Consider the following 57671-nt stretch of genomic DNA (forward strand, 5'->3'; position numbering starts at 1 on the left):
CGCCGCGATGACGGGGAGGTCGGGCACCGCATCCACCACGGCGGGCACGAGCGCCATCGTGGTGGCCTCGCCCACGTGTCCGCCGGACTCGGTACCCTCGGCGATGATGCCGTCGATGGGCAGGCGCGCGAGGCGCTTGGCGAGAATGGGCGCGGCGACCACGGGAAAGACCTTGATGCCGGCCTCCTTCCACGCATCGATGTACTTGGCGGGGTTGCCGGCGCCGGTGGTGATGACCGAGACGCCCTCCTCAACCACCACGCGTGCGCACTCATCGATGTGCGGGTTCATGAGCATGAGGTTCACGCCAAAGGGCTTGTCGGTCGCGGCGGCAGCGGCGCGGATCTCTGCGCGGAGCGCCTCACCGGTGAGGCCGCCGCCCGCCACGAGGCCGAGCGCGCCCGCATTCGAGCAAGCCGCCGCAAACGCGCCGGTGGCGATGTTGGCCATACCACCCTGGATGATGGGGAATTCCGTCCCCAGAATCTCGTTCAGCTTCTTCATCTGGCTATCCGTTCCTTTCCGTGGTCCCGCGTGCGCGCGTTGCGTTTGGGGACGGGGTTGCTGGATCTAATGCGGACGCTGGCGCCCTGCTTGGGTGCCCCGCGCAAAGCGAGGCCGCGCTTGCCGGGACGGGCCGCCGCATGAGGAAATGCGGCCCCGCCCCAAGCCCAACGCCTAGGGGGCGACCTCAACCAAGCAGCTCGCCCAGGTGAGGCCCGCGCCAAAGCCCGCCATCACCACGCGCGCCGGAGAGGAAAGCTCACCGGTGCGCACGAGCTCGTCGAGCAGAATCGGCACACTCGCCGCGCTCGTGTTGCCCGTGTGGTCGATGTTGCCGGCGCAGCGCTCGGGATCGACCCCGAGCTTGCGCACTGCCACGTCCACGATGCGCTTGTTTGCCTGGTGGAAGACGAAGCGATCCACATCGGTCGCCTCCACCCCGGCGGCGGTGAGCACCTCGGCGGTGCAGCGCGGCAGCACCTCAGTGGCAAAGCGAAAGACCGCCCGGCCGTCCATGGAGAGATGACTCGCGAGCGGCGCACCCTGCGCGTCGACCGCGCCCGCGCCCGGAGCGAAGAGCGCCTCGTCGTTGCCGCGCGAACCCCACGTCGCCACGAGGTCCGGCGCGCCGGCAGCGCGCTCGAGCACCGCGGCGCCCGCACCGTCGCCAAAGAGCACGCAGGTGGAGCGATCGGAGAAGTCGACCACACGGCTCAGCTCCTCGGCGCCCACCACAAGCGCGAGCGGGCGCGACGCGCGCTCGATAAGGCAGCCCGCGGTGTAGAGCGCGTAGACGAAGCCCGCGCAGGCCGCGTTGACATCGAGGCAGAGCGTGTCCTCGGCAAGCCCGAGCTCGCGCTCGAGCAAACACGCCGTAGAGGGCGTCGCCGCCGACGGGGTGAAGGTGGCGACGAGGCAGACGCCCACCTCCTCGGCCGTGCGCCCGCTCGCTGCAAGCGCGCGGCGCGCCGCCTCGCAAGCGAGGGTGAGCTGCGACTCGCCCTTGGCGCGGTCGCAATAGCGGCGCGAACGGATGCCCGTGCGGGTGGAAATCCACTCGTCGGAGGTATCCACGATCTGCGCGAGATCGTCGTTGGTGACCGTACGGCTCGGAAGCGCCGAGCCCGTGCCCACAATGCGCACACCCGGCACGCGCCCGACCTGCCCTGTCTGCATCTCGTTCGTCATACGCGTCCCCGCTTCACGGCCGTCGCGCCCATGGCGCGGAACTTCCGGTACCGGTCCTCCACGATTGCGGTGCGGCTCATCTTCTCCAGCTCGGCCAGCTCACGGGTGAGCGCGGTGTCCACCACCTGGAAGAGCGCGGCGGGGTTCTCGTGCGCCCCGCCCGCGGGCTCGGGGATGATTCCGTCGATCACGCCCAGCTCAAGCAGGTCGTCTGCCGTGAGCTTCATGACCTCGCACGCCTCGTCGGCTCGGCTCGCGTCCTTCCACAGAATCGAGGCGAAACCCTCGGGCGAGAGCACCGAGTACACCGCGTTCTCGAGCATGAGCACCCGGTTGCCCACGGCGAGCGCAAGCGCGCCGCCCGAACCGCCCTCGCCGGTGATGACCGAGACGACCGGCACGGTGAGCGAGCTCATGAGCTCGATGGAGCGGGCGATTGCCTCGCCCTGACCGTGCTCTTCGGCCTCGAGCCCCGGATAGGCGCCCGATGTGTCCACGAACGTGATGATGGGGCGGCCGAACTTCTCGGCAGCGCGCATGATGCGCTGGGCCTTGCGGTACCCCTCGGGCGATGCCATGCCAAAGTTGCAGGCGATGCGCTCCTCGATGGTGGCGCCCTTGCGGTTGCCGATCACGGTAACCGGACGTCCATGGAAGCGCGCGATGCCGCCCATGATGCTCGGGTCGTCGGTCATGGAGCGGTCGCCGTGCTGCTCGAAGAAGTCACCGAAGAGCGCCTTGATGAACTCGGCCACACCCGGACGGCCCGGCTGCCGGGCGAGGGCCACGCGCTGGGCCGCGGTGAGCACGTCCGTCGGGGCGGCATCCGCCGCGGGGCGGGCGACCTCGGCCGGCGCGCCGTCGGTGGCCGTCATGCCGGCCGCCGCCGTGACGCGCTCGGCGAGTGCCTCGGTGTTGGCGAGCTTATCGGTCGTGGGTTCGGTCACGGTTGACACCTCCCTTTCCATGCAGGGCGAGCACGCGGATGAGCATCGAGCGCATCCGCGCGCGCGGAACGACGGCGTCGAGGAAGCCGTGCTCGAGCTGGAACTCGGCGCTCTGGAAGCCCTCGGGGAGCTTCTCGCCGATAGTCTGCTCGATCACGCGCGGGCCGGCAAAGCCGATGAGCGCGCCCGGCTCGGCGAGCATGATGTCGCCCAGGCTCGCAAAGCTCGCGGTGACGCCGCCCGTGGTGGGGTGCGTGAGCACCGAGATGTAGAGGCCGCCCTTGTCGGAGAAGCGCTGGATGGCCGCGGAGGTCTTGGCCATCTGCATGAGCGAGACGATGCCCTCCTGCATGCGTGCGCCGCCCGAGGCGGAGAAGATGATGAGCGGCAGGTGGCTCTTGCCCGCACGCTCGATGAGCCGTGCGAGCTTCTCGCCCACCACGGCACCCATGCTCGCCATGAGGAAGCCCGTATCGAGCGCCGCCACGGCCACGCGCACGCCGCCGATCTTACCGAGGCCCGTTACCACGGCGTCGCCGAGATGGGTCTTGGCGTTGAGACCCTTGAGCTTCTCGGGGTAGCCCGGAAAGTCGAGCGGGTCGCGCGAGACGAGGTTGGGGTCGAGTTCCTTAAAGGAGCCCTCGTCGAGGATGATGTGCAGACGCTCGCGCGCCGGCAGCGGGAAGTGGTGCCCACAATAGGGGCACACGCGCTGGTTGGCGGCGAGCTCCTCCTCGGGGAGGTCGCGCCCGCACGAGGGGCACGTCGTCGCCGCGGTGCGCCGGCGCTCGGTGGCGGCCCCGCCGCGGAGCTTCTTGAGGGCGAGCAGCCGTTGCCGGCGCTCAGCCAGAATTCCGGCCATTTACGCCTCCTTTTCCGTCGCCACGGGGGTGGCGGGGGCAGCGGGCTCGGCCGCCGTGCCGTCGCCGGCCGCGGCGGGCGCCTCGTCGGCCGCCGGGGCCTTTTCCGCGAGCTCGGCGGTAGAACCGGCAGCGGCCTCGGCCTCCTCGGGCTCAACGCCCGCGCTCCACGCCACGAGCGTGTCGAGGTTCTGGTCGATGAACGAGGTGTCATACGCCCCGCGCACAAACTGCGGGTGGTACATGATCTGGTGCAGCAGGTCCACGTTGGTTACGGGGCCGGCCACGATGGTCTCTTCGAGCGCGCGGCGCATGCGCTTGATGGCCTCGAGGCGCGTCGGAGCCCAGCAGATGAGCTTGGCGATGAGCGAGTCGTAGTAGGGCGGCAGCTCGCAGCCTGCGTAGAGGCCGGAGTCCACGCGCACGCCCGCGCCGCCCGGCAGGTGCAGAAAGCCAACGTGGCCGGGCGCCGGCATGAAGCCGTGCGACGGGTCCTCGGCGTTGATGCGGCACTCGATGGCGTGTCCGTTGGGATGGATGTCGTCCTGGGTGAACGACAGCGTGAGCCCGGCGGCCACGCGAATCTGCTCGCGCACAAGGTCGGTGGCGGTCACGATCTCGGTGATGGGATGCTCCACCTGGATGCGCGTGTTCATCTCGATGAAGTAGAACGCACCGGAGGGGTCGAGCACAAACTCGATAGTGCCGGCGTTAACGTAGCCCGCAGCGCGCGCCGCCGCGACGGCGGCCTCGCCCATCTGCGCCCGCAGCTCGGGAGAAAGCACGCGGGCCGGGGTCTCCTCAATCATCTTCTGACCGCGGCGCTGGATGGAGCAGTCGCGCTCCCCCAGCTGCACGACGTTGCCGTGCGCGTCGGCCATGATCTGGAACTCGATGTGATGCGGGTTGAGCACCAGCTTCTCGAGGTACATCTCGTCGTCGTTGAAGCACGCGCGCGACTCGGCGCGGGCCTCCTCGAAGAGGGTCTCGAAATCGGCGGGGTCGAAAACCTTGCGCATGCCGCGCCCGCCGCCACCCGCAGCGGCCTTGATGAGCACGGGATAGCCGATCTTCTCGGCGATCTTGGCACCCACGCGCGCGTTCGGCACGTCGCCGTCGGAGCCCGGCACGACGGGCACGCCCGCGCTCTTCATGAGCTCGCGCGCGGCCGCCTTGTTGCCCATGCGCTCGATGACGTCGGCCGACGGGCCGATGAACGCGATACCCTCCTCGGCGCAGCGCCGCGCGAAGTCGGCGTTCTCGGAGAGAAAGCCGTAGCCGGGATGGATGGCGTCGCACCCGGTATTCTTGGCAACCGTAAGAATCGCGTCGACGTCGAGGTAGCTCTTGGCCGAGGGTGCCGGGCCGATGCAGTAGGCGTGCTCGGCGAGCTGCACGTGCAGCGCCTCGCGGTCCGCCTCGGAATAGACGACGATGGGCTCGATATCGAGCTCGCGACACGCGCGGAAGATGCGGACGGCGATCTCCCCGCGGTTGGCGATGAGGATGCGCTTGAACATAGCCTACCGCCTAGTCCTCGCGGTAACGGATGATGGGCGCACCGAACTCCACAAGCTCGCCGTCGGCCACGAGGACCTCCTCGATGGTGCAGTCGCAGGGAGCCGGCACCTCGCTCATCATCTTCATGGCCTCGAGAAGGCAGACCGTATCGCCCTTCTTTACGTGGTCGCCCGGCTGGACGTACGGGTCCTTATCGGGCGCGGGCGCCGCGTAGAACACGCCCACGAGCGGCGCGGTGATGCACGTGCCGGTATCCGCCGGAGAGCTCTCCGCCGGTGCCTGTGCAGGTGCCGCAGGCACCGGAGCTGTCGCCGGGACGGGCGCAGACGGCGCCACGGGGGCTGCCGGCGCGGCCGGGGAGGCGGGCACGGCGACGGGAAGGATCACGGGCGCCGGGGCCGCGGGGGCCTGCGCCTTCTCGAGCTCGAGCTCGACGCCCTCCCACGCGAGCTTGAGCCGTGTGGCGCTACCCGCCTCAAACCGGTCCATCACATCGTAGATATCTTGCGCTTTCACACCCATGCTTCCTCCTTCGGCCAGGCAGGACCCCTGCCCCGCCGGCACCGCCCTGGCACGTCGGGGCACAAGGCCCCGTCTGTCATCCCGCGTTACGCGAGCTTCTGCTCGATGTAGTCGGCCAGATCGCCCACGGTCTTGAACTGATCGAGCTCGGCGTCGTCGATCTCGACCTCAAAGGCCTCCTCGAGCGCCATGACGAGCTCCATCGCCGCGAGCGAGTCGGCGCCCAGGTCCTCCTCGAGCTTGGCCTCACGGGTGACCTTCTCCAGGTCGCACCCGACGGTCTCGGAGATGACCTCGCACATCTTCTGGAAATCCATGGTCTGTCCTTTCCGGGCCGAGGGCCCTTCTGGTCGTGGTGGGCGACGCCGCACGTTTGCGGCGCCCGTCTTTTGCGAGGCTCGCTTCCGGCAAACTCTCTCAAAAAACTTAGTTAAAGTATTTTAGTTTTGAGTTTTGAGTCATGGCCGAGAATCAGGGATTTCCCCGTTCTCCTCAGGCTCTGCACAAATTGACGTTTACTGTCATTACGTCAATACCATTTTGATACTCAACGCTGCACGCTGCGGCCACCGCAACCTTCCGTTGCATCGGCGGGGGCGGTATACGAAAATGGACGAGACGAGAGGAGCGCCCGTGCGTGCCATTCAGCGCATCAACCATAACGCCGCCATCTGCGAGGACGGCGCCGGGCACCAGCTCATTGCGCTGGGGCGCGGCATTGGGTTTGGCGATATGCCGCACGAGGTCAATCTGGAGGACGTCAAGCGGACGTTTTACGGCATCGACCGCAAGTACCTGGCGTTTATCGACGAGGTGGACCCCGATGTGCTGGAGTTTTCCGCCCAGCTCGCTGACATCGTGACGCAGCAGGTCTCCTACGAGCTCTCCCCCAACCTGCCCATCACGCTCGCCGACCATATCCAGTTCGCGCTCAAGCGCGCACGCGAGCACCTGGTTGTTCCCATGCCGCTCGCCGAGGACGTGCAGCAGGCGCACCCGGTGGAGTACCGCCTGGCCGAGATGGCCGTGCGCGGTATGCAGAAGACCTTTAAGGTGCGCATGGACCGGCATGAGGCCACGGGCGTGGCGCTCTCCATCGTCAACGCCGCCGTGGCGCCGAGTCAGCGCCGGGCACTCGCCACCAAGCGCGAGGAACGCCTCTTGGAGCACGTTGCCGAGGCCGTCGAGCGCGAGATGGGCGTCACCGTCGACCGCGATTCATTTGCCTACGCGCGCTTTACCACGCACATACGCTACCTCATCGAGCGGGTGCAGAAGGGCGAGCCCATCGAGTCGGAGAACTGCGGCCTCTATGAGGTGCTCGCCGAGCAGTACCCGCGCGCCGCGACGTGCGCACGGGCACTTGCCGCCGAGATCCAGGCGGCTTACGGCGAGCCCCTCACCGATGAGGAGCTCGTCTACCTCATCATGCACATCAACCGGATCGTGCCGTCCACCGCCGCATAGCTACCGCTCGCGGAACAAAACTACACTGCGGCAGGCCGCCCCCTCTGCATCGAGCCTATACTCACCGTGCATTGGGTGCTACGCACGGCTCGCTCCGTACGGCATTACCGATCACCAGAAGCCGTTCGCGGTTTCTGTCGGTGTGCCGCGGAGCTTTTTTCATGCCGCGTGGAACCCGCTGCCATGCACGATTCCCCGCCACAGCAAAATCGCTCCGGAGCACCGCGCGGTGATGCGCACACCGCGCGGCCGTCGAGGCCCCGCATGTTCAGGCGGAGAGGCGCCGCGCCCCCCGCACCAACCCCAACGAGATGGGAGCAACATGGCAGTCGACAACAAACAGATTGCTCAAGACGTACTCGCCGCCGTGGGAGGCGCCGCCAACGTCACGAGCGCCACGCATTGCATGACGCGCCTGCGCCTCAACCTTAAGGACCAGTCGGTCCCCAACGACGATGAGGTGAAGAAGATCAAGGGCGTGCTGGGCGCGCAGTGGTCGGGCGGCCAGTATCAGGTCATCATCGGGCAGAACGTGCCCAAGGTCTACGCCGAGGCCGTCAAGCTCGGCGTGCCCGGCGAGGGAGCCATCGCCGAGAACCTCGACCCCGACATGCCCAAGGAGAAACTCACTCCCAAGCGGGTGGGCCAGAACATCCTCAACTACCTCTCAAAGTCGATGGTCGCGCTGATTCCGCTCATGATGGGCGCGTCGCTGTTCAAGGCGATCGGCGCGCTTCTCGGGCCCGACATGCTCAACCTGGTTACAGCGGATAGCAGCTTCATCACGCTCTGCAACGCGATGTTCAACGCAGGCTTCTACTTCATACCGATTTACCTCGGGTACTCCGCAGCTAAAAACATCGGCGTGACGCCGGTCCTCGGCATGCTCATGGGTGGCGCGTTGATCTCTCCCGATCTCATCGCCCTGGCTGGCCAGCCGTTTGATGTTTACGGCATCCCGACCACCATGCAGAATTATTCTCAAACGGTTCTTCCCATTATTCTCTCGATCTGGGTTATGAGCTATGTCGAGAAGCTCTTCAAGAAGATCGTTCCCGATACGCTTGCCACGATCTTTGTTCCCTTCTTGACGATGGTGGTCATGCTGCCGGTCTCGCTGTGCCTCCTTGCCCCGATTGGCAACTGGGCCGGCCAGCTCGTTGCGGGATTCATCGCGAGCCTGACGGGGCCCGGCCTCGGCATCCTGGGCGCCATCATCATCGGCGGCTTCTGGGAGTTCCTGGTCATGACCGGCATGCATATCGCGGTTCTTGGCATCGGTATGACCGGATTTCTTCAGACGGGCAGCCAGACGGGTGCCATGGTGTGCGCTGGCTATGCAACCATCGCCGTCTGGGGTATGTGCTTGGGCATCGCGCTGCGCACCAAAAATAAGAACGACCGCTCCACTGCGCTCGGCTGCTTCGTTTCGGGCATGATCGGCGGCGTGACCGAGCCTGGCCTGTACGGTATCGGCTTCAAGTTCAAGCGCGCCATGATCGGCATGGTCGTGGGCGGCGCCGTCGCGGGCATCTATTCCGTTCTGACGAATGTGACCACGTATGTCATGGCGAGTTCAAATATCCTTTGCTTGATCCAATTCACTGGCGGCAGCACCATGAACATCGTCAACGGCTGCATCGCCTCCGCTTTGGCGCTGATCGTTTCAACGGTTGTGACCTTCCTTACGGGTATGACCAAGGATGAAATCGCCCAAAGCGCTCTCGAGACCGAGGAGTCAGGGTTATAAGGTTCGCGGCGCTCGATAACACCCGATACGGATAAGATTGATTTGGGCGCCGCCCGAGCGTCATCCATGGGGGAATTGCGCCAGATGACCCCTCACCTATCCGCTCTGTGCAGCTTTTGATGGAGGTTTCACATGAAGCAATTGCTCATCCGCGCCGACGACATCGGCTACTCCTACGCCGTCAACGTTGGCATCGCCCGCACCGTACACGAGGGCCTCGTGCGCTCCGTCGGCGTCATGCCCAACATGCCCGAGACGGAGCGCGGCGTCGCCTGGGTCAAGGATGCCGACATCGCCATCGGCCAGCACACCAACGTCTGCCTGGGGCGCCCCTGCGCCGACCCCGCGCGCATCCCGAGCCTTTTGGGGCCGGACGGCTGCTTTAAGAGCAGCCGCGAGTACCGCGCCAAGTATAAAGAGGGTGTCGACTTTGTCGACTTCGACGAGGCGGTAATCGAGATCGAGGCACAGCTCGCGCGCTTCCTCGAGGTTGTGGGGAGCGACCCCGACTACTTCGAGGCGCACGCCGTCACGAGCAACAACCTCAATCGCGCCATCGCCTACGTTGCCGAACGCCACGGCTACAAGAACCAGCCGGCTTCGTTCGACCCCACTGCCGTGGTTACCTGCGGCTCCACACCGGTGCGCATGGTCCTGCGCTCGATGACGCCCGACTACGACCCCGCCGCGTGCATCCGCGAGACGGTCGCGCAGATGGCCGACGGCGACACCACCGTGTTTGTGGCGCACCCCGGCTATCTGGACCAGTTCATCCTCAACAACTCGTCGCTCACCACCGACCGCACCAAGGAGGTCGACGCGCTCATCTCGCCTGAGCTGCGCACCTGGCTCGAGGCGCAGCCCGATCTTGCGCTTATCGACTACCGCGACCTGTAAGCAACGGCAAGGCACAGCCGCGACGGCACGTGATGGCGGGTGGAGCACAAGGCACCGCACGACCATGACGTAGCATAACGTCGAGAACTCGACAGAAGTTTTGTCGAGTTCTCGACGTTTTTGTTTGTCGAGTTTATCGAGTTTGCCGAGGAGGCGCCCGAGGCCGCTCCCGGTGCTCCGCAGCCTACTCCGTGCGCAGCGCCGTAACCGGGTCCTTCTTCGCCGCCATGCGGCTCGGCGCCAAGCCCGCCGCGAGCGACAGCACCACCGAGATGACCACGAGCGCCACGCCCGCCCCCACAGGCACCGCCGCAAGGTTCTCCACCCCGGCGACCGCGTAGATGATGGCGTTGACCGGAATGTCCAAGAGCACCGTGACGCCCACGCCGAGCAAGCCCGAGACCAACCCGATGATGAACGTCTCGGCGGTAAAGATGCGCGAAACGTCGCGCTTGCTCGCACCGATGGCACGCAGGATGCCGATCTCCTTCGTGCGCTCGAGCACCGAGATGTAGGTGATGATGCCGATCATGATGGAGCTCACCACGAGCGAGATGGCCACAAAGGCGATCAGGATGTAGGTGATGGCGTTCACGATATCGGTCACGCTCGACATGAGCATGCCCACGATATCGGTGTACTGGATCTCGGTTCCCTCGCCGTCGGCCCGAATCTGATCGTTGTACTCGTCAATGAGCTGGTCGACCTGCTCCTTCGCCTCAAAGTCTACGGGATAGATGCTGATGGTCGACGGATTGTCGAGGTCGCCTTTGCCCAGCAGCTCGAGATTTCCCTCGTAGGTCGCATTGTCCGTCTGGCTCGCCATCTGCTCTGAGAACGCCTCGGCTATCTCGTCGTCCGACAGGCCCTCAGCACGCAGTTCGTCGACATAGCTCTGGAGCTGCGAGCCCTGCTCGGCGGGCAGCTGGCCGATCAGCATCTCGATACCCTCCATCGTGAGGCCCGTCGAGCTCTCCTCAAACGGCAGCCCCGTGAAGATATCCGTCGTCGGATCCGCCTCCTGCGCGGTCACCGCCGGGCTCGCGTCGCCCGCCTCAATCACGTGATCCACCAGCTCGGGCGTGTACAGAACGCTTCCCCAGTTGGTCTCGTCGTTGCCCTCGGCAGGCTGCACGATGCCCACCACGCGCAGGGTCTCCGCAGCGTTGATGACGTCGGTCATAAACGCGTCGTCCTCCGACATGTCGCTCCAGGTGCCGTCCGCCTGCTCGGCGTAGGTGTACGCCTCGGGCACAAGCTTGAAGGTAAGCCCCATGAGCTCGTCGTAGGTGTAGGAGGTTCCCTCGACCTGCTCGACCTCGCGCCCCGCGATCACATCCGCCATCATGCCGCGCAGGTCACTCTGGTCGAGAAGCCCGAGCGCGTAGAGGGTGTAGTCGGAGATGCGCCCGTTCTCGTCGATGTAGAGCACCACCTCGTCCCAACTCTCGGGCATGCGGCCCGCGACCACGGTGTAGTCGCGCTCCCACGTGTCGCGGTTGGGCAGAAGCTCGGTAAAGACATCGTAGGACGAGCCCATGCTCGAGAGCATCTCGGTCTGGGTCTGGCCCATCGAGATGCCGAGCGCGTCCATCACCGTCGCCGGATTTACCTGAACGGGGCCGTCGGCGGTGTCGGACGAGTAGATGTTGATCGGCACATCGTAGGTGTACTCGATCGCGGTGGTGATGTCCTCGATGTCGCCGGGATTGCTCTCGAGCCATTCCTTGATCGCGGGCATGTCGTTCTCGTTGGCGCCATCGGCCACACTGGTGACCATGTTGGTCACGAGGTCCCTCGACGAGACGGTCCCTTCCTCGACCGTCTGGGCCGCCGTCTCAGCTGCCGACCCCATCATCGAGCCCATCATGCTCGCCATATTCACGCTCGTCGACTGGATGGTGAGCGGATAGCTCCCCATGGTCGACTCCTCGGTCTCGGCGATATAGTTCTGCGCGCCGTCCGAGAGCGACAGGATGAGCGCGATGCCGATGATGCCGATGGATCCGGCGAACGCCGTCAGAAACGTACGCCCCTTCTTCGTCATGAGGTTGGTAAAAGAAAGACTGAGCGCCGAGCGGAAGCTCATCGAGCGCTTGCCCTTCTTCGCGTCCTCCACGGCGTGCGCCTGCACCTGCTCGGGCGTGAGGCGCTCACGCGTTGCATCGACCGGCGCGGAGTCGCTCGTGATAAGGCCGTCGGAGATGCGCACGATGCGGTCGGAGTAGCGCTCGGCAAGCTCGGGGTTGTGCGTGACCATGATGACCAGGCGGTCGCGGCTGAGCTCCTTTAGGATCTCCATCACCTCGACGGAGGTCTCGGTGTCCAGCGCGCCCGTGGGCTCGTCAGCCAAAATGATCTCGGGATCGTTCACCAGCGCGCGAGCGATGGCCACGCGCTGCATCTGTCCGCCCGACAGTTGGTTGGGCTTCTTTTTAAGGTGGTCGCCGAGGCCCACGCGCTTGAGCGCCTCCTCCGCACGGCGCCGCCGCTCCGCCGCCGGCGTACCCGAGAGCACGAGCGCCATCTCGACGTTGGCGATGACCGTCTGATGCGGGATGAGGTTGTAGCTCTGAAAGACGAAGCCCACCGAATGGTTGCGGTACGTATCCCAGTCCTGGTCGTGATAGCTCTTGGTCGAGCGGCCGTTGATGACGAGGTCGCCGCGCGTGTACTGGTCAAGACCGCCGATGATGTTCAGAAGCGTTGTCTTGCCGCAGCCGGACTGACCGAGGATGCTGACAAACTCCTGGTCGCGAAACGTGACCGAGATGCCCTTGAGGGCGTGGACGACGGTGTCGCCTGAAGGATAGTCTTTGGTGATGCCTTTGAGCTCAAGCACGGAAGTGCCTTTCTATCGTTGCGCACGGGTTGCCGGAATGGCGTGGGCGGGGCGGCGGGGCGGCCGCCGCGTGCCGCGCCCACGCGACACCGGGTTGCGATACATGGTGGTCATGGTACCCGTAACGCGCGATGCGAGACACCGAAGCCGCACGGCGTGCAGGACGCGGGGAGAAAACTCGCAGATTGTATAGGCAGATTGCATATCGCGCATTTTAGCCGGCATAACCCCAGCTCTGCGGCATGCAAAGAACCGGCGATTTGTATAGAAAAATACAATCCGCCCGTTCTTTCCCCTGAGATACATACAATCCGCCATTTCTCTCCCCTTATTCCCTGGGCATACAATCTGGCAGGTTTGTCCCCCTTGCACCCCCGAGGGACGCGACCGCACAAACACGGCCGGGACGGCGCCGCTGGGCGGAGGGGTGACATTTTCGCGCAACGACGACGACGCTTGGCTGACAGGACCCTCAATCAGGGGGGTTATTTATTCTAGTGACTAGTTTACGATGGGTCCTGCGAGTAGCCGCGGAATCGCGCGGCCTTCTGACCAGCGCTTTTTCCAAACACGGCACACTTCTCTACTATGAGGGGGCGCTCTAAACCGTGCACTAGAATGAATAACCCCCCTCCCTCACCCGCCAAAAGCAGAGGCTCCCGAGCGAAAACGCTCCCGAGAGAGCGGCCTGAACGGCGCACGGGGCGCGCTTTGCGCTGATTTGCAGGGCAGCGCACCCGCCGCACGAGAACGTGAGACAATCGAGGCGAACTACACGAGATAAGGGATGCCATGCCATCGTCACGCCGTAAACGGCTCGCCGCCGCCAACCACCAGACCGACCCGCGCGCCAACAGCACCCATACGCCCTCGGGCCGCAAGCGCGCGCGTACCGCGCGCAAAGGTACCGGCGCAGCAGATAAGCCCAAGACGCAGGCGGCGCCCTCCTCGCACCGCGCCCGCAAAGACGCCGCAGGCCCCTGCCCCCTTATGCACGAGTGCGGCGGCTGCCTGTGGCTCGGCATGCCGTACAAAAAGCAGCTCGCCCGCAAGCAGGAGACCGTCGATGAGCTGACGGCACCGCTCCTGGTCGCACAGGGATGGGACGCCGCGCCCCTGCCTATCCTCGGAATGCGCACGGACATCGACGCCGCGATGCGCGCATCCGGCTACGACCCGCTCCGCAACGGCACCGTAACCGCGGCAGACGGTAAGCTGCCCGCGCCCCGCGCGTTTCGCTACAAGGCGGCGACGCCCTTCGCTCCGGGTCCCGACGGCGCGGTGCGCGCGGGCTTCTACGCGCGCGGCACGCACGACATCGTCGCCGTGCCGGCATGCGCTGTCGAGGCGCCCGGCGCGCGGCATCTCCTGAACGAAATCGCCCGCCTCGCCGCGGAGCTCGGTATTCCCGCCTATGACGAGGACCGTCGCCAGGGCACCCTCCGCTACGCCGTCCTCCGCTGCGGTTGGAGACGCAACGAGGCCATGCTCACGCTGGTGACCGCGCAGCGCGACGTGCCCACCCTGAGCGAGCTCGCCCGCGCGCTCACGCAGGTAGAGCCGCGCCTCGTCTCGATCGCGCAGAACATCAACGGCCGCGTGGGCAACGCCATCCTGGGTAGCGAGACGCACATCGTCTGGGGCGCGCCGTGCATGCGCGACGAACTTTTGGGCTGCACGTTCGAGATCTCGCCCACGGCGTTTTACCAGACAAACCCCCAGCAGACCGAGGTGCTCTACCGCCTCGCCCTCGACGGCATGGACCTGCGCGCCGGCGACACGCTCGTCGATGCGTACTGCGGCAGCGGCACCATCGGCATCACCGCCGCCCACGCCGCGCGACAAGCGGGCAGAAACATCTCGCTCATTGGTGTCGAGCGCAATCCCTCCGGCATCGCCGACGCCGCGCGCAACGCGGAGCTGAACGGGCTTTCCGACCGCTGCTCGTTTGTGGCAGAAGATGCGACGAGCTACCTCAGGCGCGCCGCAGGCGAGGGGCTCGCGGCAGACGTCATCGTGCTCGACCCGCCGCGCGCCGGCTCGACGCCGGAGTTTCTCGCGGCGGCGGCCGCCATCGGCCCGCGCCGCATCGTGTACGTAAGCTGCAACCCCGCAACGCAGGTGCGTGATCTTGCCGAGCTGGGACGTGCGGGCTACCGGCTCATCCGCCTCACGCCCGTCGACATGTTCCCGCATACCGACCACATCGAGACGGTCGCCGTCCTGGAGCGCGCCTAGGCTCAGGCCGCCAGGCTCTCGAGCCACGCGATGTAGACGCTCGGGTAGTGCGCGTAGAGGATCTCCCACGGATTCACGCGCATGGCGACGGTCGAGACCACGGTGGCAACGCCCGCCGGCGTCATGAGGTCGTCGAGCGACCGCACCGCTCCGGAGATATCGGCGGTAAGGTCGGCAATCAGGAGCTCGTCTTCTGGGTTATAGGGCGAGGGCGCGCCCATGACCTCGGCAAAGGCCTCCTCCATGGCGGCGTGGCGCGTCGCAAAATCGGCCGAGGTCACGCTCGGGAGCGCCACATCGACGCCGTAGCGCACATACCCCCAGGCCTCAAGCGGCAGGTGCGTCATGATGTCCGCGGGGTTGGCGATGTTGAAGATGCTCGCATACCGCGCGTCCGCGGCGTCGGCGGAGACCGTCGTCGCCGGTGAGGCGTACGTGTACGCGCGGACGCCGTCGCCGGCGGCGAGTCCGATGAGCGCTCGCGTGCCCTCGAGGCCGGCCAGCTCGTCGAGCGCGCCGGCTGCCACCAGATTGGCGATGGCGCCGCCCCGGCTGTGCCCGACCAGCAGCAGCTCGACCGAACGGCCCTCCTGGTGCGCACGCTTCACGCGGGGTGCAAGCGCCCGGGCCACCTCGGCCGCCGCCTCGCGGTATCCGGGGTGGTCGTCGTCGCTATCGACGGCCAAGTTGCTCAGCCACTCCGACCCGTAGCTGCCGCGCACACTCACCACCATGAGGTCACGCAGCGTGCCATCCGCGCCCACCATGCGCTTCTCGGCAATGCCGTAGGCCGCGCCGTCGGCTTCCTGCGTGACCAGGCTCAGCGCCTCGTCGATAACCTCGCTGCGATAGCGGTACGACGCGGTCGACACGTCGGTGAAACCGAGGGCGGAGAGGCCGAGCTCCATGTAGGGCAGGCACGTGTTGCCCGCCTGGTAGTAGCCCGACTCCGCGTAGGCGAGCGTGGCGATAACGGCGCCCGCGGCCGCAAGCTCGGGGTTGTAGACGGTGCGATCGGCGTCGAACCAAGCATCATCCCACGTAACGGCCATGGTGGTCTCGCCATCGTCCGGAACGGCGAAGTCGGTGAACGCGATATGCGCCTCAAAGCGGCCGGTGCGCGCGAACTCGTCGCCCCATGCGGGCGTCGCCGCAAGCACGGGGGCATCCACCGCACCGAGCCCGCGCTGGCGCAGGCAATGCCGGGCGTAGAGCGTCAGCGCGCCGATGAGCGCAAACACCACCAGCACAAACCCCACGGCCGCCGCGATGCGCGCGAGGGTCCGGCGCACGGGGTGCGCCGCTGGGGCGGCATGCTGGGGGCGATGGCGCACGGGACCTCCCTGGGGGCTCGGATGCTTACACGGGGATACGCCGGCGGCGCGGGCAGACTGACGGCGCGAGAGGCACGCCGGGCCGCGCGGATGCGGGACGCTTTGCCCCGAGAGCTTACCAAGTCCGCATGAAGCCCCTGTGAGCGCGCGGCTTACCGTTTGGTAAGACAGGCGAGCGGTCGTTTTTGCACGGCGAACGGTTCACTACCCGTGCCGCCCCGCGGTGCGCGGCGCCTTATGCCGAGGGGCCCGCCGCGTACTCCTCCGGCGCGAGCTCGCGTCCCTCGACGTAGTACACGTGCTCTCCCGCACACCGCCGGCAGTACACGCGGCCATCGCGCTCGATGGCGCGCCCGTCGTGCACGCGCTCGCCGCACCCGTCGCACACGAGCGTCTTGCGCGAGCCGCTCGGCAAGTCCTCCGGGGCGAGGTCGGGCAGCTCAACCTCGTGCACGTGAAAGAGCATCGCGTCCGGAACCTCGGCAAAAAACGCCACCGGGTCCGTCCCGTGACCGCAATGCGGGGCGTCCGTGCGCTGCGAGATGCGGATAGCGCGCCCCGTGGCCATATCGTAGAAGCTCGCGGACATGATGCCGTAGTCATACCATTTGAGGCGGCGGCGGCCAATGTGGCAGTTGGCCACCACGGTGACGGCATCGGCAAGGCACCGATCGCACTCCACAAAAGCCACGAGGTCGCGGTAGGTGTCCGCATCGTCGATACCAAAATAGGTGAGCGCAAGGCGCGCCATGCGCGTGCCGATGACCTGGCCTCCGCACAGGTGCCCGTGGAAGGCGACGGCGCGCTCGAGGTCCTCTTCAAACGTGCGCTTGAGCATGGGGGTCCTTTCTTACGGCAGCCGGGCGCAGGTGCCGGGGCTGCACCGATGGATGACGGGATGGAGCGGGGGCGGGGGCGGGCCGAAGCTAGAGCTCGAAGCCGGCTGCGGCGAGCGCGCCCACGAGCGCCTCGCGGTTGCGGTTCATGATGAGCTCCTCGGGGAAGTGGATCTCCTCGAGCAGGCGCTCGGCGTGAGGGAACTGCCCGATGGCGGGCGCGATGTGCGCATCGCTCGACACCACGATGCCCACGCCCAGCTCGGCGGCGCGCTCGGCGATGGCGCGGCACGCCCCGTGATGCCGGCGGCTCTCGAGGCTGTGGTTGTTGATCTCGATGAGCTTATGGTGCGCGCGGGCGCAGTTGAGAACCTCGTCGACGTCAAACGGCACGCCGGAGCGCCCCGCGTGACCGAGCACCAGCACGTCGGGACGCTCGAGCACAGCGGTGTACATGCGCGTGGTCTGGGCGACGGTCGCGCCGTCGGCGAAGGAGCCGTTGTGCACGCTCGCGATGAGGTAATCGAGGTCGCCCACAACCCGCTCGAACAGGCTCTTGTCCGCCCGGTACGCGTGGCCGACGATGCTCTCGGGACAGGCGATATCCTCGGCAAAGAGGCCACCCTCGAGCGAAACGATATCGACCTCGGCGCCGCGCAGCAGCATGACGCCATCCCACACGCGCGGCCAGATGCCCTGGTTCAAGAAGAACTGGAAGTTGCGGATGTGCTGCTCGGGGTAGAGCATCACGCTGAAGTGATCGGCCGAGCCCAGAAGCTCGAGCCCGGCGGCGCGGGCGGCGGCAACGTTCTCGGCAATGGTCGAGTACGCGTGGCGCGACGCCAGCGTATGGGTGTGGATATCGGCGGCGATGGTATAGGGCACGGGCGCCCACCTCCCTAACGGATGAGAACAGCCGGACGGCATGGGCCTATTGTCTCACGAACGCGGTGCGCGAAGGCCGCTCGCGCGAGGGCGCATGCCCGCGCTGCCGCCGCGGGCCCGGGGCGGGCGCGCCGCCGTGCTCTAGCGGTAGCTCTCTGCCAGGGCCTGCCAGGCCGGAAGCGACCGCTCGATGGTCTCGGGCGCGACGCAGTAGCCCACGCGCACCCAGCCGGGCACGCCGAAGCTGTCGCTCGGCACCGGCAGCAGCTCAAAACCGCGGGCGCGCTCGCAGAAGGCCTCCGCATCGGGCTCGAGCGCACGCACCCACAGGTAGAAGGCGCCATCGGGCTCCACAAAGGTGTAGCCGTACGCGCGCAGCGCATCGGTGAGCAGCTCGCGGTTGCGCGCATAGGCCGCCACATCGGTGGGCGTGTCCACGCAGTCGATCACGACGCGCTGGAAGAGCGCCGGCGCGCACACGAACCCGAGCGCCCGCGCCGCGCCCGCCACGGCGGCCATCATGCGGCGGGCGCCCTCGCTCACCTGCGGCACGAGAACCCAGCCCACGCGCTCGCCCGGAAGCGACAGCGACTTGCTGTAGGAGTAGCACACCACCGTGTGCTCGTAGAGCGCCGGCACCCAGGGCACCTCGGCGCCGTAGGTGATCTCGCGATACGGCTCGTCGGAGATGAGCACGACGGGCTGCGGGTGGCCGAGCTCCTGCTCGCGCGCCGCGTTGACCTCCTCCAGAACCTCGGCGAGCTCGGAAAGCGTCTCGCGCGGGTAGATGGCCCCGGTGGGATTGTTGGGCGCGTTGATGATGACGGCGGCCGTGCGGGGCGTGATGGCCGCCGCAACCGCACCGGGCACCACCTGGAAGGTCTCCGGATCCGCCGGGACCTCGACGCAGACAGCGCCCGCCGTCTCTATCCACACCCGGTATTCGGGGAAGTACGGGGCGATGACGATGACCTCCTCGCCCGGGCACACCGCCGCGTGCAGCGCGATGGAGACCGAGGCTGCCGCGCCTACGGTCATAAAGACGTCCGAGGCGGTATAGGTCGTCCCAAAGCGGCGGTTAAGCGACGAGGCCACGGCGGCACGGGCCGCCGGCAGGCCGGGCGCGGGCGTGTAACCGTGGAGCTCGGCGGCGGGCACCTCGGCAAGCGAGCGGGCTATGCTCTCTTGCACGGCCGCCGGTGCGGGGATGCTCGGGTTGCCCAAGCTGAAGTCGAAGACGTTCTCGGCGCCGATCTCCTCCTTGCGTGCGCACGCGTACGAAAAGATCTCGCGGATCTTGGAACTCTCCGCCCCAAAGGCATACATCTGCTCGTTGATCATGGCTGGCCTTCCTTTCGCATGGCGGCGCGGGGCGCACCGGTCCTCAAAGCTCGCCCTCTATTGTAGAAAACGCAAAACGGGGCAGCCTGGGCTACCCCGTTTCGTAACGTGATGCGCGCGGGCGCGTTAGGCGCGCGCGTCCTCGATAGCCTTGACCACCGTTTCCTGCAGCGCCGCGAGGTTCTCCTCGGAGGGGATCCACTGCTGGGCGATCACGGGGCTCGCCATCTGGAACTTCATGTTCTCCATCTCGGTAAAGACCTGCTTGGGGCCGAGCGGCGCCCAGCCGTAGCTGCCAAAGGCGATGCCCGTGCGCTGGCTGTTGTTGGGCGAGAGGCCGCGCATATAGGTGAGGAAGCTCGCCATGGTGGGCATCATGTTGGAATTGAGCGTGGGCGAGCCGCAGGCCACGTAGCGTGCGTCGCACAGCTCGAGCATGATATCGGAGATGTGCGTGTGCTTGACGTCGATGAGCTTGGCGGGCACACCCTCGCGAATGAAGGCGTCGGTGATCTCGCGCGCCATGGCCTCGGTGGAATGCCACATGGAGTCGAAGACCACCACGGCCTTCTCCTCGGTCTGATAGGTGCTCCACGCCTGGTACTTCTCGAGGATCTCGGCGATGTGGCTGCGCCAGATCACACCGTGCGACGGGGCGATCATCTTGATGTCGAGCCCGCCGAGCGCCGCCATGGCCTTCTGCACCTGGGCGCCGTAGGGCCACACGATGTTGGCATAGTACTTCTTAGCCTGCTTCATAACCTCGCAGAGGTCGCACTCGTCATCGAAGCGCTTGGTGGTGGCGTAGTGCTGGCCAAACGCGTCGTTGGAGAAGAGGATGCCGTCCTCCGGACACCAGGTGACCATGTTGTCCGGCCAGTGGACCATCGGCGTCTGCACGAAGTGGAGCGTGCGCGCGCCGATAGAGATGGAGTCGCCGGTCTTGACGCCCTCGACCTCGATGCCGTAGTGGGCGCGAATCTCGTTCACGCCGGCCGGGGCCGAGGCGACGATGCGCGCGTTGGGCGCGAGCTCGTGGATCTTGGGCAGGCTGCCGGAGTGGTCCATCTCGACGTGGTTCGTCACCACGAGCTCGATCTTGGCCGGGTCGACAACCTGGCTGATGCGCTGGACAAACTCGTCGGTAAACGTCGCCTTCGCCGTGTCGATGAGCGTGACGGTCTCGTCCATGATGAGGTAGGCGTTGTAGGTGATGCCCTGCTCGGTGGTGTAACCGTGGAACGAGCGCTCGTTCCAGTCGATGCCGCCGACCCACCAGATCTTGGGGGAAATCTCGATTGCGTTGAGCATAACGCGTCCTTTCTGCCGCCGCAGGCGGCGGCGCCGCCGATGACAGCCATGTTTTGCGGTTCGCGCTCCATCATAGCACGCGCTCAGAGGGGGCGTTTGCCATGGCTCGGGCAACAGAGATTATGCGTAAATTGCTATCGTCATAGAGTCATTTACCGAGCGCCCCGGACGCCTCCCCACCGCTTTTTGCTCACGCCTGCGGCTTGCGGCCGCGCGGCTTGCTGACGAGTCCCTCGGCGCCGTCGGCGCGGTACTTGCGGCACCACATCTTGACGGAGGACTCGCTCGTCACGCCGTAGGCGATCATCACCTCGCGCACGGACCTGCCCTTTTCCACGCGGTCGCGCGCACAGGCGATCTTGGTGTCGAGGTCGTAGGACCGGTGCGTCGAGCCACCGTTGAGCACGGCATCGCGCCCGCCGGCCGCAAAGGCGCGCGCCCACTGTCGCGCCGTCGCCGCCGGTATGCCCAGCTGTGCCGCGAGCGCCCGCTGGCTGATCCCCTCTTCGAGCGCCTCGACGGCGCGCAGGCGCACCGCCTGGTTGTAGGTTGTCCGCTTGCCCTCTGCCATGCCATCACTCCCGTATCGAAACGCGAGAGTCATTCCGGGTCGCCCGCGTTTATTGCATGCTTCTGGCATCGTACCCCCTTGTAGTAAAGATTCAGTAAGGGGTGTTTGCAGTTTACGAGAAGATGACGTTCGCCGTGCACGCATGCGGTATCGTCAACGGCGCCGCCGGGGGTCCCGGCGCGCGCACGCCAACACCCGCCGCCCGTCCGGGCGCTCGTCCGCGAGGAGGTACGTATGATCACCTGCTACATGACCGACATCAACGGTGCGCTCGTCACCGTCGACACGCCAGAGGCCGGCGCTTGGATCAACGTGGTCTCCCCCACACCCGAGGAGAGCGCATGGCTCGAGCGAGAAATCGGCGTGCTGCCGGAGTTCGTCCGTTCCGCCCTCGACGAGGAGGAGACCTCGCACATCGACTACGACGACGACGTCAACCAGGCCCTCATCATCGTCGACTACCCCTGCGCCGAAGACGCCGAGGATATGCAGGACCCGGCGATGCTGCAGTACACCACGATGCCCATCTCGTTTTTCTCCCTTCCGGCGAAAAACCTCGTCGTCACGCTCAGCCTGCAGGACAACCCCATCGTGACCGACATGGCCGCAGGCCGCGTCCGCGGCCTCAACACCCGCCTACGCACCCGCTTTTTGCTGCAGATGCTCCTGCGCGTATCGCAGAGCTACCTCATCGCACTGCGCCGCATCGACGCGCTCTCCACCAAAACCGAGCAGCGCCTGTACGGCTCCATGCGCAACGAGGAGCTCCTGCAGATGCTCTCGCTCGAGAAGTCGCTCGTGTACTTCTCGACGTCGCTCAAATCCGCCGAAGTCACGCTCAACAAGATCATGCACGGCCACCTCATCACCCTGTATGAGGACGACCAGGATCTGATGGACGACGTTATGATCGAGGTCCATCAGGCGCAGGAGATGTGCAACATCTATTCCAACATTCTCTCCGGCACCATGGACGCCTACGCGAGCGTCATCTCCAACAACCTCAACATCGTGATGAAGGTGCTGACGGTCCTCACCATCGTGATGGCCATCCCCAACATGATCTTTGGCTTTTGGGGCATGAACGTCGATTTGCCCTTTGCTGCGTCGCCCCTGTTCAACACCTGGGTGTTCCCGCTGGTGCTCGCCGTTGTCCTCTGCCTTGTGTGCGCCTACATCTTTAAGCGTAAGGGACTCTGGCACTAGGCACCGACGCGAGGGCGCACGCGCCGCAAAACCCTACGGCAACGTGAGCGAACTGCCGCACGCCAGGTAGCGCACCCGCGGCCCGAGCTCGTCGCGCAGGTGCGCAAAGGCGTCGAGCCCCGTGCAGTGAAACGTGTAGTAGCACGCGGGGCGCCGTGCGAGCTCGCGGGCGAGTGCCGCCACCGTCTGAGCGTCTGCCGAGGTCCCCGCCGAGGGCGCCATCAGATGGAAGCCCGCCACCACGGCGTCGAGCGGTGCGGCGGCGATGCGCTCCGCCTCCGTCATGATGTTCAAGATGCCGGCATGCGAGCACGCCGAGATGAGCACCCGGCGCCCGTCCTCCTGCACCAGCAGGCTCTGCTCGTGCGCAAAGTCATCGAGAACGAGGGAGCCGGTTGCGGCGCCCCGCATAAAGAGCCGGTTGTTTGAGGCGGGGGCCGGATAGGCGCGCGACGGGATCGCAAACAGCGTCAGGCCGGGGGCGATCCGGTGTCGGGCGCCCGTTGTCACGATGCGCGGGCTCGCAGCGAGACCCGCGTCGAGGCTGATGTCATGATGCGCCGCGACCGTACCCGAGAGATGCTCGTCAAAGGCATGCGGGCGCACGTACAGGGGAGTCGATGCCGCGCGCGTCGCCGCCAGATACGCGCCGAGGCCGCCGCCATGGTCGGCATGTCCGTGGGAGAGCACGGCCGCGTCCGCCGTCCCGACGTCGATCCCCAGCGCCGCCGCGTTGGCGAGCGCGCTCCCGTCAGGCCCCACGTCAAATAGCACGCGGCGCCCCGCGGCCTCGATCCAGAGTGCGAGACCATGGCGCGCCGCGAGGCGGCTGGAGGGCGTGGCATTCTCCACGAGCACCGTGATCCTCATGCGCTGCCCTCCCAACCGGGATTTTACTTGTTCACCTGACCGGCGCGCACGGCCGCCTTCTTGCGGTCGGTCGCGTTCAGGATGCGCTTGCGCAGGCGGATGTTCTTGGGCGTGATCTCCACGAGCTCATCGTCGGTGATGTACTCGAGCGCCTCCTCGAGGGTAAAGGTGCGCGGCGGCGTGAGCTGCACGGCGATATCGGCGGTCGAGCTGCGCTGGTTGCCGAGGTTCTTGGTGCGCGCGATGTTGACCACCATGTCACCCGGCTTGTTGCGCTCGCCCACGAGCATGCCCTCGTAGCACTCGGTGCCCGGCTCGACAAAGAGCTGGCCGCGCTCCTGCAGCGTGCCGAGGGCGTAGGCGACGGCCTTCTCCGTCGTCATCGAGATCATGGCGCCGTTGTTGCGCCCGCCGAGGTCGCCCGCATACGGGCCGTACTCCAAGAACGTATGGTAGAAGACGCCCTCGCCGTGGCTCACGTTCAGGATGCGGTTCTTCAGGCCCATGATGCCGCGGGTGGGGATGCGGAACTCGATGTGGGTCACCGTGGAGCCCGCATGCATGCTCGTCATGGTGCCGCCGGCGTTGCCAAAGACCTCGATGACCTTGCCCGCGTACTCGTCGGGGCACTCGACGACGGCCTGCTCGATGGGCTCGAGCTTGTTGCCGTGCTCATCGGTCTTGATGAGGACGCGCGGACGGCCCACCTGGAACTCGAAGCCCTCGCGGCGCATGGTCTCCATCAGCACGGACAGATGGAGGATGCCGCGTCCCGAGACCTCGACGCCGCTCTTGTCCTCGAGCTCCTCGATGCGCATGGTCACGTTGTTCTCGGCCTCCTGGGCAAGGCGCTCCTTCAGCTGGCGCGCGCCCACGATGTCGCCGTCGCGGCCGACGAGCGGCGAGGTAGACGCCTCGAACACGACCGAGAGGGTCGGCGGGTCGATCTCGATGGGGTCGAGATGCACGGGGTGCTCGGGGTCGGTGTAGACGTCGCCGATGTCGGTGTGGTCGATACCCACCACCGCGGCGATGTCGCCGGCATGGACCTCCTCGCACTCGGTGCGGCCGAGGTAGTCGAAGGTATAGAGCTGCTTGACCGTCGCCGTGGCGCTCGAGCCGTCATTCTTGACGACGAGGATCTGGTCGCCGTCGTGAATGGTGCCCGAGTACACGCGACCGATGCCGATGCGGCCCACATAGCTCGAGTGGTCGATGGTCACGCACTGCATGGCGAGTGGCGCGGCCTCGTCCACCTCGGGCGCGGGCATCTCGTGGACGATCATGTCGAGCAGGGGGTACATGTTGTCGCCGTCGGCCAGCGGATCGAGGCGGGCATAGCCGTTCACCGCGGAGGCGTACACCACGTGCTCCATGGCAAACTCGAGCTGCTCGTCGGAAGCGCCCAGGTCGGCCATAAGGTCGAGGCAATCGTTGTAGGCGCGCTCGGGCTCCGCACCGGGGCGGTCGATCTTGTTGATCACAATCATGATCTTGAGGCCGCAGGCGATGGCGTGGGAGAGCACGAAGCGCGTTTGGGGCATGGGACCCTCAAACGCATCGACGAGCAGCAGCGCCCCGTCCGCCATCTTGAGCACGCGCTCGACCTCGCCGCCAAAGTCGGCGTGGCCGGGGGTGTCGATGACGTTGATCTTGACCCCCTTGTACTCGATAGAGCAGTTCTTGGCGAGAATGGTGATACCGCGCTCGCGCTCCTGATCGTTGGAGTCGAGCACGCGGTCCTCAACCTGCTGGTTGGCACGGAACGCGTCCGTGGCACGCAGGAGCTTGTCGACGAGCGTGGTCTTGCCGTGGTCGACGTGGGCGATGATGGCGATGTTTCTCAGATTCTCGACGCGCATGTAGTGCTCCTTGCCTCGTTCTATCCTCAAGCTGCCCGGCCCGCGTCCCTCCGCTGCGCCCTCAGCTTCGTGCCTCAGAAATCGGGCGCAGCGGAGGGACGCGGGCCGGGCCATCCGGGTCGCAAACGGTACCCTATCATTTGCGCATCGGACCCTTCAGTGCCTGAAAAGAATGGCAGGTCGACCGCATCGAACCCTTTAGCGCAAACGGTTCTAATAGTAAACGATGTGCCGGTCAGCGGTTGTTTTCGTTCTGTAAGCGCAAATGCACTCCACACGCGCACATACAAGCCCAGGACCTCCGGATTCGGCGCGGCCTCCTCAGCACAACGCCGCTCCAGTGCTTCCGCCAGCTTTCCATCGTCTTTCCAGCAGTTTTCCATCATGGAAAGCCAGATGGAATGTTGCTGGAAAGCTCTGGGAAGCCGACGGCACGGATGCCGGGCGCATGTTTGTTTTCCTAGATGAGCGGGGGCTCCTCGCCCGCCGGCTCGGGGTCGGCCCATCCGAAGGCATCGCCCGCACCGGGGTTCTCGTAGAGCACGTACGCCGAATATCCCACCGGTAGCGCCCGCTCGTAGAAGCTCACGAGCACCGCATCGTGGTAGGCGCCGTCGAGCTCGACCGCGCCGGTACAGGCGATGGCGTAGCGATCGATGGCTGCCAGGTGCTCCCCCGCGTTGCCGCGCGCGTTCTGCACGATGAACGCCTGCGCCGCCTCCAGGCAGGCCTCCTCGCCGTCATCGGTGAACACGGCCTCGATGCGCCCCGAGCCCGCGTCCTCGGCACAGGCGGCCGTGCCCGGGTCGCGCCCCTCGGCCAGCTCGTCGAGCATATAGCCGATAAGATCGCAGACCATCTCGTCAAGCGCGGGCGACACGGCGCCAGAATTGTGCTGCTGATGAGCCATGTTGCGCATCCTCCTCGGGCGTCAGCGAGCGGGACGCCGGTGCGCGGCGCCGCCTAGTAGCAGGGCCATTCTAGCACGGCTGACACCGGCGCCACGGGAAAGACGGGCGAGCTCCGCACGCAGGGCAGCAGACCGCGATGCCCCCTACGCGCGGGCGCGGCGCGCGATATCTGCCGCGGCATCACGCTGACGCAAGAGGTTGCGGGCGCGACGCTCCAGCACGTTGATCTGGTTGGTGAGCATGACGACGTCGACGATCCCCCACACCACGAGCATGGACGCGACCGAAAAGACGAGGGTGCCGACGGTCCCGCGCATGCGCGACGTGACGAGCATCACGCCGCCCGCCACCGCCGCGAGCGAGCCCATGCCCCGGCGCCGCTCGCGCAGGGTGCGCGCCTGACCGACCACGGTGAGCCGGGCCGTCTCCGCCGCATGCGCGCGCGCCTCAGCCTCGAAGGCGATGTCCGCCGTCGTACGGGGGCGCGAGGCACCTGTTCCGGTACCGCCCCGCGCTCGCGATGCGGACCGGCCGCGGCCCGCGCCCTTGAGAAGGACGTCCCGCGCCTCGTTGACGGCGCGCATCTGCGCCTCAGCACGGGCGCGGAGCTTGGCGTTGTCGGGAAAACGGTCGGGGTGCAGCATCTGCGCAAGCTCGCGGTAGGCAATCTGAATCTCGTCGCGCGTGGTGCCCGGCTTGAGCCCGAGCACGCTGAGCGCCTCATCTTGCGTCACGGTGCACTCCCTCCCTTGTCGTATCTCGGATGCGCCCTCCCATAGTAGCAAAGCGGACGACCAAGCCGGCAACGACGCGCGAGAGGCCGATCCCTATAGAGAAACGGACGCCCAGCACCGCATTCACGCAGCAGAGAGCGTCCGCTTCCACGTCCCTATGCGGTGTACCGCCAGACGCGCTCGGAAAAGTGCGCCTGCCGAGCACCGGCTTGCTCGCCCTAGCCATCGGGCGCCAGAGGGAAAACCGGCGCCCGAGAGCAAGGGTCGGTAAGCCCAGATAACCTTTGACGGGAGAGTCGAGCATCGGGCTCCGGTGAGACGAGGGCCCTAAACGCAGACGATATGAGCTGAACATTGGGCCCTCCCCCTGTCGCGGATCCGTGGGTCGGGCGACAATGGTCGTACCACCAACCGTGGCCGCGCGCCACATGCGACGGAGGAGGGCACCATGTCCAATTATGTCACAGCCATCGGCCTCGACGTCCACGCCCGCAGCATCAAGGCCTTCGCCCTGAACCCCATGACCGGCGAGTGCGAGCGCGCCTCGTTCGGCTACGACCCCGCGGCGGTCGCCGAGTGGGCGCTCGGCTTCGATTCGCCCAGGGCGGTCTACGAGTCGGGCGTCACCGGCTTCCACCTCTGCCGCGCGCTCAGCGCGCTCGGCCTGGAGTGCGTCGTGGGCGCCGTCTCCAAGATGCAGCGGCCCGCCGCCGACCGGGGCAGGAAGAACGACCGGCGCGACGCCGAGTTCCTGGCGCGCCTGCTCGCCACCCGCAACGTCGTCGAGGTGTGGGTCCCCGACGGGCGCACCGAGGCCGCCCGCGACCTCTCGCGCGCCCTCGCCGACGCGCGCGACGACCTCCAGCGCGCCAAGCAGCGGATGTCCAAGTTCCTGCTGCGCCACGGGCACGTATTCGACGAGGCCACGCCGACGGGCGCGCGCAAGGGGAACTGGACGCGCGCCTACTGGAGGTGGGCCGACGCGATCGAGTTCGACGAGCCCGACGACGCCGCGGCCTACGAGCACTACCGCGACTGCGTGAGGCGCTGCCAGGAGGCGCGCGACGCGCTGGCGAGGAGGGTCGCCGAGGCGGCCGGGCGCCCGGGGTGGAAGCCGGTCGTCGACGCGCTCAGGCTCGTGAAGGGCATCGACGTCGCCACCGCCTTCCTGCTCGCCTGCGAGGCGGGCGACTTCTCGAGGTTCCGAACGGCGCCCGAGTTCGCCTCGTGGTGCGGCCTCGTGCCCTCGGAGCACTCGAGCGGCGAGACGTCCTCGAGGGGAGGGATCACGCGCGCGGGCAACGCCCACGTGCGCTCCGCGCTCGTCGAGGCGGCCTGGCACGTGCCGATGTCGTCGCGCGAGCCCAAGCCCCTCGCGCCCGGCCAGGAGGCCGCGCCCGCGGTCAGGCGCCACGCGGCCAAGTGCAACCGCAGGCTCCAGGACCGCAGGGAGGCGATGGAGGCGGCCGGCAAGCGCCCCGTCGTCGCCAACTGCGCCACGGCGCGCGAGATGGCGTGCTGGGTCTGGGCGATAGCGGGGATGGCGTCCGCGTAGCGGCGCCGCCCGGACAACGGGGTCCGACCCCGGGAACCGCCGCCGTTCGAGGCCGTTGGGAGGCCACTCGAGTCCTTTTTTATGGGCAGCGGGAGACCGCCACGCCCGCCAGCAGACTTCGGCCGAGGCCCCCAGCCGTAGCAACGAAATGCGCAGCCGGAGAGGCCACGCGCGGATATTAGAATGCCGGACGTGCGTCGAACAGACACGCCCTCAGGCGGCAGCCAGCCCGGGTGAAGATAGGTAGGCCCGACCGGTCGCGGTAGCTCCGCGGGCGGTCGGGCCGGTTTTGCCTCTTGACAATGTTCAGCTCATATTAAAAAAGGGCCCCACGTACGTGAGACCCTAGAATTCGTGGTGGAGGTTAGGGGGATCGAACCCCTGACCTCAGGCTTGCAAAGCCCGCGCTCTCCCAGCTGAGCTAAACCCCCGTAGTAATAAACACCCCAGCGGCGACTCGGCTCTCGCTGGGGTGTTTATTGCGAAAGGAATGGTGGACCTGACAAGATTCGAACTTGTGACCTCCCGGTTATCAGCCGGACGCTCTAACCAACTGAGCTACAGGTCCAACGCACTTGGATATACTAGCCCGTCCGGGTAAGGTACGTCAACAACAAATTTGGGGCAGCGCCAACTTTTTTTCACTCGTAGAGTCTTCGTGGAGACGCGCGGTCGGGCACCGGGCGGCGGCACCGCAGAAGCGCCGCTTGCCACCGCGCTGAGCTGCACGGTCAGATGCCGCTGGATATCGGTTTGCCGCACCTTGGACGCACGTGGATTCCTCCTACCGTTTGGTTAGACACCCGGGCGTATGCTCTTCCGCCCTATTCACGGAGGGAAGGAGCGCCCATGAGACCTCATCTGTTCCACCCCTATCGGCGAGCGCCGCGCGGGCCGCGCGACCAAGATGCCGGACTGTCGCCCAAACATCCCCGCAGTGTCGGTACGTCCCCGCACGGCACCCGGCGCCGCAGCGTGCGGCTCTTTCGCCTTGCGGGCATAACGGCCCTCGCCCTGAGCCTTGTCGCCACGCTGCAGGCCGCCCTTGCCGCCTACGCCGCGCCCGGGCAGACCATCGACCAGGCCCTCGGCTGCACCCGGTCGATCCAATCGGTGCTCGAGAGCCATCTGAATGACGGCTACTACCTCGGCACGCCCTATGGCAACCAGGGACCGGGCATCTACGGAGACATCACTACCAGCGACGCCTGGTGGCCCAACGGCAACCCCAAGCCGGGCGTGGGCGCGTACATGAACTGCGCCGGCTTTGTGACGGCGGTCGTGCGCGAAGCGGGCGGCGACACCTCGCCCGTGGCGGCGCACGTCTCGTCCATCGGGTACCACAAGGGCAACGAGTCCAATGCCAGCCAGTGGTACGGATTTGCCAACGATTGCGGCCTTTTGGCCGGCCAGTACAACACAAAGGAGGAGATGCTCGCCTCGGGCATCCTGGAGAAGGGCGACATCATCTACATTCACCCCACCACCTTTGGGGGCGATAACGACTGCCATATCATGTTCTTCTGGGGCTCGAACCCCCATGAGGACCTCGCGTGGCACTCGGCGCTGCACGGAGACGGCGTGATCGCCGGGTCCTCGAGCAACGGCAACATGATCTCGCGCATCACGCCCAAAGGACCCGCCGCCTTCTACCAGGTCTTTAAGGTGCAGCATTCCGTTGAGGTGACGTTTCAGAAGGTGAGCTCGCGCGACGACATCGACGTCACGCTCGACGCCTATCAGCTCGAAGGCGCCACATACGAGATTCGCCGCGCCGCAGACGATGCCTTGGTCTCGACGATCACCACCGATGCCGCGGGCACCGCGACGCTCGCCCTGGAGCCCTCGTGCGCCTACTACGCACAAGAGGTGACGGCGCCTCAGGGCTATGTGGTAAACCCCGAGCGCATCCCATTCAACACCGGTGAGACGACCTCGGTCGAGTTACCGGACGCGCCGGGCACCCTCACGCTGCGTATCCAGAAGAAGGATGCCGCCACCGGTGGGGAGGCGCAAGTGGGCGCGTCGCTCGAGGGCGCAACCTATCGGCTCGTCGACGCGGGAGGCGTCGCGCATACCGTCGTCACCGACGCTGACGGCGAGCTTACGTTTGACAACCTGCCCTTGGGCGAGGTGCGCGTGACTGAGGAGGAGGCGCCCGTTGGATACCGTCTCGACCCCACGCCGCGCACCTACACCGTCGACCCGCGCGAGCTGCCCGAGACGGGCGTGATCGAGCTCACCCCGGCCGACGACTTTGTCGAGCTGCCCATCGCCTTCGACCTCGACCTTGTCAAATACCGCGATACGGGCTCGGATGACTCGGGCCTGCAGCAGCCTGCCGAGGGGGTGCGCTTCGACATCATCTCGGGCACGACGGGCGAGGTCGTCGGCTCGATCACCACCGATGCCGACGGGCGGGCGTCCACCGCGGGCGCATGGCTTGGCGCGGGCGAGCGCGTCGAGGGAATCTCCGGCGCCCTCCCCTTTGACCGGGGCGGATACACGGTGCGCGAGGCGCCCGAGACCGTACCCGAGGGGCATCGCCCCGCACCCGACTGGCACATCGCGCCCGAGGAGATGGTCGATGGCACCACCCTCAAGTACACCATCGACAACGAGCGCGTCACCAGTCGCCTGCAGATCGTCAAGGCGGATACCGAGACCGGGCGCACCGTGCCGGCGGCAGGCTTTACATTCCAGCTGCTGGACACCGACCGCAATCCTATCTCCCAGGAGATCTGGTATCCCAACCACACCACGGTCGATCGGTTCACCACCGACGAGACGGGCTCGGTCACGCTGCCCGCCGCCCTTGAACCGGGTACGTACTACGTGCGCGAGATCGAGACGGTGCCGCCGTATCTGCTTGCCGACGAGGACCTCACGTTCACCATCTCGCCTGACGCGTCGACTCCCGAGCTCACGGTAATCACGTTCGGAGACGAGCAGGCCTACGGCCGCGCCCACCTCCAAAAGACATGCGCCGCGGCCCCCGATAAGCCCGCGCCCGCACCCCAGACGCTCGACGGAGCCGCGCGCGAGACGGAGGGCGCCGGCGACACCTGCATCTGCCAGGGCATGGCGGGGGCGGAGTTTGACGTCGTCGCACTCGACGATGTGATAGGGCCCGACGGCACCGTATATGTCCTCGCGAACGAGGTCGTCGACCATGTCGTTGTTGATGAAAGCGGCGAGGCGTACACCGGCGAGCTGCCGCTCGGATGCGGCGAGGCCCGCTATGCCCTGGTGGAGACCGTCGCGCCCGCGGGCCATGTGCTCGACCCGACACCCCATGAATTCACGCTGTCCTACCTCGACCCGTACACCTCCGTGGTGGAGGCCGGCATCACCGTGGAGAACGCCCCCACCGAGGTGACGCTCGACAAGTGCGCCCTCGGTGACGAAACACCCGTTCCCGGCGCCGTCTTTGAGCTGTGGCGCGCAGAAGACGATGTCTTAGCGCCGACGGAGGATGAAGGGGCCGCACCCGTCGTGACCGGTCCCGCCGAGGGCACCACGCGCGAGTTCACCACCGATGCGAACGGCCACCTCAGCATCACTCATCTGACGGAGGGCGCCTATCGCCTGCGCGAGAAAGATGCGCCGAAGGGCTATCTTGTCGATGACACCATCCGCTTCTTTACCGTCGACAGCGACGGCCTGGTAGAGGGACTGCCCCTGCTCGCTATGAGTGCGACCGACGATTACACCAAGGTCGACATCTCCAAACGCGACGTGACGGACGAGAGCGAGGTCCCCGGTGCGCACCTCGCCGTCTACGACGCGAACGACGAGCTTGTCGAATCATGGGTCTCCACGGAGGAGGAGCACCGCCTGACGCGTTTGGAGCCCGGCACCTACACGTTGGTTGAGGAGCTCACGCCCCACCACTACGACCAGGCGACCTCCGTCACGTTTACCGTAGAGCCGACCGGCAGCGTCCAGCGCGTCGTGATGTACGACGAGCCCATCAGCGTTTCCGGCGAGATAGACAAGCGCCAGCAGATAGCCCGGCCCGTGCATGAGGGCACCGAACCGGACGCGCTCGTGGACGAGGGCGGGACCAACCGCGCGCCGGCGCAGGAGGACGTTGCGGGGGCGTATGCGTACGCCGTCGACTTCCGCTCCACCAGCAGCACGTGGGTAGACGAGCTTACCGTCACCGACCATCTCGATGCGGTGACAGAGGGTCTTGCAGAGCTGACGGCGATCACCACGCCCATCGCGTTTGAGGACTACGACGGCCTCTGCAACGTCTGGTATCAGACCGATCAGACCCCGGTGGACTATATCGACCCCTCCAGCGCCAATGCGACGCGCTCGGACGGACACGTGAACCCCTGGCTTGACGACGAGACGACGGCGGCGCTCCTCGGTGATGACGCTCGCGCGCTCGATTACACCGGATGGCGTATGTGGGCAGGGGATGTCCCCACCAACGAGGCGCGCGACCTCGCCGTCGCCGACCTCGGTCTGGCAGAGGGAGAGCGCGTTACCGCGGTGCGCATCGAGTTCGGACGCGTTGAGGAGGGCTTCACCTCGCGCAGTGACGGGTGGGACCGCGAGCTCATCGATGATGAGCACGACGACCTTGCAGTGTGGGAAGAAAGCGAAAACGAAGCTCCCCTCGTCTTGCGCATGCGCGCGACGGACGCCTACCGGGAGGGAAGCGTTCTAGAGAACAGCGCTCAGGTAGACCTGTATCGCAATGGCGGCAACACCGCCGACTTTGAGGAGCTGGAAGACCATGACAGCGATCGGGTGGTCCAGCAACCGCGAGGCGCACTTTCGCTGCTGCCCCAGACGGGCCTTTCTTCGCCGGTACCGGCCCTGCTCGTAACGGCGCTGGGCGCCGGTGCCCTCTGGACATGGGCGCAGCACCGGACGGTCGGCGGGCCGAAACCGCATCCGCGTGCGGGCCGCACCACCCCGCACAGAAGGCGCCACTGATGCGCAGCGGTTCCGGCCGGCAGCGTCTCACCACGGGCCTTCGTCTTGCCGCTGGGGCCGCCTGCGTGGTCTGCGTCTGCGCGCTCGGTTCGCTGAGCGCGCAGGCCGGGCTCGCCGCGGATGCTTACCGCGACCTCGCCCCGCGCGTCGGTAGCGGCCCCGCTTCTGCGGGGCCCGCCCGCTCCTGGCAAGATGACCTCCCGCGCGCAATCGCTTGGCTCGAGGTGGAGGGGACGCCTATCTCGTATCCCGTTATGATGCCCGATGAGGGCGAGGCCGCTCATTTCTACCTCGATCACGACGCGTGGGGCTCGCCCTCGCCTTGGGGATGCCCGTATCTGGACACGCGCTGCGAGCCGCAGGCCGCGCATCGGCTGGTCTATGGCCATAGCACGGGCTTCGACTCCCTCATGTTCGAGCCCCTGAGGCGCGCGTACACCACCGCCGTGTTCAACGGGATAGGTTCTGCGCGATGGACAGACCGCACGGGGGCCTCCGTTGCATACGAGCCACTCTGTGCGCGGCGCGTGCCCGCCGACTTCGCTCCCATCCAGCAGTTCTCCCTCTCCGAGGACGAGGCAGGGCCCTTCGCGCTCGCCCTTGCCGGCGAGGCGTCTGTACGAGCGGAGGGCTGGCGCGAGCAGGCGATGCGTGCCGGCAGGGTCCTCACCCTTGCAACTTGCGCCGGCGCGCAAACGGGGACCGACGAACGGACGCTCGTCATCTTCACGGCCACCGATGCGTGAGCGCTCCTCTTAACCCCGTGGACCACGCCGCAGAACACCGCATCGGTATACCGTAGCCCCGTTCCCAACAGGGGTATAAAGGCGACAACTGGACGCGGCGGGGACAGGCTGTAGTCCCCACCATGTCCGAGCGGCGCGGGGAGGAAGGACCGATCATGACGACGCATGCAAAGGCGCAGCCTGATGCGCGCAAAGACGCACTCGATGCGCTGGGCTCATCCGGCTATGGCCTCTGCATCGTACTTCTGCTCAGTGGAGAATTCCTCATCCTATCCATGTTGGACGAGCTCGTCTTCCACTCGCAGCCACCTTATCTGCCGGGCTGGATACTGTGGATAGTCCTTGAAGTTGTGATGACCGTGCTCATCTGCCGCGTCATCTGGATCGTGCGCCACGGTGGCCGGGTCGGTGCGTTTCAGGAATCAGCTGCGGGGCGCGCCCGCGCCAGAAAGACCCGCATCGTGTTTGCCGTCGGTCTAAGCGCCGTGCTCATTGCGGCATACGGCGTCCACTTTGTCGACCGCAAGCAGGTCATGGCGGGCGAGAAGGAGCGCGCGGCCGCCACCCTCTCTGCCATCGAGACCGCGTTTGAGGATGCGGGCTTCTACGCGTACGGCGACCTCCCCATTGCGGTATACGACCCCGCCGGCTACAGCATGAACGGCGCCTTGTATATGGATGAGGGCGACCAGAACACCCAGGTGCGCGTGAACGTCGACAACGAGGGTGTGGTGACCGAAGTCATCTACGACATGGATGTCGACCCCGCGCTCCCGCTCGAGGAGAACCTCGTGCGGGCCGAAGCGAGCCTAGATGCCATGCACGAGGTCGTATCCAACCTCGACGTACCCTTCGAGCAGCCGGGCCTCGCCTCGTACGGCGCCCTTCCCGAGCCGTTTTGCCAAGCCTTCTTAGCCGGCTCCCCTTATGAGGAGATCATTATGCATCCATCCGACCTTGGGAGCTCCGAAGGCGCCTATATCCACGCCGCCTTCTGGACCTTCTCTGAGGAAGACTGGATAGATAACCTCGGCGCGAGCATCCAATTGCAGCTCGAATGCGATGGGTAACCGCGCGAGCACAGCCCCATCGTTTGCGCGGCAACAAGCCGGTACCGCATCGGCGCCCCTGCCCGCGGCATCGCGGGCACATTCCCGTGCAACGTTGCGCTAAGGATGTTGCACCAAGGTATCGGGAAGAAAAACGGCGGAGCGCTCGCAGGGGCACTCCGCCGTTATCGTATCTGGGCAGCCGTTGCGCTACGCGTTATTGAGTAGTCGCTCCATCAGTCGCCGCGGCATCGGCAGCGCCCTCGTCTGTCGCCGCCGCATCGCCCGAGAGGTCCGCATCGATGCTGTTCATATCGTCGGCATGCTCCTCCTCGCTGGCGACGCGCTCTTCACGCACCGAGTCGGGCGTAGAGCCTATGACGCCGACCACATACGAGGCGCCCAGACCCAAGGCGATGGCAAGCGCCGTGAGGATGAGATACAAAAGCCAATGCCTTCTCAGATACGACAGCACGCTGGGCCCCCTTGTTACGAACGGCGGATGACCTCGGTCACCACGTCCGCCACGCGGTTGATGTTATCGACGTCGACGGAGAGCGGCAGGTCCTCCTCGCTATGCGAGCAGGCGAGGCACGGCCCGTCCACGCCGGCGATGGTGAGCGAACGCAGGCTCATGTTCATGGCCACGTAGGCATCGGTCGCAAGATAGGGCATGTCGACAGCGCCGAACTCATGATGGAACGCGCCGGACACCTTGCGGACGAGGTTCATGATGCGCTTATCGCCCTTGAGTACGCGGTGGTCGCCCTCGGTGGAGAGCATAGCGATCTGGCCGGCGCCCACGCACTCGAGGTTGATGAGGAAGACGCCGCGCAGCTTGTCGCGGTGCGTCGCCAGGAACGCCTCGATGCCGGCGTTGCCGTACTCGGAGGCACCGGTCGCCACGAACCAGATATCGTGACCGAGCAGCTCGTCGTCACCGAGCGAGGTGACGGCATCGCGCAGCTCGTCGGCGCTCACGCCGGCAGCCCCGGTGGCGCCGCCCTTCCAGTCATCGTTCTCGAAGTTATCCCACGAGCCGATGTCGCGGCCGGAGCTCTTCGCGTCGAAGTCGTCGCCGAGGCCCAGGTACTCGCCCATCGAGGGCTCCTGCTGCTTCTTGCGGCGGAAGAGGCCGCGGCGCTTCTCCTCCTGCGGACGGGAGATGGCGGGCGCATCGGCGCTCAGCACCTCAAAGGGGCTTGCCGCCGGCTCCGGAGCCGCGGGGGCAGCGGGCGCGGCAGGTGCCACCGGTTGAGCGGGGTCGATGACCGAGAAGCTGCGGCCCGCGCCGGACTGCTGCGCCGGAGCAGGCGCCTGAGCGGTCTGACGCGACGCCGTCGCCCCGCCAGAGCCAGACGCGCTCTGCGGCGCGAAGGGATCGGCCTCGGGCGCCGAGGGATCGGGCAGATCGAAGAGGGACGCGCGGCTCGCCGCGCTCGGCTGGTTGAGCGAAGGCTGCTGCGGGTCGGGCACCGTCAGCGGCATACGGCGACCGGCGGCGGGACGCGGCGGGTTGATCTCCGCCATCAGCGAGTCGACCGTCTCGTCCGGGCGCTGAGCCTCCGAAACCGCCGTGGCGTCTGCCGTGCCGGCAACCGGCTGAACCGTAAAGGCAACCGTCGCGCCCGTCAGCGGCACGTCTCCGCCCGCAACGGGAGCGACGGCAGGCTCTGCCGGCGTGCTCTCGTCCGCCGCGGCCTCCGCGGCATCCGCCCCGCCGGCGGGCGCGTCCGCCACGGGCTCGTCGCCCTCGCCGGGCGCCTCGGTCCCATCGGAGGGCACCTCGTCTACCGGCGCGGGCGCACCGGCAACCGTCTTCTCGAGCGAGGCCGCGACCGCCTCGTCGTCAATCGGCGCGTAGGCGACCGTCGGCTCGTCGACCGCGGGCTCGGCGGTCTCCTCCGACGCACCTGCACCGTCGGTGACAGGGCTCTCGACTTCGTCCGCCGGCATCTGCTCGTCGACAGTGGACTCGGGCGCCTCCTCATCCGCAGAAGACCCAATGCGCCCGGCGACGTCGTGCGCGACGCCCTCGAGATGCGACAGCGCGCTCTTGCCGCGGCTCAGAGCCTCACCAAAGAAGCGCGCCGCGGTGGCGCCCACCTGCGAGAGCGTCTCGACCACGTTGCCGCCGCGGCCGCCAAAGCGCGCAAGGCCGGTCGCCTCGTAGGCGGAAGGCTGGTAGTCGAACGCGTAGTCCTCATCGTCGTAGGCGGCTTCCCCGTCGTAGTCGAAGTCGTCGTCCTCGTCGTAATCATCTTCGTCGTAGTCGTCTTCGGCAAAATCCTCATCGCCGTAGGCGTCGTCATCTTCCGCGTAGGCGTCTTCGTCGTCGAGACCGCCCTCGGCATCATCCTGCTCCGTCGGCGCGGCGGGCGCAGGCTCATTCTCGACTGCCTCGGGCGTCACGGCGGAGACGGGCTCCTCCGCGGCGATCGGGGCAGCTTCGACGACCGGGGCGGGCTCCGCGGCGGGCTCGACAGGCTCAGGCTCGTCGTATTCGATCACGCAGCTCGCCGGCACCATGCCGAGGGAGCGCAGGGTATCCACACCGTAACGATAGTTGCCCTCAGCGTTTACCAGAACCGGCTCCGGGGCGGACGGCGCCTCTGCGACGGCATCCTCGGAAACCTCCGCGGCACAAGCATCGGCCGGAGCCTCCTCGGGAGCGTCTGCAACCTCATCGGCACCCGACGCGTCGGCGGAAGCCTCGGCGACCCGCCCCTCGTCCGCGGGCTCCTCTTCCACCTCGATGAGCTCTGCCGGAGCGGGGGCCGCTTCCTCCTCAGCCGCAAACGAGGCCGTCTCGCCGGTCGGCTGCATCTCCATCGCCTGCGTGGCGCCCAGGTCGACCACGGGCTCGGCGGCGTCGGCGGCAGTTCCGGCAGCAGCACCGGCGGCAAGAGCCGCGCCCGCGCCTGCCGCTGCAGCACCGGCTGCGGCGGCAAGAGCCTCGCCCGCATCCGGCGCGGGCACCGCCGCGCCCTCCGCGCCCTCCGCGGGCTGGGCGGCTGCATCGGCATCAGCCGGCACCTCGGCGTCTGCCACCGTCCCGGCGCGCTTGGCGGCGCGGGCGGCCTCGGCCTCGGCGGCGGCGCGTGCGGCGGCGGCTGCGAGGCGGCGCTGCTCGCGCATGTACTTGCCAAACGGGACGTCCTCGGGGAACTCGCGCTCGCCGCGGAACGGAGCGACGGCGTTCATGACGCCGAGCATCGCCGCGACGGACGACTTGTTGCACACGGCGCCCGTCGTATACGGGAGCACGAAACGGTTGAGAATCGTCGCGACGGCAGACGCGAGCGGCACCAGCGCCACCAAGATGGCGAGAATCCACAGGACCACCTTGGCTGCGCCCGGCAGCGGGAGCAGGCGCACGATGGCAATCACGGCCGGCACGAGCATCGCGTACGGCAGCGCCTTGACGATGATGGGGCGGTACGCCGCATAGGGCATCTGCGACAAGAGGTCCGCGCGCGGCGAGTCGTAATGGGCAACGACCACCACGGGACGGTTGCGCGGCGAGGCGAGCGGGCCGGACGCCTGATGGTAGGCGATGACGTTTTGCGAGAGCCCCGCGCCGCCCATGCGCGAGAGCGACGTCTTGCCCACGCGCTCGAGCGTAAACAGCACGCCGCCGGCAAGCGCGAGCAAAAGCCCCACCACACCGACAATCCCGCCGATGCCCATGAGCACTGCACCCACAAAGACCGCGATGCCGAGCACGGCGTTCACCATCTTCTTGGACCCGGATGCGCTGAACTCCTGCACCTCGGGCTCAAAGCCGTGCTTGCGGAAGATCTGCGCCAGATCCTCGGCGGCCAGACGCTCCTCTTCGCTGCAAGCGGGCGTGATACCCGAGCTCTGGAGCAGGTGGTTGATATAAGGGCGGACGTTTGCCATAGGGGACTCCGCATCGCTGGGTTGCAAGGCCACCCGCGCCCAAGGGCACGGGCATGGTTCGTATATAGTCGAAAGTATACCGCGAGTTAGCCATTTCGGCAGCTATCGACCGCAAGCCACAAGGCTTGTGCAGAAGAGCCCCAGGGATGCATCGTCTACAATGGACACACAAGCGCCGCCTACGGGCGGCCCGACGGTAAACGCGCACCATGCTGAGGGGAGGACCCATGACCGAACGCAGGCGCCAGCCTGATGACGGGACGGCCGACGCGCCGCTTGACGAGACCGCTCAGCGCCTCCTCAACCTGCTGTTTATCTTCAACGCCGCCGAGCGGCCCCTCACCACCGACGAGATCGTCTCCGATGCCGACTTGGGCTACGGGTCCCCAAACCGCGCCTCCGACCTCCGCAAATTTAGGCGCGACCGCGAGAAGCTCGCCGAGCGGGGTGTCTTTATCGCCGAGGTCCGCGCCACCGACGCGGCCGAAACCGAGCAGAGCTCCTGGGCCATCGACCGTGCCCGCACCTTTGCGGGCGGCGGCATAGTGCGCGAGGGCGACGTGCACCTCTTGGTCAAGGCCATCGACGCCTATCTCGCCGGCCCCGCGCACCCGCTCGCCCCGCCGCTCAACGCCGTGCGCATCCGCGCGCGCGAGGAGCTCGCCCGTCTCGCAGGCGAACTCCCGCCCGAAGACCCCCAGCGCGTCGCGTCCCCTACCGCCTCGCAACAAAACCGTGCGCGCCAAAACGGCACGGCCGACGCCCTCTGGACGGCTTTCTCGCTCCGCCGCACCGTACCCCTTACGTACCGCAACGCGCGCGGCGCGAGCTCCCAGCGCACCGTGGCCGTCTACGGCATCTTTGCCCACGGTGCCACGGGCTACGTCGTGGGGCTCGACAGCGCGACACAGGCAGTGCGCACCTTTCGTATCGACCGCATCGAGCGGGTAGGCGTGCTCGGCGATTCCTACGAGGTCCCCGCCGACTTTGACGTGCGCCCCTATCTCTTCTTGCCGTTCGACTTGGGCGAAGGCGAACCCGTTGCGGCCACGTTCTCGCTGCCTGCCGAGCGCACCCGTGCCGAGCTGGCGGCGCTTACCTATGGGCGCGGGACGAGTGAGCGCGCGGGCGACGGCTCATGGCGCTGGCACATCACCGTGCGCGACCTCAACGCAGCGGCGGCCTTCGCCCTCGAGCACGCGCGCGACGGCATGCGCCCCGTGGCGCCCGCCGCCCTAGTCGATACCTGGCGTGACACCATCTCCAAGGCGGTGAGCGCCCATGCCTAGACCGCGCCCCTCGCGCCGCAAAAGCATCCTCACCGGTTCAGACCGCCGCGTCGAGCGGGCCATCCGCCTGCTCGAGCTCCTGTCATCGGTCGAGGGAACCATCGTGACCGCCGATGAGGCACGCACCTATCTGGAGGCCACCGACGCAGAGATCGACGAGGCCATCGCCCTTATCGCCACGCTCGCCGATCGCGAGAGCGGCGCCCGCGCCGTCATCTTCCGCGACCACGACGATATCGTGCTCGCCGGCGAGGGCTCTGAGCTCATGCCCCTCCGACTCAGCTTGGGCGAAGGCGCCGCCCTCGCCTGCGTGATGGGCGAACTCCATTTGCCAAACGATGTGCGCGACCGGCTCTCGCGCGCTCTTCTTCCCGACGGCTGGCGCCCGGACGCGACGCCGCTCGTCGCCGGTACCGTCTCCTTTGGAGCGTGGTATCCCGCCTTGCAGCAGGCGATAGCCGAGCGGGCCCGCATCCGCATAGCCTATCGCGCGCACGGCGACACCGAGGCCCGCGAGCGCCTCGTCGACCCCCTTGCGCTCGAGGTCACCGCAGACGCCGCGTATCTTAGGGCGCGCGACGTGCTCAAGCGGGGTGAGCGCCGCTATAGGCTCGAGCGCATCGCGGCCGTTACGAACCTCGGCGCGCACACGGCAGCCGCCGCCCCGTCTGACAGCGCGGCGCACGCGGCCGTTGCCGAGAGCCTGCGTGCAACGGCGCCGTTAGTGGAGCTCGCCCTCGCCCCTGGCGCTGCCGTCCCCACATGGGACGGAATCGAAGAGATGAGTCCCGCCCCCGACGGTGCCGGCGAGACCCGCCTCAAGGTGCGCGTCGCCGCCGAGCCCTGGCTCTTCGACCACGTGCTCGCCGCAGGCGGCGCCCTCCGCATCGTCGCGCCCGCCGCCACCGTCGACGCGTTTCTCACCTACGCGGCGACGCTAACCTAGCGCCGAGTGATGCCGCCATCCCCTCCCCGCCCATCAGCTCAAGGAAATCGCGCTTAGGCCCGTATTCTGCCCCCTTTTGGGGGCCTGAACGCGATTTTCTTCACGGGTGGGACGATGAGGGCCGATTGAACGGAAGCATCAAAGGCCCGATTGGACCGCTGCGCGGGACGCCGCGCGCCCCTCCGGATCGGGGCGGCACCCGCATCCCTCAGGAGACAAAAAACGGGGCCGCAGCCTCAAAGCTGCAGCCCCGCTCATCACGCAGAATTGGTGCCGGTAACCTATGGTTACTCAGCAGCCTCCTCGGTAGCCTCGGCAACCTCGGTCTCGGCCTCAGCCTCAACCTCGGTCTCCTCAGCGGCCTCCTCGGCGTCCACGCCCACGAGCACCGTAACGGTGGCGCGCACCTCGCGGTAGAGCGAGATGTCGACCTGGTGGGCGCCGGCGACCTTGATCGGCTTGCCGAGCTCGACGCGCTTGCGGTCGATCTCGACGTTGAGCTGATCCTTGACCGCGTCGGCGATCATGGCGGCCGTCACCGAGCCAAACAGGATGCCCTCGTCGCCCACCTTGGCGTCGACGGTGACCTGCTTGCCCTCGAGGGTCTCCTTGAGCGCGTTGGCGTCCGCCATGCGGACGGCCTCGCGCTTAGCGATGTTGTTGCGACGCTCCTCGAGCTGCTTGAGGTTGCCCTTGGTAGCCGCAACGGCGAGCTTCTTCGGGAAGAGGTAGTTCTCGGCGTAGCCCTGGGCCACGTCAATGACGTCGCCTTCGCCACCCTTGCCCTTGATCTCACCAAGAAGAATGACTTTCATGAGATCTCCTTTAGTCAAGCGCCACTAGCCGCGACGACGCTCACCGCGGGAAGAAACCACGGGAACGGTGTACGGCAGCAGGGCCATCTCGCGGGCGCGCTTGATGGCGTTCGCGATGTCGTGCTGATGCTGCGTGCAAGCGCCGGTGACGCGACGCGGCTTGATCTTGCCGCGGTCGGTCATGTACTTACGGAGGAGCTGAGTATCCTTGTAGTCGATGTACTCAGTGCCCTCCTTGCAGAACTGGCAGTACTTACGACGCGGCTGACGTGCTGCAAAATCATTAGCCTTAGCCATGTCAAAATACCTTTCTTCTGGCGATGCCGGGGGCACCGCCTGCGACCGAGCCGGTAGCCGGCCGCCTTACCTTACCGACATACCGTCCCGCACGTGCTAGAACGGAATGTCCTCATCGTAGACATCCACCGCAGGCGGGGCCTGGACGGGTGCCTGGGGCTGCGGGGCCTGAGGCGCCGTGGCGTATCCGCCCTGCTGCGGAGCCGGGGCGTAGCCGCCCTGACCCTGCTGCTGGCCGCGGCTCATAAACTCGATCTCATCGACGATGACCTCGAGCTTGCTGCGGCGCTGGCCGTCGCGCTCCCACGAGGAGTAGCGGAGCTTCCCCTCGATGGCGACCTTCGAGCCCTTGGAGAGATAGCGGCTCACGGCCTCGGCGCGAGAACCGAACATGGTGCAGTCGACAAAGTTGGGGTAGTCCTCCCACTCGCCGGTCTGCGGGTTGCGGCGACGGTCGTTGACCGCCACGCCAAAGGACAGTACCTGCGTGCCGCCGGACGTCATGCGGACCTCCGGGTCACGGGTGAGGTTGCCTGAGATGTTCACTCGGTTGATGCTCATGTGCACTCACTACCTCTCGGTGATGGGCCGCGCCCTACGTTGCACAGCCCGGTGGCCGCGCGCGGACGCGCGACCGGTTCCAACGCATTTACTCCATGTCGTCGCGACGAACGATCATGTGACGCTCCACCGCATCGGTGATGCGGAGAACGCGGTCGAGCTCGGCGATCTGCGCCGGGTCTGCGTGGAAGTTGATGAGGGTGTAATCACCTTCGGTGAGGTCGTTGATCTCGTAGGCGAGCTTGCGCTTGCCCCACTCGTCAACCTTGTCAACCGTGCCGTTGCCCTCAGCGATCGTGGTGTCGATGCGCTTCATCACCGCGAGACGAGTCTCGGGGTCGAGTGCGGGATTGACAAAAAACAGCAGTTCATAAGCCTTCATGTGGTCACCTCCTCTGGGCATAAGGCCCCGGGTCGTGAAGGTGCGCTCGGGGCAGGAAAGGACTCAGCTACTATAGCCGCTTCCTGCCGTTTTCTCAAGCTGGATGGCAACACCCTTCATGACCTCCACATCTGGTACCGGCGCGTACCGGCGCACGCCTCCTGTCGCATCCTGTTGTCGCCGCACAAACGCCTGTCTGCACGGCGGCAACTGTTGCCATAAGCATGCACCCGGCATCTCACTCACAACCAACCGGTTTCCACGCCCATCGCACGTGAGGCAGACAGATGTGTGACCGAATTTCCAAATCAGCAGGTCACACGGCGTGTGTTTCACTCGGTTGTGCACAGCCCCGTGCGGGCAGCGCCAGAACATGTTCCACAGAGAGTCCACACGAGGAGCGCCTTTGCGGCGCGGGCGCACCTTGTGCGCCGCTCTCATACACAAAGCCTCCCGCCGGCAATAACGCCGACGGGAGGCTCTCGTATACCTTGGGTGGGCCGTTAGGGGTTCGAACCCTAGACCTTGGGATTAAAAGTCCCCTGCTCTGCCAGCTGAGCTAACGGCCCGCGCGCATCATTGTAACACGTCTACTCCCAGCACCACTGCCCGTTGGTGAAAACGGGCACCTCCGTGCCGTCGGCCATGATGCCCACAATATCGAGGTCATCGGTACCGATCATAAAGTCCACGTGCGTCGTCGACGTATTGACGCCGTGCGCGGCGAGCGTCGCGGCATCCATGTCGTACCCGCCCTCGTAGCACTCCGGGAACCCGATCCCGAGGGCCAAGTGGCAGCTCGCGTTCTCGTCGTAGAGCGTGTCGTAGAACAGGATGTCGCTCTCGCGAATCGGGGTGTTCTTGGAGATAAGGGCGACCTCGCCCAAACGGCACGAGCCCTCGTCGGTCTCGATGATCGAGCGCAGCGTCTCCAGCCCTTGCTCGGCACCGTAATCCACCACGCGGCCCGCCTCAAAGCGCAGCCAGAAGCGGTCGACCTTGTTGCCGTGATGGATGAGCGGCAGGGCGGAGTGGACGATACCGTCTGCCCGCATGCGATCGGGAGAGGTGAAGACCTCCTCGGTGGGAATGTTGGGGAAAAACACGTGCCCGTCCGGCGTCTCGCTCTTGCCGCCCGCCCACACGTGGTGGTCCGTCATGCCGATGGTGAGGTTAGTGCCGTTGTCGGCCGTATAGCGGAGCGCGTCGAAGTGATGCTCGTTTAAGAAGCGGAGGTTCTTGTCGAACGTCGCGTCGTGGAGCTCCCAATCGCTCTCGGGGTCCCCCCCGTCGGCACGCGCCGCCGCAAGGATGGCACACCAGAGCTTGTAGATGGCAATCTCCTCGTCGAGCGCGGGGAACACGTGGCGCGCCCAAGCGGCCACGGGGGCGCCGGCGATGCACCAGGGGTTGATGTTGAAATCGAGGCCGTGGCGGAAGATCTTGCACTGGGCGTTGCGCGCCTTGGAGGCCGCCGCGGGCTTGGCCGGGTCGATGCCCTTCAGGGCCTCCGGGTCGGCTCCCTCCACAAAGATGAAGCACGCACCGGCGCGGGCAAGCGAATCGAGCTGCTCGATCTGCCACGAGGGCGTCTGCTCGAAGTAGGCGGCATCGACATGCTCGTAGGTGAGGCGCGACACCACGTCATCGTTCCAGATAACCGTCACGTGGCCCGCGTGGGCGGCGTAGGCCTCGCGCACGAGCACGTGCACAAACGACCGCGTCTCCACCGGTGCCTGGACCACCATCTCTTGCCCGGGCGTGACGTGCACCCCCTGCCGCACGATGAGGCGCGCATAGCGCTCGATCTTGGGCGCCAGATTGCGCATGCCCAGACGGGCGTCTTCCACGGTGAGTGCAGCTCGGATCATGAGGTACCCCTAACTGGCGGGATATGGGATGGACAGACACAGCAGCAGCCCCTGGCGCGCGACCGAGCGGGCGCGGCTGCCAAGGGCTGCCATGGTACACAGCTTAGCGACGGGAACGCTGGTTCTTCTTGGGGCGCTTCTGCGCGGGGGCGACCTTCGTGCCCGAGGAGCCGGCGCTCGGCGCCTCGGCATCGCCCTTGCCCTTTGCGTCCTTCTTGGTGGCAGCCGCTTCGAGCACCTCGACGAGCTTGCGCTCGGACATGCCCTCGACCACCGAGCGGTAGTAGTTGCGGATGGGGCGGATCTTCACCAGGTCGAAGATGAAGGCGCCGATGATGGCGGCGTACGCGAGCACGATGCCCACGATCTCGAGCGGGTTGCCGCTCTGACCCACGTGCGACTGCTGACCGCCCAGAAGGACGTACCAGGTCGCCACGATGGCGGCCATGCCCACACCGAGAATCACCCAGAAGATCTTACGGTACTTATTGTAGTCCTCGTCCTCCTTGAGCATGATGTTCGACGCGTCGTACAGACGGTCCTCGCGGGCGCGCTCCTCGCGCTTGCGGGCGCGCTTCTCCTCCTTGGAGAGGCCCTCGAGGCTCTCGCCGCGCTCGGCCGCCTTGCGGCGGGCCTTCGACGAGGCGGGGACGACGCGCACCGAGCCCGCCGCGGCGCGGGCGGGCTTGGCGGAACCGGCGCCCTTGCGGGTCGCGCCGGTGTACTCCTGCTCCAGCGTGCGCTTATTGGTGGCGCTGCGCATACTCATGGTTACTGGTTCTCCTTCATGCTCACAAAATCGGCGCCGGTGATGATCTGGTACGCCTCGCGGTAGCGCGCCGACGTGCCCTCGACGACCTCGGCGGGAAGGTGCGGCGGCTCGCCGGTCATATCCCAGTTGGCGCGCAGCCAGTCGCGCACGTACTGCTTGTCGTAGCTCGGCTGGACCTTGCCCTCCTCGTAGGAGGCGGCGGGCCAGAAACGGCTCGAGTCGGGGGTGAGGCACTCGTCGATGAGCGTCACGCGACCGTCGATAATGCCAAACTCAAACTTGGTGTCGGCGATGATGATGCCGCGGGTCGCCGCGTACTCGGCCGCGGCGGTGTAGATCTTGAGCGACAGGTCGCGCAGCTGCTCGGCGATGTCGGCGCCCACGATCTCGACCGTGCGATCGAACGAGATGTTCTCGTCGTGGTCGCCGATGGCCGCCTTGGTGGACGGCGTGAAGAGCGGCTCGGGGAGCTTGGACGCCTCGGTCAGGCCCTGGGGCAGCTTGATGCCGCAGACGGTGCCGTCCTCGTCATAGGTCTTCTTGCCCGAACCGGTGAGGTAACCGCGGACGATGCACTCGATGGGCAGCGTCTCGGCGCGGCGCACGAGCATGGCGCGACCGGCGAGGTAATCGCGGTACTCCGCAAACTCCGCCGGAAAGGCGTCCACGTCGATGGAGACGAGATGGTTGGGCACGAGCTCGGCAAACTTGTTGAACCAAAACGCCGAGATGCGGTTCAGGACCTCGCCCTTGAACGGGATCTCATCGGGCAGGATGAAGTCGTACGCCGAGATACGGTCGGTTGCCACCATGAGCAGGTTGTCGCCTGCCTGGTAGATGTCGCGGACCTTGCCGCGCGAATCGGGACGGCGCTCAAGCGTAGTCACGTGGAATCACTCCTTAGGAACGAGCCGGGTAAGAGGGCGCGCCCTCGGTGCGCCCCGCCGCGCCGTTGCCCAAGCCCGAGCGAAACAGCGCTAGTTTTCCATTGTAGTAGACGGCGTCTCGGGCGTGTGCTCGCGCGGCAGATGAATCGTAAAAGTCGTACCTTTTTCAAGCTCGGAATCGACCGCGATGTAGCCGTGATGCCGCTCGATGATCTGCTGCGTGAGGGAGAGGCCCACGCCCAAGCCGCCCGCCTCGCGCGCGCGGCTCGCGTCGGCGCGCCAGAAGCGGCTGAAGATGCGGGGCAGGTCCTCTTTGGCGATGCCGATGCCGGTGTCGCTCACCGATATGAGCACGTCGCGCTTGCCCGTCTTGACCGACACGACGACCCAGCCGCCCTCGGGCGTATAGCGCATCGCGTTGCTCATGATGTTGATGATGGCCTGCGTGATCATATCGGGATCGCACTCCACCACCGCGTCGCGCCCCTGCGTCTCGTCGTTGAAGCGCAGGCGCAGGTCGTGATCGTGGAACAGCTGGTGTTGGCCCGCCACAATCTGCTGCACAAACGGCACCATATCGACCTCTTCGATATTGAGCGGTGCGCTCTTGGCCTCCATACGCGAGAGGTCGAGCATCTGCTGCACGAGGCGCGCCAAGCGGCGGGTCTCGGTCGCCACGGTCTCCAGATGCTCATCGTCTGCCGGCATGACGCCGTCTTGCATCGCCTCGACGGTGGCGAGCATGCCCATGAGCGGCGTGCGGAGCTCATGCGCCACGTCGGAGGTGATGCGACGCTCGTGCTTGAGGTCGCGCTCGAGCGAGGTGGCCATCTCGTCAAACGTCTCGCCCAACCGATCGATCTCGTCATCGCCCCGCATGTTGGTGCGGGCCGAGAGGTCGCCGTCGCGCACCTGCTTGGCCGTCGAGGTGATGCGGCGGAGCGGTGAGGTGAGCATGTGTGACACGAGGAAACCGATGATGATAGAGATGCACACGGCTATGAGCGCGGCGAGCGCCATGGCGTTGAACGTGCGGTCGCGGAAGGCGTTGTCCGCCTTGCTCAGCAGCACATCCGAGCCGAGCACCCACACGCGCACCGATCCGACCGTCGTCCCGCCCGTCGTGATGATGGGCGTGGTAACCGAGCCCTCGGCATCGGTCGGCGCCGTGGAGGTGAGGCTGTGGCCGCGCTTGGCGGATGCCGCCGGCCACGTATCGTCGTACACGATCTCGCCGCGCGCATCGGTAACCTGGATGCCGATATCGCTCGAAAGCGTGGTCTCGGCAACCGACGAGAGGTACTCGGCCGTCCACGCCCCGTCCTCCTCGTAGGCCACGGCCAGGCGCTGCGCCGTCACCTCGGCGATATCCTTCATATTGGTGCGGGTGTAATCCGAGAAGACGCCGCCCCAGACCACGCTCACGACCCCCACCATGATGAGCACCGTCATGACGGAGGTGGCCGCAAACGTAAAGGCCATGCGCGTGGCATAGCTGATGCCGGGGCGATTGTCCTTGCGCGGCGTGTTCCAGCTCGCCCGCGAAGAGCTCTTCTCGGGCGATGATTTATGCCGTTTGCCTATCTCGAACCGCTCGGAGGGCATGGGTTACTTCTCGTCTGCCTTCTTTTCCTGAGCGGGCGCCTCAAAGCGGTAGCCCACGCCGTGCACGGTAAAGAGCCACTTGGGATGGCGCGGGTCGTCGCCGAGCTTGGCGCGCAAGTTCTTAACGTGGCTGTCGATGGTGCGCTCGTATCCCTCGAAGTCGTAGCCGAGCACCTTCTCGACCAGCTCCATACGGTTGTACACGCGGCCCGGGTGACGGGCGAGCGTAGCCAGGAGCTTGAACTCGGAGGCGGTGAGGTCGACGTCCTTGCCGTCCACCAGGATCTTGTGACCGGAGATGTCAATCACGAGCTCGCCAAAATCGAGCACGTCGACCTCGGGCTCGGTATGCGCGCGGCGGAAGATGGCGCGCACGCGGGCCACGAGCTCGCGCGGGGAGAACGGCTTGACGATATAGTCATCGGCGCCGAGCTCGAGACCGATGATGCGGTCCTCCACCTCGCCCTTGGCGGTCAGCATGATGATGGGCACCGACGAGCCCTTGTCGCGGATGATCTTGCAGACGCGCTCGCCCGAGAGCTTGGGGAGCATGAGGTCGAGGATCACGAGGTCGAACTTGTGCTTCTCAAACTCGTCGACGGCGGCCTTGCCGTCGCCCACGCCCACAACCCAATACCCCTCGCGGTCGAGATATGCCGCAACGGCGTCACGGATGGCCTTTTCGTCTTCAACTAAAAGGATACGCTTCGCATCTGAAGCCATGGTCGGCCTCCTGTCTTTTCGTCGTACCTGCCCGGTCCATTGTAACGTACCGAACACGCTCTATAGACAAGGAGCCAACTGCGGGCGCCGAGCGTGCGAGGGCATCGGCGAGCGCGAGCATGCTCCTACTTGTCCATTATGCCCAACGCTATGCAAATGTATCCCTACGGAAGCAATATGCGTATGCTACAAGCTGAAGACGCGGGCCGTCACGTGATCGGGGATGCCCTGCTCGTTGCGGATGGTCGCGTAGCTTAAGAACTGGCTCGTGGCACCCTCGCTCGCCGGCCAGTCGCCGTAATCGACCGAGCGGTCGGGGGCGGAGAGGGTCGCGTAGGTCTGCGCCTCGGTGTCAACCACAAAGTGAGAGGTCTGCGCCTTGATAAGATAGCGCGAGCCCCACGCCGCCACGCACGCGAGCGGCTCGCGGCGCACATATATATAAGGACCGCCCTCGCGGCCGATGAACGTGCCCATGTTGCCCAGGCTACCGCGCCCGTCGTAGCTCGCCTCAATGGAAAACGCGAACTGCTCGTTCACGTACACCGCCTCAAACGGCGCAACGCCCGAGGGCAGCACGAGCTGGTCGCGCTGGGTGTGGTTGCCGTCCGTCAAATCGATCGCCGTCATGCCGTAATAGGTGCCCTCGTCGACGTTGACGCGCGGCGCGATCGTCAAGATGCCGTCTGCCACGTGGGGCGAGGCAGCAAAGCGCCCGTGCGAGGTCCAGAGCTCGCGCCCCTCGGTATCGCCGAGCGTCCACTGGTAGCAATGCGAGTCCTTCGTGCTGGCGCCTCCGGTGGCGAGCGGCATCTTCTGCCAGATAACGCTCGTGTTCCACGTGGTGAAGCGCGGGGGCTCCCAATCGATATCGCCTGAGTCGAGCTGGACGGGGTCGCCGTTCAGCTGCCCGTTGTAGAGACCCTGGCCAATGAGCGTCCAGGCGCGGGTCGCGTAATCGATCTCCACCCAGGCAAAGACGTCGTCGGTGCAGCGGACGTCAAAGAACTCGTACGCCGCGCCCTGGGTGGGCGTCTCGATGAGCGTGTTCAAGACACCGGTCGAGAGGCTCATCGTCCCCAAGGTGTTGACGTGCTGCGAGGATTCCGGCGCCATGAGCGCCGCCGCCCACGAGCCGCCGCTATGGAACAGCAGCGTGCCCAGCGGCAGCGTAAACTCCTGCACCGCGGTGTACGGGCTGTCGGCGCTCTCGTAGTCGCCGTCGAGCACGCCGACCAGCTGCGAATCATCTACCACCTGCGGTTCGCCCGACGTCTCCTTTACGTCGCTCGACCCACAGGACGAAAGCGAGATGGCCACCATGCCCGCACCCACCGCGGCGATGCTGCCGAGGGTGAAGCTGCGTCGCGTGACCCCGCGCCGGTCGGCGGGCGGGGCAGCGGCCTCGCGGCTATCGCACGCAAGGCCAAACATATGGGCAAGGCGGTCTCTCACGCTCATGCGCGCGCCTGCTCCTGAGCGGCGTCGAGCGCGCAGCACAGCTGATCGGCGCAGGAGGTGGGCTTGGACCCGCAGGTGTTGCCGCGCAGGATGTCCGTCACCTCGGATACCGGGCACCCCGAGACAAGCTTGGAGATCGCCTTGAGGTTGCCGTTGCAGCCGCCCACAAAGGAAACGCCCTCGATGGTCTGGCCGTCGTCGGCGAGGTCGACGTGGATGTTGCGCGAGCAGACGCCGCGGGGCGTGAAGTCGATGGAGATCATTGAACCCTCCCCTGGTCCGAGTGAGACAGTCGCTAGGGCCGAGGGCCCCTTGGTGCCCCGTGTCTTTTGGTGGGGCGCTTCTATCGCAGCCATTATCCCCGTTTCGGGACGCAAGCGCACCGGTGGCACAGGGTTTCCACGTCGACGGCGCCGGGCGGGCCTGCGTCCTTACGCGTGGATACGAAAACGCCCCCGAGAGGCATCGAGCCGTCTCGGGGGCGCGCATGTGGCGTCAGCCAGCGTTACTGGGTGACCGTGGCCTCAAACAGGTCGGGGGTCGTCCAACCGTCGGGCACCGCACCGGTCTTTCCGTCGTAACCGAGGTCCTGGACCGTCCAGCCCTCGGGCACGCCGCCCTCGCCTTCCCAAGCGCCAACCTGGTGGCAGGTCGCGCAGGTGAAGACGCTCTGGTCGTGCATGCGGTGGCAGGTGTTGCACTGCTGCACGCCGTGGTAGTCGCTGTGCGGATCAAAGCTGAAGTCGGCCGTGGAGGACTCGGTCGCACCGGGCATCACACCCGCCCCGGAGTGGCAGCCGCTCTGCAGGCAGAACTCGTTGGAGTAGCTCTCCTTGGCGAGCGGGGTGTCATAGCTGCCGGAGAGCTGCGCCTGGATCTGCGAGCCCATCTGGCCGAGCGTCTGCTCGTGGCAGCCAAGGCACTGGTTGTCCACCACGCCCTTGTGGGCGTACGCGAGCGACGTGGTGTCGTTCTCGAAGCTCTGATAGTACTTGCCCATGGTGTTGTGGCAAAGCTGATCGCAGAACTCCGGGGTGGAACGCCAGGCCCAACCGGCCACGCCGAGCACCGTGACCACCACGACGGCGGCAATCACGATGGGCAGGCGCTTGGCCTTCCAGTTGATCTTCTTCTTAGGAGCCTGAGCGGTCTCAGCCGCCGTGGTCTCCTGCTTCTCGTCAGCCATCGGTATCTCCTCTCAGGCAGCTTAGGCCAGCGCCGGGTTGTCGCCGCAGTAATCGGCGAGCACGCCGGCGTACTTGCGGGTGCGCTCGTCATAGGACTTGCCGCCCTCGGTAAGGAGACCAAGCTCCTCGAGGTCGGAGGCAACGTCGTCGAGGCCGAGGTCCTCGAGGCACTCCTTGGTCGGGCAGCCGAGCTCGGCGTCCCAGCCAAAGCGCTCGTACATCATGGTAAGAGCGGTCTGCCAGTCTTCCTTCTCCATCTTGTCGGTGCCCGGGGTGAAGGGCTCGATGTCCGGGTCCTTCGTGAACGGCCACTCGGTGATGGTGTCGTGGACGTTGCGGAAGTCGTTGCAGCCCATGTTGCCGTCGGCATCGGTCATGCCGCGGGCGGTGTTGGCGCGCTGGAGGGTCATGACGCGCTCGGCGGCCTTGTAAAGGTCGTCGATGGTGATCTCCTGGCCGGTGACCGCGGTGTAGAACTGAGCCTCGAGGTCAAGGTCGCCGCGGTAGCTGCGCTCCTTGGCGGGCGCCATAGCCATCGGCCACACCCAGTTGCAGAGCGTCAGACAGTCATGCAGCACGTCGGTGACGATGCTCCACCAAGCGAACTCCGCCTTGTACTCGTTCATGGGCGTGTAGTCCTTGTTGGGGTCGATCGCGTCCTCGGAACCCCACATCTCGGCCGCCATCTCCTTCTTGAGGTCGATGGGAAGACCGCAGCCCTGGAAGTTCACCGCGGAGTGAATCATGTCGTCGCGGTTGAACACCATGTTGTAGAGGCCGCCGGTCTGGCCGAAGCACTCGATGGCGTGGTGGACGGGCCAGCCACGGTAGTTGATGAGGCAGGAGGTCGCGTTGTCGAACCACTCCATGTGGTCCCACTCCTTGCACCACACGATCGGGCCGTGGCCAAGAAGCGCGATCGGCTTGTTCTCCACGTCGTTCTCGGCGATGTCGCAGAGGATCTTGATGAAGGACGTCGGGTCGCCGTCGTTCACGATGGCGTCGAAGTTGTACTCGGCCATCTGCTCGGGCGTGCAGTGCTCAGCGAGGATGCCCTTGGTGTAGGTCCAGGCGATGTCGCGGTAGAGCTGCGCGTAGTTGCACCACAGACCGAGGTCGTCGACCGTGTTGGAGATGAGCTGATCGTAGAAGACGGAGGTGTCGGTGTTGGTGCCCTCCTCCGTCTTGATGCCCTGGGCCTTCATGATGGGCTGCATGTAGCTCGAGAACGGGAAGTTGGGCACGCAGGTGTTGCCCGAGGACTGGTAGCCCGTCGCCTCGTACACGCGCGGATCTTGGATCTGCGAGTAGCAACGCACCGGGCAGCCGTGGCAACCGGCCATCTTGACGGTGTACTTCTCCGCCTCGGGGCCGAGGTCCTTGGTGGACTTCATGCAGCGGTAGCCCATGGTGTTGGGCTCAAAGGGCTTGGGCTCGCCGGTCTCGATGGGGCCGCCCTCGGCAGCTGCCCAGTAGAGGCCCTTGCGTGCGGTCCAACGCGAGCCGGAGTCGTAGTACTCGGCCCAGGACTGCTGGGTCGACGGCACGACGTGGTTGTTGTTGGAGCCGAGGACCTGGGCGATCATGTAGTCGGAGAGGTCGGCGACCATCTGCGGGTCGGCGACGTTCACGGCCTTGGTGCCCTTGACGACGACGGCCTTGCACTTCTTGGAACCGAGCACCGCGCCCAGACCCGCGCCCGCGGAGTGGCTACGGGAGTTCATGACGCACGCGTAGGGCAGCAGGTTCTCGCCGGCCGGGCCGATGGTGGCGACGCAGGCCTCGAGACCGTGCTTCTTGCAGAGCGCCTCGGTGGTCTCGCGGGTACCCTTGCCCCACACGGCGGAGGCGTCCTCGATCGAGATCTTGTCATCGTCGATCAAGATGTAGACCGGCTTCTCGGAAGCGCCCTCGATGATGAGGCCGTCGTGGCCGGAGAACTTGAGGGTGGCACCGAGCTGGCCGCCGCAGTGCGCGTCGACCACGAGGTAGTCCTTGGTGAACGTGGAGAGCGTCGCCCACGTGGAGCGGCCGCCCAGGGGCACACCGGAGCCGGTCAGCGGGCCGACGGCGAGAACGGCCTTGTTCTCGGGCGCGTCCCATGCGGTGCCGGCGGGCACCTCGTCATACATGATCTTGTTGGCAAAGCCCATGCCGCCGATGTAATCGGCCTGCATGGCCTCGTCAGACTCGACGGAGATATCACCCGTCGTGAGGTTGACGCGCGCGATCTGGCCCGCCCAACCGTAAGAACCATAGGTGGCAGTATCAGCCATTGCGTATCTCCAATCTTTAAGCGACGTGGCCGCCGCCGACGAAGTCCTGCTGCTCGCCTACGAGCGGGTACGGATTCTCCTGACGGGTCGGGCCAGACGAATGGCTGACGTCCTCCCACTCGATGAGCTCGATGGCGCCGTTGGGGCACTGCGCGGCGCAGCGGCCGCAGGCAACGCACTTGCGGGACTTACCGGTAACGGTGTTCACGCGCGGCATGTCGTACGGGCAGGCGGCGACGCAGGCACCGCAGCCGACGCACTTGTCCTCGTCCACCACGCGGACGCCGTTGTCGTTGGTGATGATGGCGCCGTGCGGGCACGCGGTCTGGCACAGGGCGGTCTTGCACATGTAGCAGGTGCGGATGGTCCACTCCATGGAGTAGAAGATGCCGTCGCCGCTACCGAGCTCCTTGCCGTACTGGTAGCCGTCGTGCACGTGGATGCGCGCGGCAGCCGGCTGGCTCACGCCGTCGAGGGCGAGCGTGCAGGCCATCTCGCAGCGCTGGCATCCGGTGCAGCGAGCGCGGTTCACCTTGAGCACGTGGGACGGCGTGGCGTAGTAATCCAGGTCGCCCATGGAGCTCGTCGGCGTCGCAGCCGCCTCCTCCGGGAGCAGGCCGAGCGCCACCATGCTCGCCACGAACGCGCCCGAGACCTTCACAAACCCGCGACGGGTGAAGAAGGATTCGAGGCGATCCGCGCCCGAGCCCACCAGCTCTGTGGTGGTGTTCTCTTTCATAGTTCCCTCCCCTACTGGTTACGGCGGTTCCCCGCCGTGGATCGATATGACGCGCGCGCCTGGCGATGGCGCGCAATTCGCCGTGTACCATTGTCACCTATGCATCGCGCCGGGCTTCACCTTGTTACGGGTAATTTGCGCGTTTTGGTGCAGAATTACCGCCGGCGCTTGTCACCTGTTTGGGGTGACCTCTCGCATTTTGGCATGGTATGGGCCACAAAACGGCGCCGGGCATAACCGGCACCCGCATCGCAGCGAGCCTCTCGTTGCCGCCCGGCGGCGCGTGGGACACGTAGACGTCTGGATGCTCGGCCCTAGACGATCTCCCCCGCCTCGCGGAGCTCCTGATCCACGCGACTGTCGCGCAGCGAGCAATTCTCGGTAATCATGCACGGCACCGAGAGGCGCGTGCACGGCAGGTCCCGGTCGAGCTCGGCGAGCGTATAGTGGCAGACGCGCAAGTAGTAGTCTCCCACCAGCGCGCGCACCGCCTCGAGCGCAAAGATGAGGGTGTAATTGCGGCTCGTCGGCAGAGGGCCGGTAAGCCCCTCGATGTCTTCCCGCGTGATAGCGAGCGCCTGCTCGACGGTCTTGCCGCGCAGAAGCGAGGCGAGGGCCGTCGCGCACGCGATCGCCGCCAAGCAGCCGTGACTGCGGAAACCGACCTCGCCAAACGTCGCGGTCTCGGGATCGATCTGGGCAAAGAGCTGCATCTGCACGGTGCCGCGCTTCTCTTTGCCCACGCTGCAGAAGACGTTGGCGCCGTCGGGAATGCCCCCGTTGGCGGCGTCGGCGATAAGGTCGATGGTCTTCTTATCGTACTCAGAGATGGGCGCGTCCTTCTCTATCTGGTACATATCGGGCGTCCGCAGAAACGGCGTGTCCTCGGTAAGGCGGTTCCTAGCCATGGGGCCCCTTTCTCGTATGGGCAGGTAGTCAGGGTAACAAACGGTGCGGGCATTACGGATTGCGCTGCTGCTCGACGCCGTACCACTCGGCAAGAGAGCGCGCCTGCGCCTCGGAGAGATACATATCGGAGTAGTAATAGGTGCGCCCGTTGCTTGCATGCGTCTCGTGTATGTCCTTGAAGGAGGACGTCGCGATGGTCTTCTGGTAGACCTCGCGCGTGCGCGAGGGGGCCCAGAGATACGGCGGGTTCATAAAGCTGTCGATGCCCACGGGGCGCGGATACGTGCTCGATTCGGTGCGCACCACGTCGACAAACGTGGCGACGTCGTTATCCTCGGCGGTATGGTAGAGCGCCTTGGCAAAGCTGTGCGAGAGAAGAGCGGCCGAGTAGAGATACGTGGCCTTCTTGCCCTGCATGAGCGCGATGTCGACCACCGAGGGCTCGGGCAGCGGCTCGTCCTCGGGGACCTCGCGGCCCTCGAGCTCAACCGCGAGCGGCTTGGGTGCCGCCAAGCGCCCCATAACCGGCTTGGCCTCGGCGTGCTCATGCTCGTCGAGATAGGCGGCGAACTTCTGCTCGAATTCCTGGGCGCTCATGCCCTCGGGTGCGACCGAGCGCTTGCGCCACCGCGCCATCGTGGTGAGTTTTCCCTCGTAGGAGCGCTGGCGGATGTCGGTGAGCGCCGCGTCGAGCGCGCGCACCCACGCGTTGTGTGCGTGAATCTCGGCGAGCTCCTCGGGCGTGGGCTCCTCGGGATCACACGCATCGGGCACCTGAGGCGACGGCGCGCCCGCGGCTTCAACCCCAGACGCCGCCGCGAGGAGCGTCCCCTCTGAACCGGTTGAAACCGCCGCCGCATCACTTAGCGCGGCCAAGCCGACCTCCGCTGTATCGGTCATAGCTCCCCTCCCGCTCTTTCGTACTCGTGCAACACAGTTTAGTACAAGGTATACTTCCTATCACCCAAAAGAGGTGACCCGTACGGGTGACACGTCGAGAGGAGGCAGGACATGGCGCAAGCGTCATCGGATGAGTCCGTGAGCACTGAGGCCCGGAGCGCGCTCGCACCCGCCCTTGCCGGCCTCGCGCTCGCCCTCGCGAGCTTCTCGCTCACCGTGCAGCAGGGTCACCTTGCCGGCCTATCGCCAACGTTCGATGGCGCCGCGACGCTCGTCACCTGTGTCGCCGCGCTTGCCGTAGGCGCCGCGGCACTGCACCTCAAGCGCCTGCCCAAGCGCGCCATCTTTCTCATCACGTTTATCGCCATCCATGTTGCGGGCATCGGGGCGCTCGGTCTCGCCTTTCTCGATGCGACGCAGGCAGACGCGCACGGCCTCGTGGAGCTCGCCTTGCAGGCGGCAAGCGGATCGGGCAGCGCGCTCTTGGCGTTCTTTTGGCTCCGCAAACTGCGCGCCACGGCTGCCACGCATGTCTCGCTCGTCGTATTTGGCGCCGTAGCCGCCGCCACCCTGCTGGTGTTTTTCCTCGGTATAGCCGGCCCTCTTGTGCGCCATATCGCTACGTTTGCCTTCTCGTTCGCGCAATTTGCGACGACGCGCGCCTCGCGCAAGACCGCCGCCCCTGGCGAGGCGCTGCCCGCCCTGCCCGAACTGTACTTTGGCACCAGTGTCGAGCGGTTCTCCGACCGCGGGTATCTCGCCGCCGCGCTCACCGGCGTCTGCGGCATGGCGCTTGCCGGCGGTCTCGCGGGCACCCTCACCCTTTCGGTTGAGGGCTCGGCCGGGCTCACGGTAGCGGCGCGCATCATCACCGCCCTCACGGCCGGGGCGGCGAGCCTCCTCATCGCCCGCTACGCACTTGCCGAGCGCGAGCGCTCTCTCGTCGCCACCATCTGGATCGCCCTCGGCCTCATGATGGGCACCGGTACGGTGCTGCTCGCCCTCGGCGCGGGATGCACGTACGTCGGCGGGGCGCTCTGCGCCGCCGTGCTTCTGCTGCTCCAAGCCCACGTGTGCTATCTTGCGGTCGCCTTCGCGAGCTACGGCGAGCGCGACCCCTACGTATACGCAGCCGGTGCATGGATCGCGCTCTTTGGTTTCCAAGTGCTCGGCGCCGCCCTCGGCACCCTCATCGGCGCCGCCGCGCCGGGCGACCGCGCGCCCGTTATCGCCCTGATGGGCCTCTGC

At 66.3% G+C, this 57671-nt stretch carries 48 protein-coding genes and 3 tRNA genes (2 of these 51 running past the window's edge); 12 read left to right on the top strand and 39 right to left on the bottom strand.

The features are described 5' to 3' along the window. From B5F70_RS03545 to acpP, 7 genes are all read right to left on the bottom strand, one after another. A protein-coding gene (locus B5F70_RS03545; protein ID WP_087204189.1) for a nitronate monooxygenase crosses the window boundary here: on the bottom strand, positions 1-504 show its 5' portion. The gene continues 429 nt to the left of window position 1, outside the view; 504 of the gene's 933 nt are visible here — the first part of the coding sequence; it begins with the start codon at positions 502-504; its stop codon lies off the left edge, out of view. Between the two features lie 174 nt (positions 505-678). Next, positions 679-1692: a beta-ketoacyl-ACP synthase III gene (locus B5F70_RS03550; protein WP_241145892.1), complete on the bottom strand. Its 1014-nt coding sequence runs from the start codon at positions 1690-1692 to the stop codon at positions 679-681. After that, entirely contained in the window at positions 1689-2639 is a 951-nt protein-coding gene (locus B5F70_RS03555) for an acetyl-CoA carboxylase carboxyltransferase subunit alpha (RefSeq protein WP_241145893.1), read from the bottom strand. Before B5F70_RS03555 ends, B5F70_RS03550 begins: the two co-directional genes overlap by 4 nt. Beyond that, entirely contained in the window at positions 2617-3501 is an 885-nt protein-coding gene (accD, locus tag B5F70_RS03560) for an acetyl-CoA carboxylase, carboxyltransferase subunit beta (protein WP_087204190.1), read from the bottom strand. Before accD ends, B5F70_RS03555 begins: the two co-directional genes overlap by 23 nt. After that, positions 3502-5019, bottom strand: a complete 1518-nt coding sequence (gene accC / locus B5F70_RS03565; RefSeq protein WP_087204191.1) for an acetyl-CoA carboxylase biotin carboxylase subunit — start codon at positions 5017-5019, stop codon at positions 3502-3504. Between the two features lie 10 nt (positions 5020-5029). Then, complete coding sequence (accB, locus tag B5F70_RS03570) at positions 5030-5542, bottom strand: acetyl-CoA carboxylase biotin carboxyl carrier protein (RefSeq protein WP_206383490.1); 513 nt, start codon at positions 5540-5542, stop codon at positions 5030-5032. 86 nt (positions 5543-5628) lie between these two features. Continuing rightward, on the bottom strand, positions 5629-5859 hold the full coding sequence (gene acpP / locus B5F70_RS03575) for an acyl carrier protein (RefSeq protein ID WP_087204192.1): 231 nt from the start codon (positions 5857-5859) through the stop codon (positions 5629-5631). Between the two features lie 316 nt (positions 5860-6175). Here acpP and B5F70_RS03580 point away from each other — a divergent pair, with 316 nt between their 5' ends. The 3 genes from B5F70_RS03580 to B5F70_RS03590 all read left to right on the top strand — a co-directional run bounded on the left by B5F70_RS03580 (position 6176) and on the right by B5F70_RS03590 (position 9656). Next, complete coding sequence (locus B5F70_RS03580; protein ID WP_158094922.1) at positions 6176-7009, top strand: PRD domain-containing protein; 834 nt, start codon at positions 6176-6178, stop codon at positions 7007-7009. A gap of 322 nt (positions 7010-7331) precedes the next feature. Continuing rightward, entirely contained in the window at positions 7332-8759 is a 1428-nt protein-coding gene (locus B5F70_RS03585; protein ID WP_087204194.1) for a PTS transporter subunit EIIC, read from the top strand. 132 nt (positions 8760-8891) lie between these two features. Beyond that, complete coding sequence (locus tag B5F70_RS03590; RefSeq protein WP_087204195.1) at positions 8892-9656, top strand: ChbG/HpnK family deacetylase; 765 nt, start codon at positions 8892-8894, stop codon at positions 9654-9656. Between the two features lie 184 nt (positions 9657-9840). Here the strand turns inward: B5F70_RS03590 and B5F70_RS03595 are convergent, their stop codons facing one another. Next, positions 9841-12498: an ABC transporter ATP-binding protein/permease gene (locus B5F70_RS03595; protein WP_087204196.1), complete on the bottom strand. Its 2658-nt coding sequence runs from the start codon at positions 12496-12498 to the stop codon at positions 9841-9843. Between the two features lie 792 nt (positions 12499-13290). On the opposite strand from B5F70_RS03595, the gene rlmD reads away from it, so the two are divergent. Continuing rightward, positions 13291-14736, top strand: coding sequence for a 23S rRNA (uracil(1939)-C(5))-methyltransferase RlmD (gene rlmD, locus B5F70_RS03600; RefSeq protein WP_343283719.1), 1446 nt, complete (start codon positions 13291-13293; stop codon positions 14734-14736). A gap of 2 nt (positions 14737-14738) precedes the next feature. On the opposite strand, the gene B5F70_RS03605 is transcribed toward rlmD, so the two are convergent. The 6 genes from B5F70_RS03605 to B5F70_RS03630 all read right to left on the bottom strand — a co-directional run bounded on the left by B5F70_RS03605 (position 14739) and on the right by B5F70_RS03630 (position 21014). Beyond that, entirely contained in the window at positions 14739-16070 is a 1332-nt protein-coding gene (locus tag B5F70_RS03605) for a hypothetical protein (protein ID WP_087204197.1), read from the bottom strand. A gap of 235 nt (positions 16071-16305) precedes the next feature. Beyond that, positions 16306-16908 carry an FmdE family protein gene (locus B5F70_RS03610; RefSeq protein ID WP_087204198.1) on the bottom strand — a complete coding sequence of 201 codons (603 nt, stop codon included), beginning with the start codon at positions 16906-16908 and terminating at the stop codon, positions 16306-16308. Positions 16909-16996: 88 nt separating this feature from the next. Then, entirely contained in the window at positions 16997-17791 is a 795-nt protein-coding gene (locus B5F70_RS03615) for a PHP domain-containing protein (protein ID WP_087204199.1), read from the bottom strand. Positions 17792-17932: 141 nt separating this feature from the next. Beyond that, entirely contained in the window at positions 17933-19132 is a 1200-nt protein-coding gene (locus tag B5F70_RS03620; protein ID WP_087204200.1) for a pyridoxal phosphate-dependent aminotransferase, read from the bottom strand. A gap of 126 nt (positions 19133-19258) precedes the next feature. After that, positions 19259-20443 carry an FprA family A-type flavoprotein gene (locus tag B5F70_RS03625; protein ID WP_087204201.1) on the bottom strand — a complete coding sequence of 395 codons (1185 nt, stop codon included), beginning with the start codon at positions 20441-20443 and terminating at the stop codon, positions 19259-19261. A 190-nt stretch (positions 20444-20633) separates the two neighbouring features. Then, complete coding sequence (locus B5F70_RS03630; RefSeq protein ID WP_087204202.1) at positions 20634-21014, bottom strand: helix-turn-helix domain-containing protein; 381 nt, start codon at positions 21012-21014, stop codon at positions 20634-20636. Between the two features lie 234 nt (positions 21015-21248). Here B5F70_RS03630 and B5F70_RS03635 point away from each other — a divergent pair, with 234 nt between their 5' ends. Next, on the top strand, positions 21249-22220 hold the full coding sequence (locus B5F70_RS03635) for a magnesium transporter CorA family protein (RefSeq protein ID WP_087204203.1): 972 nt from the start codon (positions 21249-21251) through the stop codon (positions 22218-22220). 33 nt (positions 22221-22253) lie between these two features. On the opposite strand, the gene B5F70_RS03640 is transcribed toward B5F70_RS03635, so the two are convergent. The 4 genes from B5F70_RS03640 to B5F70_RS03655 form a co-directional block, all read right to left on the bottom strand. Further along, the gene (locus tag B5F70_RS03640) at positions 22254-23090 is read right to left on the bottom strand and encodes an MBL fold metallo-hydrolase (RefSeq protein ID WP_087204204.1); all 837 of its coding nucleotides are present in this window, start codon (positions 23088-23090) and stop codon (positions 22254-22256) included. 23 nt (positions 23091-23113) lie between these two features. Further along, positions 23114-24952, bottom strand: a complete 1839-nt coding sequence (gene typA / locus B5F70_RS03645) for a translational GTPase TypA (RefSeq protein ID WP_087204205.1) — start codon at positions 24950-24952, stop codon at positions 23114-23116. Between the two features lie 460 nt (positions 24953-25412). After that, positions 25413-25862, bottom strand: coding sequence for a hypothetical protein (locus B5F70_RS03650; protein WP_204557790.1), 450 nt, complete (start codon positions 25860-25862; stop codon positions 25413-25415). 144 nt (positions 25863-26006) lie between these two features. Next, complete coding sequence (locus B5F70_RS03655) at positions 26007-26597, bottom strand: J domain-containing protein (protein WP_087204207.1); 591 nt, start codon at positions 26595-26597, stop codon at positions 26007-26009. A gap of 448 nt (positions 26598-27045) precedes the next feature. On the opposite strand from B5F70_RS03655, the gene B5F70_RS03660 reads away from it, so the two are divergent. Beyond that, the gene (locus B5F70_RS03660) at positions 27046-28152 is read left to right on the top strand and encodes an IS110 family transposase (protein WP_087204208.1); all 1107 of its coding nucleotides are present in this window, start codon (positions 27046-27048) and stop codon (positions 28150-28152) included. Positions 28153-28507: 355 nt separating this feature from the next. Here the strand turns inward: B5F70_RS03660 and B5F70_RS03665 are convergent. Further along, a tRNA-Ala gene (locus B5F70_RS03665) sits at positions 28508-28583 on the bottom strand. Between the two features lie 60 nt (positions 28584-28643). Further along, positions 28644-28720: transfer RNA gene (locus B5F70_RS03670), tRNA-Ile, on the bottom strand. 281 nt (positions 28721-29001) lie between these two features. On the opposite strand from B5F70_RS03670, the gene B5F70_RS03675 reads away from it, so the two are divergent. The 3 genes from B5F70_RS03675 to B5F70_RS03685 all read left to right on the top strand — a co-directional run bounded on the left by B5F70_RS03675 (position 29002) and on the right by B5F70_RS03685 (position 34921). Next, positions 29002-33105: a SpaA isopeptide-forming pilin-related protein gene (locus B5F70_RS03675; RefSeq protein ID WP_087204209.1), complete on the top strand. Its 4104-nt coding sequence runs from the start codon at positions 29002-29004 to the stop codon at positions 33103-33105. Further along, on the top strand, positions 33105-33851 hold the full coding sequence (locus tag B5F70_RS03680; protein ID WP_087204210.1) for a class B sortase: 747 nt from the start codon (positions 33105-33107) through the stop codon (positions 33849-33851). The genes B5F70_RS03675 and B5F70_RS03680 overlap by 1 nt, the downstream gene beginning before the upstream one ends. A 155-nt stretch (positions 33852-34006) precedes the next feature. Next, positions 34007-34921: a hypothetical protein gene (locus B5F70_RS03685; RefSeq protein WP_087204211.1), complete on the top strand. Its 915-nt coding sequence runs from the start codon at positions 34007-34009 to the stop codon at positions 34919-34921. 196 nt (positions 34922-35117) lie between these two features. Here the strand turns inward: B5F70_RS03685 and B5F70_RS03690 are convergent, their stop codons facing one another. Then, the gene (locus tag B5F70_RS03690) at positions 35118-35375 is read right to left on the bottom strand and encodes a hypothetical protein (protein WP_143753916.1); all 258 of its coding nucleotides are present in this window, start codon (positions 35373-35375) and stop codon (positions 35118-35120) included. Positions 35376-35389: 14 nt separating this feature from the next. Further along, complete coding sequence (locus B5F70_RS03695) at positions 35390-38803, bottom strand: M28 family peptidase (protein WP_087204213.1); 3414 nt, start codon at positions 38801-38803, stop codon at positions 35390-35392. A gap of 227 nt (positions 38804-39030) precedes the next feature. Here B5F70_RS03695 and B5F70_RS03700 point away from each other — a divergent pair, with 227 nt between their 5' ends. Both B5F70_RS03700 and B5F70_RS03705 read left to right on the top strand, forming a co-directional pair. Next, positions 39031-40092, top strand: coding sequence for a WYL domain-containing protein (locus B5F70_RS03700; protein ID WP_087204214.1), 1062 nt, complete (start codon positions 39031-39033; stop codon positions 40090-40092). Continuing rightward, positions 40085-41038 (top strand): WYL domain-containing protein, encoded by a 954-nt coding sequence (locus B5F70_RS03705; protein ID WP_087204215.1) that lies wholly within the window; start codon positions 40085-40087, stop codon positions 41036-41038. Before B5F70_RS03700 ends, B5F70_RS03705 begins: the two co-directional genes overlap by 8 nt. A 287-nt stretch (positions 41039-41325) precedes the next feature. Here B5F70_RS03705 and rplI read toward each other — a convergent pair whose 3' ends face one another. The 17 genes from rplI to B5F70_RS03790 all read right to left on the bottom strand — a co-directional run bounded on the left by rplI (position 41326) and on the right by B5F70_RS03790 (position 56423). Then, entirely contained in the window at positions 41326-41853 is a 528-nt protein-coding gene (gene rplI / locus B5F70_RS03710; protein ID WP_087204216.1) for a 50S ribosomal protein L9, read from the bottom strand. Between the two features lie 24 nt (positions 41854-41877). Further along, a complete protein-coding gene (gene rpsR / locus B5F70_RS03715; RefSeq protein WP_087204217.1) occupies positions 41878-42150 on the bottom strand; it encodes a 30S ribosomal protein S18 in 273 nt (90 codons plus the stop codon). 96 nt (positions 42151-42246) lie between these two features. Then, on the bottom strand, positions 42247-42711 hold the full coding sequence (ssb, locus tag B5F70_RS03720; RefSeq protein WP_087204218.1) for a single-stranded DNA-binding protein: 465 nt from the start codon (positions 42709-42711) through the stop codon (positions 42247-42249). Positions 42712-42799: 88 nt separating this feature from the next. Next, entirely contained in the window at positions 42800-43093 is a 294-nt protein-coding gene (rpsF, locus tag B5F70_RS03725) for a 30S ribosomal protein S6 (protein ID WP_087204219.1), read from the bottom strand. 496 nt (positions 43094-43589) lie between these two features. Continuing rightward, positions 43590-43662: transfer RNA gene (locus B5F70_RS03730), tRNA-Lys, on the bottom strand. Between the two features lie 21 nt (positions 43663-43683). Then, positions 43684-44964, bottom strand: coding sequence for an aminopeptidase (locus B5F70_RS03735; protein ID WP_087204220.1), 1281 nt, complete (start codon positions 44962-44964; stop codon positions 43684-43686). A gap of 103 nt (positions 44965-45067) precedes the next feature. Further along, positions 45068-45733 carry a hypothetical protein gene (locus B5F70_RS03740; protein WP_206383491.1) on the bottom strand — a complete coding sequence of 222 codons (666 nt, stop codon included), beginning with the start codon at positions 45731-45733 and terminating at the stop codon, positions 45068-45070. Positions 45734-45735: 2 nt separating this feature from the next. Further along, complete coding sequence (locus B5F70_RS03745) at positions 45736-46623, bottom strand: phosphoribosylaminoimidazolesuccinocarboxamide synthase (protein ID WP_087204221.1); 888 nt, start codon at positions 46621-46623, stop codon at positions 45736-45738. A 90-nt stretch (positions 46624-46713) separates the two neighbouring features. Further along, positions 46714-48228, bottom strand: coding sequence for a HAMP domain-containing sensor histidine kinase (locus tag B5F70_RS03750; RefSeq protein WP_087204222.1), 1515 nt, complete (start codon positions 48226-48228; stop codon positions 46714-46716). A 3-nt stretch (positions 48229-48231) separates the two neighbouring features. Continuing rightward, positions 48232-48951 (bottom strand): response regulator transcription factor, encoded by a 720-nt coding sequence (locus tag B5F70_RS03755; protein WP_087204223.1) that lies wholly within the window; start codon positions 48949-48951, stop codon positions 48232-48234. A gap of 186 nt (positions 48952-49137) precedes the next feature. Further along, positions 49138-50412 carry a hypothetical protein gene (locus B5F70_RS03760; RefSeq protein WP_241145894.1) on the bottom strand — a complete coding sequence of 425 codons (1275 nt, stop codon included), beginning with the start codon at positions 50410-50412 and terminating at the stop codon, positions 49138-49140. After that, positions 50409-50675, bottom strand: a complete 267-nt coding sequence (locus B5F70_RS03765) for a TIGR03905 family TSCPD domain-containing protein (protein ID WP_087204224.1) — start codon at positions 50673-50675, stop codon at positions 50409-50411. Before B5F70_RS03765 ends, B5F70_RS03760 begins: the two co-directional genes overlap by 4 nt. Positions 50676-50917: 242 nt before the next feature. Next, positions 50918-51598, bottom strand: coding sequence for a cytochrome c3 family protein (locus B5F70_RS03770; RefSeq protein WP_087204225.1), 681 nt, complete (start codon positions 51596-51598; stop codon positions 50918-50920). 21 nt (positions 51599-51619) lie between these two features. Continuing rightward, positions 51620-53875: an aldehyde ferredoxin oxidoreductase gene (locus tag B5F70_RS03775; protein ID WP_087204226.1), complete on the bottom strand. Its 2256-nt coding sequence runs from the start codon at positions 53873-53875 to the stop codon at positions 51620-51622. Positions 53876-53891: 16 nt separating this feature from the next. Further along, positions 53892-54614, bottom strand: a complete 723-nt coding sequence (locus B5F70_RS03780; protein ID WP_087204227.1) for a 4Fe-4S binding protein — start codon at positions 54612-54614, stop codon at positions 53892-53894. Between the two features lie 314 nt (positions 54615-54928). Beyond that, positions 54929-55522, bottom strand: coding sequence for an iron-sulfur cluster assembly scaffold protein (locus B5F70_RS03785; RefSeq protein ID WP_087204228.1), 594 nt, complete (start codon positions 55520-55522; stop codon positions 54929-54931). 52 nt (positions 55523-55574) lie between these two features. Beyond that, complete coding sequence (locus B5F70_RS03790) at positions 55575-56423, bottom strand: hypothetical protein (protein ID WP_087204229.1); 849 nt, start codon at positions 56421-56423, stop codon at positions 55575-55577. A 111-nt stretch (positions 56424-56534) separates the two neighbouring features. On the opposite strand from B5F70_RS03790, the gene B5F70_RS03795 reads away from it, so the two are divergent. Beyond that, a protein-coding gene (locus B5F70_RS03795; RefSeq protein ID WP_087204230.1) for a LuxR C-terminal-related transcriptional regulator crosses the window boundary here: on the top strand, positions 56535-57671 show its 5' portion. The gene runs 429 nt beyond the window's last position; 1137 of the gene's 1566 nt are visible here — the first part of the coding sequence; it begins with the start codon at positions 56535-56537; its stop codon lies beyond the right edge, outside the window.

This window comes from Collinsella sp. An268 (genome assembly GCF_002159765.1).
Classification (GTDB): Bacteria; Actinomycetota; Coriobacteriia; order Coriobacteriales; family Coriobacteriaceae; genus Coprousia.

Bases quoted from the DNA above. Each gene is read 5' to 3' on its own strand.
- B5F70_RS03550 (WP_241145892.1), bottom strand. From the start codon at position 1,692: ATGACGAACGAGATGCAGACAGGGCAGGTCGGGCGCGTGCCGGGTGTG.
- accD (WP_087204190.1), bottom strand. From the start codon at position 3,501: ATGGCCGGAATTCTGGCTGAGCGCCGGCAACGGCTGCTCGCCCTCAAG.
- accC (WP_087204191.1), bottom strand. From the start codon at position 5,019: ATGTTCAAGCGCATCCTCATCGCCAACCGCGGGGAGATCGCCGTCCGC.
- accB (WP_206383490.1), bottom strand. From the start codon at position 5,542: ATGGGTGTGAAAGCGCAAGATATCTACGATGTGATGGACCGGTTTGAG.
- acpP (WP_087204192.1), bottom strand. From the start codon at position 5,859: ATGGATTTCCAGAAGATGTGCGAGGTCATCTCCGAGACCGTCGGGTGC.
- B5F70_RS03585 (WP_087204194.1), top strand. From the start codon at position 7,332: ATGGCAGTCGACAACAAACAGATTGCTCAAGACGTACTCGCCGCCGTG.
- B5F70_RS03590 (WP_087204195.1), top strand. From the start codon at position 8,892: ATGAAGCAATTGCTCATCCGCGCCGACGACATCGGCTACTCCTACGCC.
- rlmD (WP_343283719.1), top strand. From the start codon at position 13,291: ATGCCATCGTCACGCCGTAAACGGCTCGCCGCCGCCAACCACCAGACC.
- B5F70_RS03610 (WP_087204198.1), bottom strand. From the start codon at position 16,908: ATGCTCAAGCGCACGTTTGAAGAGGACCTCGAGCGCGCCGTCGCCTTC.
- B5F70_RS03620 (WP_087204200.1), bottom strand. From the start codon at position 19,132: ATGATCAACGAGCAGATGTATGCCTTTGGGGCGGAGAGTTCCAAGATC.
- B5F70_RS03625 (WP_087204201.1), bottom strand. From the start codon at position 20,443: ATGCTCAACGCAATCGAGATTTCCCCCAAGATCTGGTGGGTCGGCGGC.
- B5F70_RS03630 (WP_087204202.1), bottom strand. From the start codon at position 21,014: ATGGCAGAGGGCAAGCGGACAACCTACAACCAGGCGGTGCGCCTGCGC.
- B5F70_RS03635 (WP_087204203.1), top strand. From the start codon at position 21,249: ATGATCACCTGCTACATGACCGACATCAACGGTGCGCTCGTCACCGTC.
- B5F70_RS03640 (WP_087204204.1), bottom strand. From the start codon at position 23,090: ATGAGGATCACGGTGCTCGTGGAGAATGCCACGCCCTCCAGCCGCCTC.
- typA (WP_087204205.1), bottom strand. From the start codon at position 24,952: ATGCGCGTCGAGAATCTGAGAAACATCGCCATCATCGCCCACGTCGAC.
- B5F70_RS03650 (WP_204557790.1), bottom strand. From the start codon at position 25,862: ATGGCTCATCAGCAGCACAATTCTGGCGCCGTGTCGCCCGCGCTTGAC.
- B5F70_RS03660 (WP_087204208.1), top strand. From the start codon at position 27,046: ATGTCCAATTATGTCACAGCCATCGGCCTCGACGTCCACGCCCGCAGC.
- B5F70_RS03675 (WP_087204209.1), top strand. From the start codon at position 29,002: ATGAGACCTCATCTGTTCCACCCCTATCGGCGAGCGCCGCGCGGGCCG.
- B5F70_RS03680 (WP_087204210.1), top strand. From the start codon at position 33,105: ATGCGCAGCGGTTCCGGCCGGCAGCGTCTCACCACGGGCCTTCGTCTT.
- B5F70_RS03685 (WP_087204211.1), top strand. From the start codon at position 34,007: ATGACGACGCATGCAAAGGCGCAGCCTGATGCGCGCAAAGACGCACTC.
- B5F70_RS03695 (WP_087204213.1), bottom strand. From the start codon at position 38,803: ATGGCAAACGTCCGCCCTTATATCAACCACCTGCTCCAGAGCTCGGGT.
- B5F70_RS03700 (WP_087204214.1), top strand. From the start codon at position 39,031: ATGACCGAACGCAGGCGCCAGCCTGATGACGGGACGGCCGACGCGCCG.
- B5F70_RS03705 (WP_087204215.1), top strand. From the start codon at position 40,085: ATGCCTAGACCGCGCCCCTCGCGCCGCAAAAGCATCCTCACCGGTTCA.
- rplI (WP_087204216.1), bottom strand. From the start codon at position 41,853: ATGAAAGTCATTCTTCTTGGTGAGATCAAGGGCAAGGGTGGCGAAGGC.
- rpsR (WP_087204217.1), bottom strand. From the start codon at position 42,150: ATGGCTAAGGCTAATGATTTTGCAGCACGTCAGCCGCGTCGTAAGTAC.
- ssb (WP_087204218.1), bottom strand. From the start codon at position 42,711: ATGAGCATCAACCGAGTGAACATCTCAGGCAACCTCACCCGTGACCCG.
- rpsF (WP_087204219.1), bottom strand. From the start codon at position 43,093: ATGAAGGCTTATGAACTGCTGTTTTTTGTCAATCCCGCACTCGACCCC.
- B5F70_RS03735 (WP_087204220.1), bottom strand. From the start codon at position 44,964: ATGATCCGAGCTGCACTCACCGTGGAAGACGCCCGTCTGGGCATGCGC.
- B5F70_RS03740 (WP_206383491.1), bottom strand. From the start codon at position 45,733: ATGAGTATGCGCAGCGCCACCAATAAGCGCACGCTGGAGCAGGAGTAC.
- B5F70_RS03750 (WP_087204222.1), bottom strand. From the start codon at position 48,228: ATGCCCTCCGAGCGGTTCGAGATAGGCAAACGGCATAAATCATCGCCC.
- B5F70_RS03755 (WP_087204223.1), bottom strand. From the start codon at position 48,951: ATGGCTTCAGATGCGAAGCGTATCCTTTTAGTTGAAGACGAAAAGGCC.
- B5F70_RS03760 (WP_241145894.1), bottom strand. From the start codon at position 50,412: ATGAGCGTGAGAGACCGCCTTGCCCATATGTTTGGCCTTGCGTGCGAT.
- B5F70_RS03765 (WP_087204224.1), bottom strand. From the start codon at position 50,675: ATGATCTCCATCGACTTCACGCCCCGCGGCGTCTGCTCGCGCAACATC.
- B5F70_RS03770 (WP_087204225.1), bottom strand. From the start codon at position 51,598: ATGGCTGACGAGAAGCAGGAGACCACGGCGGCTGAGACCGCTCAGGCT.
- B5F70_RS03775 (WP_087204226.1), bottom strand. From the start codon at position 53,875: ATGGCTGATACTGCCACCTATGGTTCTTACGGTTGGGCGGGCCAGATC.
- B5F70_RS03780 (WP_087204227.1), bottom strand. From the start codon at position 54,614: ATGAAAGAGAACACCACCACAGAGCTGGTGGGCTCGGGCGCGGATCGC.
- B5F70_RS03785 (WP_087204228.1), bottom strand. From the start codon at position 55,522: ATGGCTAGGAACCGCCTTACCGAGGACACGCCGTTTCTGCGGACGCCC.
- B5F70_RS03790 (WP_087204229.1), bottom strand. From the start codon at position 56,423: ATGACCGATACAGCGGAGGTCGGCTTGGCCGCGCTAAGTGATGCGGCG.